Source organism: Streptomyces sp. NPDC059092, from assembly GCF_042756365.1.
Taxonomy (GTDB): domain Bacteria; phylum Actinomycetota; class Actinomycetes; order Streptomycetales; family Streptomycetaceae; genus Streptomyces.
Window position 1 is genome coordinate 1 of sequence record NZ_JBHZEJ010000010.1, and the last position, 51,647, is coordinate 51,647.

A 51,647-nucleotide genomic window follows, 5' to 3' on the forward strand; every position below is an offset into this window, starting at 1 on the left:
GTGGCCCACCCCTCGTACGCGTACCGGCGGGTCAGTGCCCCGTGGTGTCGTCGTCCGGCGCCCCGTTCCCGGCCTCCGCCGCCAGCGCCTTGGCCCGCCTGCTGATCACCACGGCCGCCGCCGCCGCGCTGACGGCGAAGGCCACGGGGACCATCCAGTGCCGGTCGAGCACGTGACAGGTGGCGTGGTCGAGGGAGTAACGGCCCGCGCCCGCCAGCCCGATGGAGGCGGCCGTCCAGCCGAGGAAGCCCGGGTACTCGAAGCCGCCCGACTGGGCGAAGAACCCGCTGGGCGCGTGCACGGCCGCCGCACCCGCCATGCCCCCGGCCGCCGCCGCGCCGGCCGCCGGGGCGGCGAGGCCGAGCGCCAGCAGGACGCCGCCGCCCGTCTCGGCGAGGCCGGAGGCGAGGGCGCTCTGCCGGCCGGGGCGGAAGCCCATGGCCTCCATCCCCTGGGCGGTTCCGTCGAGCCCGGCGCCGCCGAACCAGCCGAACAGTTTCTGCGTGCCGTGTGCGGTGAGCACCGCGCCGGTGCCGAGTCGCAGGGCGAGAAGGCCGAGGTCACGTCGGACGGAACAGGTCATGGTGCGGCTCCGGGGTGTCGGTGGCACGGACGTTCTGGGGCGTACGTCTCCACTCTCGGCCGCGCGACGTGCGAGGGGGACCCGTTGCTGGGCCGTACGGGTCGGCCGTACCCGTCCTCACTCCTCCGTCACCCCTGCCGATCGGCCGGTCCCGCCGCGGCGCCACCTGCCGCAGCGCAGCGCGCGGGTGACGACGGTGTCCGCCATGACCTTCATGCCCGCGTCGTTCGGGTGGAGATGGCCGCCGGTCGGCGCGATGTACGAGGTCCGGAGCCCCATCCGGTGGCCGGTGGCGGTGCCGGACGCGTCCCGGACGTACAGGCTGACGGCGTACGCGTACGGCGTGTGCCACGCCCGCGCGCGGCACACGCCGTATCGGCCGGAGGGGTCAGCTCTGCGGCGGGCGGTCGCCGCCCGGCGGCTCCTGCGTGCCGAGCTCATCGTTGATCTTCTTCTGGGCGGTGTCGACCTGACCCTGGTACTTGTTCCCCGTCTTCCGGTCGAACGCGTCACCGGCCTTCTCCACCCCTTGACGGGCGGTGCCCTCATGCCCCTTGATGAGGCTCTTCAGCTTGTCGAGCATCGACATGTTCGGCTCCTCGCTCGGAACGTATCCCTGACCACCATCACCGCTCCCCGCCGATCCCGCACCCCGGCGCGGTCCACGGCGGGGTACGTGGCATCGCTCAGCCCGGCGGGGCGAAGGCCCTCGCCTCCACCGCCTCGCCCTCCGTGTCCACGTGCGGCAGGACGCGGTCCAGCCACCGGGGCGTCCACCAGGCGGCGGGGCCCAGCAGGGTCATCACCGCCGGGACGAGCAGCAGCCGGACGATGGTGGCGTCGATCAGGACGCTGACGGCCAGGCCGAGGCCGAGCATCTTGACCACGATGTTGTCGCTCAGGATGAACGCGGCGAAGACGCTGACCATGATGAGCGCCGCACAGGTGATCACGCGCGCCGTGATCTCCAGACCGTGCGCGACGCTGTCCCCGCTGCGGTGGGTACGGCGCCAGGCCTCGTGGACCCGGGAGAGCAGGAAGACCTCGTAGTCCATGCTCAGTCCGAAGACGATGGCGAACATCATCATCGGTACGTAGCTCTCGATGGGCACGGTCCCGTTGACGCCCAGCGCGGGCCCGCCCCAGCCCCACTGGAAGACGGCGACGACCACTCCGTACGACGCGGCGATCGAGAGGAGGTTGAGCACGGCGGCCTTGAGCGCGACGAGGAGCCCGCGGAACACGATGAGGATGATGAGGAACGCCAGGCCGACGACCACGCCGATGATGAGCGGCAGCCGGGCCGAGATGAGGTCGAGGAAGTCCTCCTGGGCGGCGGTCGTGCCCGTCACATAGGTCGCGGCGTCGGTGCCGGCCGCGCCGTGCGGCAGTACGTCGTCCTTGAGGTGGCGGAAGAGCGTGGCGGTCCCGGCGGACTGCGGGGACGTGCGGGAGAGCGCCGTGGCCGTCAGCACCTGGCCGTCGCCGGCCGGGGTGAGCGGGCTGACGCTCGCCGCGCCGGGAACGCCGGTGAGCGCCTTCGTCAGGTTCGCCGCGAGCGCGGAGCGGTCGGCCTGGGGGACCTTGCTCTGGTCGACGACGAGGGTGAGCGGGCCGTTGGCGCCGGGCCCGAAGCCCGCGGAGATCAGGTCATAGGCGCGCCGGTCCGTGAAGCTGGTGGGGTCGGCCCCGTCGTCGATATGGCCGAGGCGGATGGAGAACACGGGGATCGCGAGGACGCCGACGACCACCAGCCCGGCCAGCAGGAACCACCACGGATGGTGCTCCACGCGCCGGGCGTACCGGTGCCAGCCGCCTTTCGCCTCGGTGTGGACCCGGGTACTGCCGGCACGCCGCTCGGCGTGTACGACGGCCGGATCGGTGACGCCCTCCGCGACCGGGCGGCGGACCCGGTAGCGGTCGATCCGGCGCCCGGCGAGCCCGAGCAGGGCGGGTACGAGGGTGACCGCGCCGATGACCGCGGTGACGACGGTGACGGCCGCCGCGGCGCCGAGTTTGCCGATGAAGCTGATCCGGGAGACGTACAGCCCCGCCAGGGCGACGATGACCGTACAGCCGGAGACGAGGACGGCCCGGCCGCTGGTGGCGACCGCGCGGCCCGCCGCCGTCACCGGGGGCGCGCCGTCCATCGCCTGCTGGCGGTGGCGGGTGATCAGGAAGAGGGCGTAGTCGATGCCGACGCCGAGGCCGATCATCGTGGCCAGGGTGGGTGAGACGCTCGCGAAGGTGAAGACCGCGGCGATCAGGGAGAGGCAGGCCAGCCCGACGACGACCGCGATCAGCGCGGTGAGCAGCGGGATCCCGGCGGCGATGACGCTGCCGAAGCCGATCAGCAGGACGATGACCGCCACGCCGAACCCGATGGCCTCGCTCGTCAGGTCCCCGGCTTTCGGGCGGGCCAGTTCGCCGAGCGGTCCGCCGTACTCGACCTCGACGCCGGCGGCGCGCAGCGGCTGTACGGCCCGGTCGACCCCGTCGAGATAGGAGTGGGGGAAGGTGGTGGGGCTGGCGCTGAAGCGGACGCTGATGTAGCCCGTCCGCCCGTCGGAGGTGAGCGCTCCGGTGGGCGGTGAGGTGGGGGTGGCGGGCAGCGGGTTCACCGCGGAGAGGACGTGCGGGAGCTTCTTGAGGGAGGCGACCGTCTGGTCGACCTGGCTCCGCACGGCGGTGAGGGACTGCCGTCCGTCGTGCAGGACGACCTGGCCGACGGTGCCGGAGGCCGCGGGCGCGTGCTCCCTGAGCACCCGGGCACCGGTGTCCGACTGGGTTCCGGGGAGGGCGAAGTCGTCCGAGTAGGTGCCGCCGAAGGAGTTCTGCGCCGCGTGGAGCGCGCCGAGGGCGACCAGCCAGGCGACGACGACCACGACGAAGTGACGGGCGCACCACTCCCCGAGGCGCTGGAGGTGGCCGGGGCGCGCCCGGTCCGGCGACGGCGTCTCCCGCGTACCGTCCGTACCGCTGCGTGCGGTCATGCGTACCCCCAGAGGGTGCGAACATCAGCCATCCGCTACATGTGCGGCCATATGCGGTCATCTCCATACATTTGACCAGGATGGCGGTGGTGACGCTCTGGGGGAACGCGGAAAGGGCTCAGGCCAGGCGGGCCGTCAGCCGGTGGGTGCCCGCCGGGGCGCTGTGGAGGGCGCCGAGCGGATCGGGGGTGGCGTCCCCGGTGGGGGCGGCGCCCACCAGCAGGACCTTCCAGGGCAGTGCGCTCCCCGTCTCCACGACGATCTCGTCGCCGTCGCGCCGGGTGGTGAAGACCGCGGCGGGCCCTGAGCCGTCGGGCGCGGGGACGGTCGTGACGACCTCGGCGCCGTCCACCGGGGTGTGCACGCGCAGCGTCACCCCGTCCGCCCAGTCGTACTCGGGGCTCTCGTCCACGGCGCCGAGCGGGAGTACGGCGCCCGGCCTGGCCAGCAGCGGCAGGGTGTCGAAGCCGTGGGTCTCGCGCCGCCAGCCGGGGCCGGTGACCTGGGCGCCGGTGAGGATGTTGGTCCATACGCCGTCGGGGACGTAGTACTCGACCGATCCGTCCTCGGTGAAGACGGGGGCGACCAGCAGGTCGTCGCCGAGCAGGTACTGCCGGTCGAGCGGGCGGCAGGCCGGGTCGTCGGGGAACTCCAGCACCATGGCGCGCATCACGGGGGTGCCGGTGTCCCTGGCCTGGGTCGCGGCGCGGTAGAGGTACGGCATCAGCCGGTGCTTGAGGCGGGTGAAGTCGCGGGTGACGGCGACGGCCTCTTCGCCGTAGTCCCACGGCACCCGGTAGGACTTGGAGCCGTGCAGCCTGCTGTGCGAGGACAGCAGGCCGAACTGGACCCAGCGCTTGAAGAGCGCGGGTGTCGGGGTGCCCTCGAACCCGCCGATGTCATGGCTCCAGAACCCGAAGCCGGACAGGCCCAGCGAGAGCCCGCCGCGCAGCGACTCGGCCATGGCCTCGAACGTCGATTCGCAGTCACCGCCCCAGTGCACGGGCAGTCGCTGGCCGCCGGTGGTGGCGGAGCGGGCGAAGACGACGGCCTCGCCCTCGCCGCGTTCCTTGCGCAGCAGTTCGAAGACGGTCTCGTTGTAGATCTGCGTGTAGTAGTTGTGCATCCGCTCCGGGTCGGAGCCGTCGTGCCACACGACGTCGAGGGGCACGCGCTCGCCGAAGTCCGTCTTGAAGCAGTCGACGCCCTGGTCGAGCAGGACGCGCAGCTTGTCGGCGTACCAGGCGCGGGCGGCCGGGTCGGTGAAGTCGACCAGTGCCATCCCGGGCTGCCAGCGGTCCCACTGCCAGACGTCGCCGTCAGGCTTTTTGAGCAGATGGCCCTCGGCCATCCCCTCGGCGAAGAGGGGGGACTTCTGGGCGATGTACGGGTTGATCCAGGCGCAGACGCGGAGCCCGCGCTCGTGCAGCCGGGCGAGCATGCCCTCCGGGTCGGGGAAGACGTCCGGGTCCCAGACGAAGTCGCTCCACTGGTACTCGCGCATCCAGAAACAGTCGAAGTGGAAGACGCTCAGGGGGATTTCGGCGTCGGCCATGCCCTGGACGAACCGGTTGACGGTGGCCTCGTCGTACGAGGTGGTGAAGGAGGTCGAGAGCCACAGGCCGAAGGACCAGGCGGGCGGCAGCGCGGGGCGGCCGGTGAGGGCGGTGTACCGGGCGAGGATCTCCCGGGGGCCCGGGCCGTGGATGACGTAGAACTCCAGGCTCTGGTCCTCGACGCTGAACTGGACGCGGCCGACGGCCTCGGAGCCCACCTCGTAGGAGACCTGGCCCGGGTGGTTGACGAAGACGCCGTAGCCCCGGCTGGTGAGGTGGAACGGGATGTTCTTGTAGGCCTGTTCGCTGCTGGTGCCGCCGTCCGCCTGCCAGATGTCCACGGTCTGGCCGTTCTTGACGAACGGGGTGAAGCGTTCGCCCAGCCCGTACACGCTCTCCCCGACGGCGAGCGAGAGCTGCGCGAGCATGAAGTGCCGGCCGTCGGCGTCGGTCGCGAAACCGGCGCCCCGGCCGCCGATCGAGGTCAGGGTCTGCCCGCCCGCCGTGAAGTCGAGCTGCCAGGGCGCGTCGGTGTCGGTCCTCAAGGAGATTTCGCCGGAGGTGAGTTCGATCGTGGAGCCCCGCCTGGTCACCTTGCCGGAGCCGGTCCCGGCCCCGGTGGTGAGCGCGAACTCCGGTGTCCTCGGGGCGCGTCCGCCGTGGTGGGTGACACGGACGCCGATGACGCCCTCGGCGGGCGACCAGCAGTCGACGGTCACGAGGGGGGCGTTGAGGGTGTCGCCGCGGTGGGTCACCCGCCCCACCGGCGCGTGGAGGGTGACCCGGTCGTCGGCCACATCGGCGTCGGCGACGGAGACCGCGTACCGGGCGGTCACCCCGGGGCGCATCTGCCAGTACCCGTCGGTGAACTTCATCGGTGCTCCTGCTCTGTCGGAGGGGCTGGTACGGATCGGTGGCCCACCGGGTCGATGATCCCTGGGGCCACGGCCGTTATTTGACGGACCCGCCGGTGATGCCGGCGGCCACGTACTTCTGGGCCACGACCAGCAGGATCGCGGCGGGGACGGCGGAGACGACGGCGGTCGCCATCACCGCGCCCCAGTCGCTGACATGAGCGCCGATGTACTCGTACATGGCGAGCGTGATCGGTTTGACGTCGTCCGTGGTGTTGAGCGTCAGCGCGAACATGAAGTCGGACCAGGCGAAGAGGAAGGTGAACAGGCCCGCCGTGATCAGGGCGTTGCGGCTCATCGGCAGGACGATCCGGACGAAGGCGGTGAACCGGCCCGCGCCGTCGACCAGCGCCGCCTCCACGACCTCGCGCGGGACCGACACCATGAAGGCGCGCAGCAGCACGATGGAGAACGGCAGGCCGAGGGAGGCGTCGGCGAGGATCAGCCCCAACGGGGAGTTGACCAGGCGCAGTTCGACGTAGGCGCTGTAGAGGGCGTTGGCGATGACGATGCCTGGGACCATCTGGGTGATCAGCGTGGCGAACACGATCGTACGGCTGCCGCGCAGCCCGAGCTGGGCCAGGCCGTACGCGGCGGGCGCGGCCAGCGCCAGACAGACCACGACGGCGCCGAGTGCGACGACGAGGCTGGTCACCAGCGAGCCGCCCTGACCGCTCAGCGCCCGCTGGAAGTTGTCCCAGCCGGGTGAGGTGGGCAGCCAGTGGGTGGCGGCCAGGCTCTCGCCTGGCTGGAGGGCGATGTTGACCATCCAGTAGAGCGGGAAGAGCAGGACGGCGAGGACGAGGAGCGCGAAGACGGTGGAGGCGGCGCCGCGCGGGCGGCCGGCGGTGTGGGTGGTGGACATGGCGGTCACTTCCCCTGGCCGAAGTCGGAGCGGTTGGCACGCAGATAGAGCACGGCGAAGACCGCGCTGACCAGGATGAGTACGTTGCCGACCACCGCTCCCTGGCCGAAGTTGAGCTGCTGGAAGGAGAGTTGGTAGGTGACGGTGCCGAGGGTCTGGGTGGAGTCGGCGGGGCCGCCACCGGTGAGGGCGAGGATCAGGTCGAGGATCTTCACCGTGGACATGAAGCCGAGGATGAGGACCACGGTGACGACGGGGCGCAGCAGCGGCAGGGTGAGGCCGCGGAAGGTGCGCCAGGGGCCGGCGCCGTCCAATGAGGCGGCCTCGTACAGATCGCGGGGTATCTCCTGGAGCCCGCCGTAGAGGATCACCATGTTGAACGGGATGCCGATCCAGATGTTGACGAGGATCGCGGAGAGCAGGGCGACGTTCGGGCTGCTGAGCCAGGGCACGGCGTCCGAGGTGAGGTGCAGGTCCATCAGGAGTGTGTTGAGGACGCCGGTGTCCTGGTCGAGGAGTTTGCGCCAGACGACGGCCGAGACGACCATCGGGACGAGCCAGGGCAGCAGCAGGACCGCGCGGACGAACCCGGAGAGCCGGAAGCGGCGGGAGAAGAACACGGCGAGGGCGAGGCCGATGACGAACTGGCCGAGCAGGGAGCCCGCGGTGAAGAGCAGGGTGTGCCAGAGGGAGCCGGTGAAGAGTGGATTGCCGAAGACCCCGCGCCAGTTGTCGAGCCCGTTGAAGGGGGCCTCGCCGGTGAAGTAGGTGCGCGGGGTGAAGTGCTGGAAGCTCATGACGATGTTGCGTACGAGCGGATAGCCGAAGAAGGCCAGCATGTAGAGGACGGCGGGGGCGACGAAGAGCAGGCGCAGGATCGCGGCTCGGCGTGCGGGCCGCAGGGGCGCTCGGGTGGCGTCCGTGGTGCCGGTGGGGGCGTCTCCCGAGGGTCTTCCGGCGGGCGCGGGGGCGCCGGCTGTGGTGGTGGTCATGGCGGGTCTCCTCACGTCACTCACCGGCCGTGGCCCGTGACTGGGCCTGCTTCAGGGCGGCTTCGGGTGTGGAGCGCCCGGTCAGTACGGACTGGAAGGCGCCCGCGAGGGCGTCGGAGACGACCGGCCAGCGGGCGCCGACCCGGTCGGTGCGGGAGCGGGCGGTGGCGACCTCGTCGGCGAACGCGCCGAGCTTGGGGTTCTGGGCCTTGTACGCGGCGGCGGCGGCCGTACGGGTGGGGACGTTGTAGACGGCCTCGCCCCAGGAGACCTGGTTGCGCTGCTCGTTGAGGCAGTCGATGATCCGCGCCGCGGTCTTCTGGCGCCCGGCGTCGCCGGTGCGGGGCAGGGCCATGACCGTCCCGCCGATCGGCGGGACGGGCGGGCGGCCGGCCTCGGGGACGGGGATCGTGGCGACCGCCCAGTCGAGGTCCTTGTGCTCGCTGAGCACCGGAACCTGCCAGGGCCCGTTGATCATCATCGCGGCCCGTCCCGCGATGAACTGGTCGTTGACGTCCTGCTGGTTCCAGGTGACGGCGGCGCTGGAGGCGGATCTGTCGTCGATCAGGTCCTTCCAGAGGCGCAGGGCGGGGGCGCCCTTCCCGTCGTCGAGACGTGTCTCGTCGCCGCCGGCCGACCAGAAGAACGGCAGGAACTGGTAGACGCCGTCCGCGTCGGGGGTCGCGCTGAAGGCCATCCCGAATGTCCGGCCCTGGGTGAGCTTTTTGGCGGTCGCCTTCAACTCGTCCCAGGTGGCGGGTGGTTCGACGCCCGCCTTGCGCAGCAGAGCGGCGTTGTAGATCAGGGCGAGGGAGTTGACCGACCGGGCGATGCCGAACTGCTCACCCCGGAAGCTGCCCATGGAGACGGCGCCGGGCGACATCCCGGTCACGTCCACGCCCGCGTCCTTCAGCGGGAGGAGGCCGCCGGTGTCGGCGAACTGCGGGAGTTCGGAGCCGTCCAGTTCGAGGATGTCGGTCAGCGAGTGGGAGGAGGCCATCCGCAGGGCCTTGGACACCACCTGGTCGGCGGGGACGCTGGTCTGTCTGACCTTCACACCGAGCGGCTGCGCGCAGCGGTCGAAGAACTTCTGCTGCTGGTCGTGTTCGTGGGTGTCGGTGGCCGAGTTGAGGACGGTGAGGGTGCCGGGGTCGGGCAGCCGCGCACACCCGGCGAGAGGGGTGATGGCCACGAGCGCGGTGAGGAGTACGGCCGGCGCCGGGAGGCGGCGGATCTGGTGCATGGAAGAGGACTCCGTTCGGTCTACAACGCTGTATGGAGACGGAGATGCACAGAGGTGTACGGGATCCACGGGGATGTACGGGGATGTGCCGGTGGGGGGGCGAGAGGCGACGGGAGAAGTGGCGGGCAGCGGGCGGGGAGAACAGGTGTCGAATCGATTCGATTCAGCGCTGCGGCGATGGTAGGCGCTCGCCGAAACGGCGACAAGAGCCGAGCGGTGTCTTCGGTACGTACGGGCGGGGTCCGGCCGGGGTCAGCCGCGCGGCACGCCCAGCGGCACCGCGCCCGGCAGCAGGACCGGCGCGATCAGCAGATGCCCGACGGTGTCGGCGAGCAGCCGCGCGCCGGGCTCCGCGTGCTCCGTACCGCGCGCGGTGTCCTCGCGCAGCACGGCGGCGGCGGCCACGGCGAGCCGGGTGACCTCGGTGGCCAGCGTCCGGACCGGCAGGTCGATCCGGGGCAGCCGGCTGCTCGACGGGTCGCCCGGGAGCGTACCGATGACGACGACGGTGACGTCCTGTGGCACCCGCAGTCCGGCCGCGGTCACCGACGTCAGGATGTGGTGGTGCGCGGAGGGGTGCTGCACCACCAGGGCGGTCGGCGCCGCGCCGGTCCCCGCGTCGCTCCCCGGCCGCCGGGCCCCGTCGGCCGTCCGCTCCCCCAGCAGCGTACGGAGCCGGTGCGCCAGCCTGGCCGGATCGCCGACGGAGTGGACGACGCGGACGGCGGCGCCGGTGGTACGGGCGCCCCGGCGGGCGCCGTCGATCCCGCGCAGCGCGTAGCTGCGCCGGCCCCGTACCTCCGGCTCGCCGGGTGCGAGATAGACCAGCTCGCGGTGGCCGGCGGCGGCGAGTTCGCGGACGGCGAGCGCCGCGGCCTCCTCCCAGTCGAGATCGGTCCAGGGCAGGGCGTCCTCGTCGGCGGGCCGCCCGATCAGCGCCGCGGGGAAGGCCAGTTCGCGTACGACGTCGATCCGCGCGTCCTCCATGTCCACCGCCATCAGGACCGCCGCGTCCGCGAGACCGCTGAGCGCCACGCGTCGCAGCCCCTCCGCCTTGTCCTGCGAGGTCGTCAGCAGCAGGTCGTGGCCGAGGGTGTTGGCCGCGTCGCTGACCTCGATGGCGAACCGGCCGTCCACGGCGTGCCGTTCACCGGCCGCGCGGGGCAGCGCGAGGGCGATCACATGGGTGCGGCTGCTGCGCAGGGTCCTGGCGCTGGCGCGCGGGTGGTAGCCGAGCGCGTCGACGGCCTCCTGGACGCGTCTGCGGGTCTCCTCGGAGATCGAGCGGGAGCCGTTGAAGACGTAACTGACCGTGCTGGGCGCGACCCCGGCCCGCTGGGCGACGTCCCTGATGGTAGCCATCTCGACCCTTCGGTGGTGCGGGAACGACGCCGGAGGACGTGCGGCAACCCTGGCTGTTCATCGTATCGAACAGCTCCGGGCGCCGGTCCTGGCACGCTCCTGAGCAGGCGCGGTGCTCACCCGGCCACGTCCGGTGGCGCGCACACCCGCGCCAGGTGGGTGGCGAGCGCGCGGGCGCCCCACGGGGCCTCGACGCGCAGACCACCGGCCGCCGGACCGGCCGGGTCCGCCGGATCCGCTTCCGCGTGGTGGAGTACGGGAGCGGAGTACGGATCCGGCCCCGCGGTCAGCGACCAGCCCGCCGCCCGTACGGTGAGCACGCCGGGCACCGGGCCCGCGCGCAGCGCCGCCGCCGTCCAGACGACCAGCGCGTGCGGATCGGGCGTGTACGGCCGGGGCAGGCTCCAGAGGTGGGTGGGGTCCCTGGGGTCGGGGGTGATCACCGGCCCCGAGAGGGCGCGTACGGCGGTCCAGAGCGCGTCGAGTCCTTCGCAGTGGCGCCGGCGTCCGGCGCGGTCGGCGAGCTGCCAGCCGCCGCCGGGCCACGGCCTGGCGGTCAGCCGGGTTCCCGCCAGCAGCCGTCGGACGGCGCGGTGCCGGGCGGCAGTGCCGCCAGGACCGAGCGGCGCCACGCGCTCCGTCCAGCGGGTCGCGGGACGGCCGCACCCTCCGCACACGGCCGGTCAGCCCCGCTCCGTACGGCGGGCCGCCGGGGCGCGGGCGACTTCGACGTGCCCGTCCTGGCCGGCCGTCATGCCATCACGTCGCCGCTGTTGGGGCCGAGGGTCTGTCCCACGTAGAGGTTGCCGCCGGGGTCGGAGGCGAGGAGCAGCACGGTCGGCGCGATCTCCTCCGGCAGCCCGAACCGGCCGAGCGGCAGCTCCGCCTGCTTGGCGCGCTTCCACCCGGGGCTGAGCCCGTCCACCAAGGGGGTCTCCACCGGGCCCGGGGCGACCGCGTTGACCAGCACGTTGTGCGGGGCGGCCTCCCGGGCGAGCGCCTTGGTGAAGCCGATGACCCCGGCCTTGGCGGCCGAGTAGTGGGTCAGCCCCTCGCCGCCCTTCTGACCGAGCTGCGAGGCGATGTTGACGATCCGGCCGCCGCCCCGCCCGATCATGTGCGGAAGGGTGTAGCGGCAGGTCAGGAAGACACCTCGCAGATCCACGGCGATGGTCTCGTCCCAGACGGCCGGATCCATCTCCGCCAGCGGGACCTCGGTCAGGATGCCGGCCGAGTTGACGAGGACGTCCACCCCGCCGTGGCGGCGTACCACCTCCTCGACCGTCTCCCTGACCTGGTCGGCGTCGGCGACGTCGAGCGTGTGCAGGGTGACGGCGGCCGTACGGGGCAGCCGGTCGCGCAGGGCCGCCAGCCGCTCGGTGTCCCGGTCGGCGAGGGCGAGCCCGGCCCCCTCGTGGGCGAACGCCTCGGCGACGGCGGCGCCGATGCCGCTGGCCGCGCCGGTGATCAGTACGGTGCGCGGGGACGGGGTCGGTTCCGAGGGCGGGGTGGTCATGGGGTCTCCGTGAGGTGGTCGAGCCGGGGAAGGACGGGCGGGGCCGGCGGGGCGGGCGGCGTCAGTCGGGGAAGCGGACCGTCAGACCGCCGTCCACGACGAGCTGCTGTCCGGTGATGTACGAGGCTTCGGGCGCGCACAGGAAGCGGATGGCGGCGGCCACCTCCGCCGGGCGTCCGACCCGGCCGGCCGGGATGGACGAGCCCGCCGCGCGCAGCCCCTCGGGGCCGAGCGAGTTGCGCGCGTCCAGCGACTGCGGGGTCTCGATCAGCCCGGGGATCACGGAGTTGGCGCGGATGCCCCGGGGCGCCAGTTCCACGGCGAGGGAGCGGACCAGGCCCAGCACCCCGGCCTTGGCGGCGGCGTAGTGCGCGTGCTCGCCCCAGCCGTACACACCGCCCGCGATGGACGAGACGGCGAGCAGCGCGCCGGGGCCTGTCATCCGCGCCACCGAGGAGCGGAAGGTGCGCAGCACGCCGGTGAGGTCGACGCCGAGCATGTCCTGCCAGGCCTCGTCGGTGAGTTCGGCGAGCGGCGCCCGGCGCAGGATGCCGGCCGCCGCGACGGCGATGTCGAGCCGGCCGTACGTCTCCTCGGCGGCCCGCGCCAGCCGCTCGGGGCCCGCTTCGCTCGCGACATCGGCCTCGACGGCGAGACACCGGCCGCCGGCCGCGCGGACCGCGTCGACGGTCTCGGACGGGTCGTGCGGATCGGCGCTGTGGAAGCCGATCACGGTGTCGATGCCCGCCTCGGCGAAGGCGACGGCCGTCGCCCGGCCGATGCCGCTGGCGCCCCCGGTGATGAGGGCGGCGCCGCGCTGTCGTTCTCCGGTCATGGTGTGCGGATCTCCTTGTCGAACGGGCTGGGCCGGGCTGGACCTACGGGTACGGGAAGGGCGGGGCGGGGCCGGTCAGACGGCCGCGGGGGCGGGTACGGGCGCGGGGCGGCGGTCGACGTCACGGGCGCCGAGCATCACGAGCCCGGAGCCGAAGATGCCGATGGCTCCGGCGATGAAGGCGGCGATGGTCATCGAGGTCCCGGCCGCGAGCAGCGCGCCGAGCAGCGCGGAGCCGACGATGGCGCCGACCGGGCCCATGGTGTGGGCGACGTTGGAGCCGATCCCGCGGACCTGCTCGGGGAACGACTCGCTCATGTAGAACAACATCGCCGAGTAGGGGCCGGTCAGGAAGAACAGCCCGAGCGCGTAGAGGCCGATCACTGACGCCGTCGAGGTGGGGCCGAAGAGCATGGCGGTCATGGCGGCGCCGCCGCAGCTCCAGCCGATGATGATGGTCGTACGGCGGCCGATCCGGTCACCGAGCCAGCCGTGGAAGACGTAGCCGAAGAATCCGGCCAGGTTGGCGAGGACGAGGACCAGCAGCGCGCTGCTGAACGAGACGCCCTTGGCCTCGACGAGCACGGTCGTCCCGAGCACCGAGAATATCTGGATGCCCATCCAGTTGAGCAGCCAGGCGGCCGAGAGACAGAGCGTGTGGCGGCGCAGCGCGGGCGTGAAGACCTCCCGCAGGCCGGCCTTGGTCGCGGCGGTCTCGATGCCGGCCGATTTCTCGACTGCCTCGGCCTCGGCGGGGCGCCCCTCGGCGCGCAGGGCGCGGGCCTTCTTCAGGCCGAGGAAGACCGGGGACTCGGGCAGTGTGCGCATCAGCACGGCGATGACCAGCGCGGGGACGGCCGCGATCACGAAGCTGCCGCGCCAGCCGAAGGTGGGCAGGGTCAGGGCCGTCACCCCCGCTCCGACCAGGGCGCCGACCGGCCAGCCGCTCTGGACGAAGCTGAAGAGCAGTCCGCGCCGGGGGTGTTTCCCGTAGATCTCGTTGAGGTAGACGGTGTTGACGACCTCCTCGGAGTAGCCGAACCCGGAGAAGGCGCGGATACCGACCAGGGAGATCGCGCCGCCGGCCAGGGCGGTCGCCGCGGAGGTGAGGGCGGCCCCGGCCGAGGTGATCATCAGGGCCGGGCGGCGGCCGAAGCGGTCGAGGATCGGGCCGACACAGAGCGAGACCACGAAGGTGCCGGCGGTGACGCCGGTGACGACGTTGGCGGCGGTGGCGTTGGACCAGCCGAAGTCCTCGGCGATCTTGGGGAGCAGGGTGCCGAAGAGGGTGAAGTCGTAGACGCTGAAGACCCAGGCCAGGAAGCAGATGACCGAGGCGCGGACGACGAGCTTGCGGGGCGGGGTGCCCGGGCCGGTCATGCCGGGGGTCTGTGCGGCGGACGAGGATGTCGCTGACGAGTGCACGAGCGGACTCCGATACGTACGAAGGGGACGCGGGGACGGTGCGATTCGATGCGGTGAGGTGCGGGACCTGGGGGCCAGGGGGGCGGGGGCGCGGTACGGCGCCCTCACGGCGCGGGTGCCGGGTCCGGGACGGGGGCCGGTCCCCGGCGCCGGCCCGGGGACGGGGCCGGCGCCGTGCGGGCGGCCGGGGCACGGAGGGCGGCGGCCACCACGGGGAGCGGGACGGTGCGGGGAGCGGGTTCGGGAGGGGGACGGAGCGGTGTCAGCCGCGGGGACGGCGGCGGACGAAGTCCGTGGCGATCTCGTCGAAGGTGACCCAGCGGACGCCCTCGTGGCTGTTGATGTGGTCGATCAGCCGCTCGTGCATCAGCAGGTTCTGCGGCCGTCCTGACACGTCGGGGTGCACGGTCATGGTGAAGACGGCGTAGTCGTTCTCTCGGTAGACCCAGTCGAACTGGTCGCGCCACATCTGTTCGAGATCGCGGGGGCTGACGAAACCGTGGCTGTTGGGGCTGGCCTTGACGAACATCATCGGAGGCAGGTCGTCGAGGTACCAGTTGGCGGGGATCTCCACCAGGCCGGTCTCCTCGCCCCGTTCCAGCGGCTTCATCCACTCCGCCGCCGGACGGTCGTAGTCGATCTTCGACCAGCTGTCGCCGACCCGTACGTAGTACGGCTCGAAGTCGCGGTGCATCAGGGAGTGGTCGTACGCGATGCCCCGCTCCAGCAGGAGTTCGTTGGTGACCGGGGAGAACTCCCACCAGGGGGCGACATAGCCGGTGGGCCGCCGCCCGGTGCGGGTGGTGATGAGGTCGATGCAGTGGTCGAGGATGTCGGACTCCTGCGTCCGGCTCATCGCGATCGGGTTCTCGTGGCTGTAGCCGTGCACCCCGATCTCGTGACCGGCGGCCGTACACGCCTCGAACTCCTCGGGGAACGTCTCGATCGAGTGCCCCGGCCAGAACCAGGTCATGGTCATCTCCCGGCGCCGGAACAGCTCCAGCATCCGGGGCACGCCCACCTCGCCCGCGAACAGGCCGCGCGAGATGTCGCAGGGGGAGTCCTCTCCCCCGTACGAGCCGAGCCAACCGCCCACCGCGTCGACGTCGACGCCGTAGGCAACCAGGATCTCTTTCGCCATGTCGCTTCTCCTCCACATGTACTGGCTGGTGTGCTGGTCTGGTGCTGTGCTGTGCTGGTACGAGTACGGGTGTCTGCCGGTGGTGTACGGGGAAGCCGGCCGCCCCTGGGGGAGGCGCGCCCGGCCGGCGGTCAGCCGCCGTGGTGCGCGGGGTCGTGGGGACCCGTTCCGTGGGGACCGCTCTCGTGGTGCCCCGCGTCGGCGAGCCAGTCACGGATCCGCGCGGCGGCGCCCGCGGGCCCCCGCCCCGCTCCCCGGTGCAGCGCGGCGGCCAGGAGCAGCCGCAGATGCCACGGGGAGAGATCGGCGGCGAAGACCGCGCCGGCCCGCAGCAGGTCGGCGCCGCCGCCCGCGCCGTACGCCGCCGAGGTGGCCCCGGCCGGCACCCGGCTGGCGACGGCGACCGCGACGCCGTCCGCCACCAGCCGCGCGACGGCCTCGGTGATGTCCGGCGGGGCGTTGCCCGCCCCGAAGGCGCACAGGACCACGCCGCGCGCGCCCGCGGCCACCGCCGCGTCGAGCAGCGCGGTGTCACAGCCGACGTAGAGCGGGACGATGTCCACCCGGGGCAGCCGGCCGAGGTCGTCGGCGCTGATCAGCGGGGCGGGGCGGGGCGGCCGGCCGATCAGCCGGACCCGGCCGTCGTCCACCCGGGCGACGGGCCCCCGGCCCGGTGCGCCGAAGGCGGCGGGCGCCAGGGTGTCGGTCTTGCGCAGTCCGATCGCGGGCCAGACCGCGCCGTCGAAGACCGCGCTGACGCCATGGCCGCGGGCCGCGGGGTGGGCGGCCCAGGTCAGGGCGGTGGCGAGATTGCGCGGCCCGTCGGCCGCCGGGTCGTCCGCGGGCCGCTGCGCGCCGGTGAGCACGATGGGGCGGTCGTCCGCGTGGACGAGGGAGAGCGCGAAGGCGGTCTCCTCCAGGGAGTCCGTTCCGTGCGTGATGACCACCGCGTCGGCCCCCTCGCGCAGGCTCTCCCCGACGGCTGCGGCGAGGTCGGCGAGGTCGGGCAGACCGAGCGAGAAGCTGGCCCGCAGGCCCAGTTCCGCGCAGGTCACCTCGGCACTCTCCGGTACGGGGAAGGCGCGCGCGGTGTCCAGCAGCTCCTTCACCGTGACGGAGGCGACTCTCCCGGTGGGCGTGGAGCGGCTGGCGATGGTGCCACCCGTGCCGATGAGACGAAGCTGCATACGAGGCTCCACAATCGATTGCGAGAACGATTGCGCAACCATGCTCCACACTCACCCCGGAGGGCAACCCCCCTGATCGGATCCTCATGGAAGATGATGGCTCCGGAAACACGCTCACCCGGCCCGGCGGACCTGCGCCATGACGGGCCGCGACCGGCCCGTCACCCACCAGCGGCCCCGTCACCCACCAGCAGCACAGGAACGAGGACCACGGCCTTGATACGACAGCCCGCAGCCGGCCGCGACCCGGGCGAGAACGGTGTGACCCTGGCCGATGTGGCCGCCGACGCGGGTGTGCACCAGTCCACCGCGTCCCGCGCGCTGCGCGACGGAGCCGGGGTGGGGGCCGCCACCGCCGACCGCGTACGGGAGTCCGCGAGACGGCTCGGCTATGTCGTGAACCCGGCCGCCTCCAGCCTGCGGACCGGCCGTTCACGACTGCTGGGTGTGCTGGTCCCCCGGCTCACGGACATCGTGCTGGCCACGGTCTACGAGGGCATCGAGGCGGGCGCGGCGGCGGCCGGGTACCAGGCCGTCGTCGCCAACACCGGGGACGATCCGGCGGTCCAGCGGGCCAAGGTCGAGCGGCTGCTGGCCCTGCGGGTCGACGGGCTGCTCCTCGGGGACGCGCGCGGCGACACGACGCTCGCCTCCGAACTGGTCACGCGCGGGGTGCCGGTGGCGCTGGTCTCCCGGCGGCTGCGCGGGGTCACGTCCTTCACCTGTGACGACATCGTGGGCGGGCGTCTGGTGGCGGAGCATCTGCTGTCGCTGGGGCACCGCAGGGTGGCGGTCGTGGCGGGCGAGCCGTACGCCTCGACCGGGGTCGAGCGGACGAAGGGCTTCACCGACGCGTACGCGAGGGCGGGGGTGCCGGTGGACCCGGCGCTGGTCGTCAACGCGCCGTTCGACGTGCACGGCGGCGAGCGCGCCGCGCACCGGCTGCTGGCCGCCGAGCCCCGCCCCACGGCGGTCTTCGCGGTCAACGACTTCGCCGCGATCGGGGTCATGGGCGCGCTGCGCGCCGCCGGTCTGGTGCCGGGGCGGGATGTCGCGGTGGCGGGCTTCAACGACGTACCGCTCTCGGCCCAACTGCCCATCCCGCTCACGTCCGTACGCTCTCCGATGCGCGTCATGGGAGAGCGGGCGGCGACCGCGCTGGTGGGGATGGTCGAGGGGCGCCCGGCCCGGTCGCGCCGGTTCACCCCGGAGCTGATGGTGCGCGCGTCCACGGCCACCCCGGACTGACCGGACCGGACCAAGGACAGGACCGGCGCGACCGGCGTGGCCCGGCGTGGCCCGGCGTGGCCCGGCGGCCTGACGGTCCGTCCGGCGGGGCGGTCACCGGGCACGGCGGCGACCCGCGAAGATGAACCGACGAAACGACCGACCGATCTGGAGGAGTGGGCAGATGCCGCACGAACGAGCGGGACAGCCGGCCCGGCCGGAGGACCTCATCGATGTCGCCAAGCTGGTGACCGCGTACTACGCGCTGCACCCCGACCCGCAGGAGCCGGGCCAGCGCGTCGCGTTCGGGACGTCGGGGCACCGCGGTTCGTCCCTCGCCACCGCGTTCAACGAGGACCACATCGCCGCGACCAGCCAGGCGATCTGCGAGTACCGGTCCCTCCAGGGCACCGACGGGCCGCTCTTCCTCGGCGCGGACACCCACGCGCTCTCCGAGCCCGCCCGGGTGACCGCCGTCGAGGTGTTCGCGGCCAACTCCGTGACCGTGCTGATCGACAGCGCCGACGGCTACACCCCCACCCCGGCGGTCTCGCACGCGATCCTCAGGCACAACCGCGGCCGTACCGCGGGGCTCGCGGACGGCGTGGTGGTCACCCCGTCCCACAACCCGCCCGCCGACGGCGGTTTCAAGTACAACCCGCCGAGCGGCGGTCCGGCCGGGTCCGAGGCGACCAACTGGATCCAGGACCGCGCCAACGACATCATCGCGGGCGGCCTCAAGGACGTACTCAGGCTGCCGTACCGGCGCGCCCTGGCCGCCCCCGGCACCGGGCGGTACGACTTCCTCGGTACGTACGTGGACGACCTGCCGTCCGTGCTCGACCTGGACGCGGTGCGCGCGGCGGGGGTACGGATCGGCGCGGACCCGCTGGGCGGCGCGTCGGTCGCGTACTGGGGCCGGATCGCCGAGGAGCACCGGCTCGACCTGACCGTGGTCAACCCGCTGACCGATCCGACCTGGCGGTTCATGACGCTGGACTGGGACGGGAAGATCCGGATGGACTGCTCGTCGCCGTACGCGATGGCCTCGCTGATCGAGCGGCGCGACCGGTTCGCGATCGCGACGGGCAACGACGCCGACGCGGACCGGCACGGCATCGTCACCGCGGAGGGCGGGCTGATGAACCCCAACCACTACCTCGCGACCGCGATCTCCTACCTCTACGCCCACCGCGAGCAGTGGCCGGCGGGCGCCGGAATCGGCAAGACGCTGGTGTCGTCGGGGATGATCGACCGGGTCGCCGCGGACCTCGGCCGGCCGCTGGTCGAGGTGCCCGTCGGCTTCAAGTGGTTCGTGGACGGACTGGCCGGCGGATCGCTCGGGTTCGGCGGGGAGGAGTCGGCCGGTGCGTCGTTCCTGCGCCGCGACGGCTCGGTGTGGACCACCGACAAGGACGGCATCATCCTGGCGCTGCTCGCCTCCGAGATCCTCGCGGTGACCGGGAAGACTCCCTCGGAGCAGTACGCCGCGCTCACCGAGCGGTTCGGGGAGCCCGCGTACGCCCGGATCGACGCGCCCGCCACCCCGGCCGAGAAGGCGGTGCTCGCCAAGCTCTCGCCGGAGCAGGTCACCGCGGACACCCTCGCCGGGGAAGCGGTCACGGAGGTGCTCACCGAGGCTCCCGGCAACGGCGCGCCGATCGGCGGCATCAAGGTGGCCACGGAGAACGCCTGGTTCGCCGCCCGCCCCTCCGGCACCGAGGACGTCTACAAGATCTACGCGGAGTCCTTCCTCGGCGCCGCCCATCTCGGCCGGGTCCAGGAGGAGGCGAAGGCGGTGGTCGCCGCGGCTCTGGAGGAATGAGCCGGGCCGGCTGACGTGGTCCGGCGGGGCCGGGGCGCGCGACCGGGCGGATATCGGCGGCGCGGGGCTCCGGAGCCCGCCGCCGGGCGTCGCGGGCGGCACAATGCCCCGCGGGCGCCGAGTCACGGGGCCCGCCGGCCGCCGTCGCGGTGGCCCGCGCCGCCGACGGCGGAGGCCGTTCCGGCCCGGGGCGGGGCCGTCCTGACCCGGAGGAAGCATGGCCACCGCCGCCGGCCCGCCCGTGCAGGGGCCGGACCCCGCCACCGTCCGGCGCGTCACCCTCGCGGGGTGCGTCGGCGTCTTCGTCGAGCTGTACGACAACGGGGTGTACGGGTTCCTCGCCTCCACCCTCGCCATGGTCTTCTTCCCGGAGCAGAGCGCCCGGACGGCGCTGCTGCTCACCTTCCTGACCTTCGGCATCCCCTTCTTCGTCCGCCCGCTCGGCGCCATGGTCTGCGGATACCTGGGCGACCGCGCGGGACGGCAGCGGGTGCTGGTCCTCGTCATCCTGCTGATCAGCGCCGCCACCGCGGCGATCGGCCTGCTCCCCGGCTACGCGGCGATCGGGATCGCGGCGCCCGCCCTGCTGATGCTGCTGCGCTTCGCCCAGGGCTTCTCGGTCGGCGGCGAGGCGGCGGGCGCCATCACCCTCCTCGCCGAGTACGCGCCCGAGGGACGGCGCGGCAGGCTCACCAGCTACGCCCAGATCGCCTCCTTCACCGCGCTGCTCGCCGGCACGCTCACCGCCGCCCTCCTCAACGCCACGCTGAGCGAGGACGCCCTGCGGTCCTGGGGGTGGCGGATCCCGTTCCTGCTGGCCGTCCCGATGGGCGCCATCGGCTTCTACATCCGTAACCGGATCAAGGACACCCCGCGCTTCGAGCGGCTCAGGGCGGCGCACGGGCTCTCCCGTAACCCGCTGCGCGAGGCGTTCTCGGACCCCGTCCACCGCAGGGCGGTCCTGCTCGCCGTGGTCATCCCGCTGCTCAACGGCTCGGGCTACTACGTGCTGTTCGTGTACATGCCGACCTATCTCACCGCGGAGCTGCACTTCGGCACGGTGCGGGGCCTGGTCGTCACCGCGTGCTCCCTCGTGGCGGTCAGCGCCGCCATCCCGTACGCCGGCCGGCTCTCCGACCGGTTCGGGCGGCGTGCGGTCGTCGGGGGCTCCGCGCTGGCCATGGCCGTCCTCGGATACCCGTGCTACCTGCTGCTCGTCCAGGGGGCCATGGCCCCGGCCGTCCTCGGCGCCGTCCTGCTGGCGGTGATCTTCGCCGGGCATACCGGGGTGATCCACATCCTGCTCGTCGAGCTGTTCCCGACCCGGGTCCGCTACTTCGCCTACGGATTCGGCTACAACATCTCCGCCGCGCTCTTCGGCGGTTCCGCCCCCTTCCTGATGACCTGGCTCATCGGGCTGACGGGCGACACCCGCGTCCCCGCCTACTACGTCGTCGCCACCGCGCTCGGCACCTTCCTCGCGGTGCTCACCATCCGCGAGACCGCCCACACCCCGCTGCGCGACCGGTGACCCGCACGGCCACGCACGGCCCCGGACCCCGCACCCCCCGGCATGAGGAGAGAAGACCCGCCATGACCTTTTCGGAGTACAGGACCGCGCTGGTGACCGGCGCGTCGACCGGGATCGGCGCCGTCGTCGTCGAACACCTCGCGCGGCAGGGGCTCCAGGTACACGCCGTGGCGCGCGACACGGACCGGCTCGCCGCGCTCGCCGCCCGTACCGGCTGTGTACCGCACGCCGTGGACATCACGGACACCGACGCGCTGGCCGGGGCGGTGGCGGGGATCGACGTCGACGTGCTCGTCAACAACGCCGGGGTCTCCCGCACCGGCACCGTACTGACCGCCGACGCGTTCGCCGTGGACGAGCAGGTCGCGGTGAACCTCCGGGCCGTGCTCCATCTCGTACGGCTGCTCGTGCCCGGCATGGTGGAGCGGGACCTCGGCCATGTCGTCAACGTCAGCTCGATCGCCGGGGTCTACAACTTCGCCGGCAACACGGTCTACCACGCCACCAAGTCCGCCGTGCACACGCTCTCCCGCCAGCTCAGGATCGACGTGTTCGGCAGACGGGTCCGGGTCACCGAGATCTGCCCGGGACGGGTCGAGACCGAGATCTTCGGGCGGCTGCTCGGCGACATGGAGGAGGCCCGGCGCCTCTACTACGAGGGCTACGAGTGCCTGGAGCCCGCGGACATCGCCGACGCCGTCGCGTACGCGATCGGCGCGCCGCCCCACGTCAACATCGGGCACATCGAGATCCTGCCGACCTTCCAGGTGCCGGGAGGGCTCGGTTTCCACCGGGAGCGGGAGGACGCCTGAGGGGCCCGGCGACCGGACCCCCGGGCGAGGCCGCGTACCGGCGCGTCAGGGTGCCGGGAGGGGCTGCTCCGCCCAGATCGCCTTGCCGCCGGGGATCTGGCGGCTGCCCCAGCGCTGGGTGAGCCGGGCCACCAGCAGCAGCCCGCGCCCGCCCTCGTCGTAGATCCGGGCCCGGCGCAGATGCGGGGCGGAGGTGCTGGTGTCGGCGACCTCGCACAGGAGGGTACGGTCGCGGATCAGCCGGAGCTGGACCGGGCCCCGCCCGTGCAGGATCGCGTTGGTGAACAGCTCGCTGATGACCAGTTCGGTGGTGAAGGTCAGCTCTTCGAGTCCCCACACGGCCAGTTGGCCGGCGACGCGCTCGCGCACCTCGGCGACGAGCGCGGGCTCCGCGGCCAGTTCCCAGGTCACGACCTGATCTGCGTCGAGAGCCCGGGTGCGGGCGAGCAGCAGGGCGACGTCGTCGGTACGGGACGGCGGCAGCAGCTTGTCGAGGACGGTGTCGCAGGTGGCCTCCAGCGACGGGGACGGCGCGGCGAGGATCGCGCAGAGACCGTCGACGCCGGAGCCGGGGGCCGTGTCCATCCCCCTGCCGGTGCGGGCGCCGTGCTCGTGGGACTCGATCAGCCCGTCGGTGTAGAGGGCGAGCGTGCTGCCCACGGGAATGTCGAACTCGGCGGACTCGAACGGCAGACCGCCCAGGCCGAGCGGTGGTCCCGCCGGCAGGTCGAGCAGGCGCGCCACGCCGTCGGGGGTGGCGAGCGCGGGCGGCGGGTGGCCGGCCCTGGCCGCGCAGCAGCGGCGGGAGACCGGGTCGTAGACCGCGTACAGACAACTCGCGCCGGTGTACTCGTCGGTGGCGGGGGCGCCGTCCGGGCCCACGCCGCCCCCGGAGTTCTCCGAGGCGAGCCGTACGACCACGTCGTCGAGGTGGGTGAGGAGCTCGTCCGGCGGCAGGTCGATGTCGGCGAGCGTGCGCACCGCCGTACGGAGGCGGCCCATGGTGGCGGACGCGTGGATGCCGTGCCCGACGACGTCCCCCACCACCAGCGCGGCCCGGGAGCCGGCCAGCGGGATGACGTCGAACCAGTCGCCGCCGACCCCGTGCCGGGAGTCGGCCGGGCGGTAGCGCGTGGCGACCTCGACGGCCGACTGCGCGGGCAGCCCGCGCGGCAGCAGGCTGCGCTGGAGGGCGACGGCGGTGGAGCGCTCGCGGGTGTAGCGGCGGGCGTTGTCGATGCAGATCGCCGCTCTGGCCGCCAACTGCTCGGCGAGCGCGAGATCCTCGTCGGTGAAGGGCTCCGGGTGCAGGCGCCGGGTGAAGAGCGCCGCGCCCAGGACGTTGCCCCGGGCGACCAGCGGCGCGGCCACGAGCGACTGGGCCCCGAAGTCGCCGGTCTTGGCGCTGCGCCGGGGATCGCGCGCCATCCAGTCGGTGTACGCCTGGTCCCCTGGGCCGGTGAGCACGGCGCGGCCGGTCGCGAGACAGCGGGCCGGGGGCGAGAACTCGGGGTAGCTGTCGACGTCCCCGACGGCGACCGCGGCCTCGGGCGCGTCCGGGTACTGGGCGGACGCGTGGGCGACACGGCGCAGCCGGATGTCGCCGGAGACCGGCCCCGGGCCCGGTTCCTCGCCGTGCAGTACGGAGTCCAGGAGGTCGACGCTGATGAAGTCGGCGAAGGCGGGGAGCGGGGTGCTCGCCAGCTCCTGGGCGGTGCGGCTGACGTCCAGGGTGGTGCCGATCAGCATGCTGGCCTCGTTGAGCAGGGCGAGGCTCGCGCGCGCCCTGCGCTGCGCGCTGTTCTCGAAGCCGGTCACGGCGAGGGCGTACACCCGTCCCGCCGTGTCCCTGAGCGGGGAGAGGGAGAGGGCCCAGGAGCGGGCGTGCGGCTCGCCGGGGGCTCGGCGGACGGTCTGCAGGGACTCGGCCTCGCCCGTGCGCAGCACCCGCCGCATGGCCATTTCGACCTTGCCGTCCGGTGCCGGTGCCGGTGCACCGACCCCGTCGGCGGTACGGTCGACGCCGGTCGCGTGGTCGACGGCGGCCGCGTGGTCGACGCCGGCCGTACCGTCGCCGGTGCCGTCGTACGGCAGGAAGCCCGAGCGGAGGCCGCGCATCTGGGCCTCCGTGCGGCCGGTGATCCGGCCCATGCGGTCGTTCGCGTGGAGCAGCCGCAGGTCGGCGTCGTACACCGCCATCGGCAGAGCGGACTGGGTGAACGACAGCGCCTGCCAGAATGCCGCTCCGCGCGTGTCATCCATCGTGTTTCGCTCCCCGACGGGCTTCGCCTCAGGCTTCCGGACCACCACGGGCAGCCCAGAGGCTCAAGGCTACAACTCGGGATGAACCCTTCCTTTCCATCAGTTTTCCCCGTTCTCCCTCGTCCCACCCTCCCTTCGCCCTTCTTAAGGAGCAGCCCCGGTTGTTGGGGAGCCCCGTGTGCACCACGCTGGGGACGTGGTTCCGTACGGCGTGGCGCCGAGCCGCGTGTGGGGGCAGTGCGGCGAACGCGGGACGGTTGACGATGACGCGCCAAGGCAGCCCTCCCTCCGGCCCCGGTGACCGGCCCGGGGGCCCGCTCGACGGCGCCGCCACGGCCAGGGCCACGGTGGACGAGCGGGGTGTGCTCACCTCGTGGAGCGAGGGCGCGGAGCGGCTGCTGGGGTACGCGGAGTCGGAGACCGTGGGGCGCGGGGCAGGGATGCTGCTGGCGGACGGGCTGCCCGAGGAGGGCCTGCCGGCCGGGCTGCTGCCCGACGGCGGCGCGCCGCGCTGGAACGGCACGGTCACCCTGCGCCACCGGGACGGCCGTCCGCTGGACGTCCGGGTGCTGGCCCACCGGCAGGACCCGACCGACCGCTCCCCGGGCGGCTGGCTGCTGGTGTCCGCGGTGAGCGGTACGGAGGCGGTGGCCGAGGACGTCGAGCTGAGCCGCTGGGCGTTCGACCAGTGCCCGTGCGCCGTCGCCGTGTACGACACCCGGCTGCGGCTGCGCCGGGTGAACGAGGCGATGAGCGGGGTCATCGGGCTCCCGGAGGACGAGGTCCGCGGTCTGCGCCTCTCCGAGATCGGCGGCAAGCCGCAGAGCGGTGAGCTGGAGGACCAGATGCGCGAGGTGCTGACCACCGGCACCGCGATCGACGCCCGTACCTACATGCGGACCGGCGGCGAGGCCGAGGAGCACTCCTGGTCCGCCCGGCTCGCGCCGCTGTGCGACGAGGAGGGGCGGGTGCGGGGTGTGTGCCTGGCCGCGCACGATGTCACCGAGGAGGTCCTGGCCCGGCAGCGGCTGCTGCTGCTCAACAGCGCGAGCGTCCGCATCGGCACCACCCTGGACGTGAACCGGACCGCGTGGGAGCTGGCCGACGTGTGCGTGCCGCACCTCGCGGACTTCGTCAGCGTCGACCTGCTGGAGCATCTCGACACGGGCGCGGAGCCGCCACCGGGCCCGGTCACCGGCCCCGTGCCGCTGCGCAGGGTGGCGCACCGCTCGCGTACGGACAAGGGCCCTTCCGCCCCCTGGGTGAAGGTGGGAGACGTACAGGTCTATCCGGACTTCACTCCCCTGGCGGCCAGTCTGGCGTCGGGCCGCCCCGTCCTGAACGTGATGACCGATCCGACCATGCGCCGCTGGGCCGGCCAGATCCCCGAACGCGCCGCGTACGCCAGGGAGCACGGCTTCCACTGGGTGATGGCCGTACCGGTCCTGGCGCGCGGTACGACGCTCGGTGTGGTGGTCTTCTCCCGGTTCGTGGGGGCCGCGCCGTTCGCCCCCGACGATGTGCTACTGGCGGAGGAGATCACCGCGCGGGCGGCGGTGTGCATCGACAACGCGCGACGCTTCACCCGGGAGCAGAACACCTCGCTCGCGCTCCAGCGCAGTCTGCTGCCGCACCATCTGCCCCGCGCGAACGCCGTGGAGATCGCCTCCCGCTATCTGCCGGCCTCCCCGCACCCCGGGGTCGGCGGGGACTGGTTCGACGTGATCCCGCTCTCCGGCGCGCGGGTCGCGCTGGTGGTGGGCGACGTGGTGGGGCACGGCATCCAGGCGTCCGCCACGATGGGCCGGCTCCGTACGGCGGTGCGCACCCTCGCCGATGTCGATCTGCCACCGGACGAACTCCTCACCCATCTCGACGATCTCGTGATCCGGCTCTCCGACGACGCGGGCGCCGAACAGACCTCGGGCGAGGTGGGTGCCACCTGTCTGTACGCGGTGTACGACCCGATCTCGCGGCGCTGCACCCTGGCGGGAGCGGGCCATCCGCCGCCCGTGGTGGTCACCCCTGACGGTCTGGCCTACCCCGTCGAGCTGCCGGTCGGACCCCCGCTCGGGGTCGGCGGGCTGCCCTTCGAGTCCGTCGACTTCGAACTGCCGGAAGGCACCGTGCTCGCGCTGTACACCGACGGTCTGATGGGCAGCGGGGACCGTGACGCCGACGAGGGGCGCCGGCTGCTCGCCGAGATCCTGGCGCGCCCCGCCGTCTCGCTGGAGGCGGCCTGCGGGACGGTGCTGAGCGCGCTGCTGCCGGACCGTGGCGCGCCGGACGACGTGGCGCTGCTGCTGGCCCGTACGAAGGTGCTGGACACCGCGCACGTGGCCACCTGGGACGTGCCCGCCGATCCCGCCGAAGTGGCCAAAACCCGTGGCTACGTCACGAAGCAGCTCAGGGACTGGCGGCTGGAGGACGCGACGTTCGCGACCGAACTCATCACCAGCGAACTGGTCACCAACGCCATCCGGCACGCCGCGCCGCCGATCCAGCTCCGGCTGATCCACGACCTGTCGCTGATCTGCGAGGTCTCCGACTCCAGTACGACCGTCCCCCACCTGCGCCGGGCACGCGCCTTCGACGAGGGCGGCCGGGGGCTGCTGCTGGTCGCCCAGCTCACGCAGCGCTGGGGCAGCCGGCACAACCCGACGGGCAAGACGATCTGGGCGGAGCAGATCCTCCATCAGGAGAACGGCGAGGTCTAGGGCGGACGCGGGCGGGGAGCCGGTCCGTCCTGCGGTCCGCTCAGTGATCCATCTTGCGGTCCGTATCGGTCCGCTCAGTGGTCCGCCGCGCCCTGTGCCGCCAGCCGGACGGGGGCGTTGGCCGCGCCGTACCCCTGGTAACCGCCGGTGCGCTGGACCACCTCGAAGAAGATCCGGCCGGTCGACGCCGTGTAGAAGTGCCGGAACTCCCCGCCCTGTTCGTCGCGGTCGTAGAGGATGCCCAGGTCGCGGTAGGCGTCCAGCTCGCCGGGGGCGAAGGTGAAGCGGGCGTCGAGGTCGTCGTAGTAGTTGGCCGGGATGGCCAGCAGCGCGGCGCCCCGCTCCCGTACCCGTGCGGCCGTGGCGGTGATGTCGTCCGTGGCGAACGCGAGGTGCTGGGCGCGTCCGGTGTCACCGGTCGGTACGGGGGCGAGGTTGAGGACGAGCCGCGCCTCCCCCGCGCCGCCGGTCAGCGCGCGGCTGCGGAACAGGCCGTACGGGTCGGCGATCTCGACGCTGTCGTGCGGGCTCAGGCCGAGCACGGTGCGGTGGAACAGGACCGCCTCGTCGTACTGGTGCCACGGCTGGGTGAGCGCCACATGGTCGACGTGGCCGATCCCGGTCCCCCGCGCCGCGCCCCGGGCGGGCACCGCGGGGAAGTCTCCGGTCCAGTCGGGCAGTCCGGTGCGGCCGGTGGCGCAGAAGAAGAGTGCGGTGCCGTCGGGGGCCGCGACCGCGTCCAGCGGTACGTCGCCGGCCGCGCGGCGGCGCGGCAGGACCGGTGCGAGCAGCGCCTCGGCCCGCCGGGCGGCCCCACCCGGGTCGGGGGTCTCCAGGCCGATCGCGGCGAGCGCGGTGGACGCGCGCCGGCCGCCCGCCGCGGTGTTCAGCAGGACCCGCGCCCCGCCCTGGGTCCACAGTTCCACCGGCTTGGTGCCGTGCCTTCCGGTCCGGGCGAAGCCGAGGGCGCCCAGCAGCTCCCCGACCGGCCCGGGGTCGGGGGTGGCCAGCTCGGCGAAGGCGAAGCCGGAGGGGACCACGGGTCCTGGCAGCCCGGCGATCCCGGCGGCGTCCTCCAGGGCGATCAGCGAGCGCAGCGCGTCCACGGCCGTGGAGCCCGCCTCCGCCTGCCGGAAGACATCGTTGAAGACCTCCAGCGAGAGCGGCCCCGCGTATCCGGCGCTGACCGCCTGGCGGACCAGTCCGGCGACATCGAACCCGCCCTGCCCCGGGAAGCAGCGATAGTGGCGGCTCCACTGGAGGACGTCCATCGCCATCAGCGGAGCGTCGGCGAGCTGGAGGAAGAAGATCTTCTCGCCGGGGATGTCCGCGACGCCGGTCAGGTCGGAGCCCCGGGACAGGATGTGGAAACTGTCGAGGCAGACCCCGAGCGACGGGTGGCCGGCCGCCGCCACGATCCGCCAGGCGTGGTCGTACGTGGAGACGTGGCGCCCCCAGGCCAGCGCCTCGTAGGCGATCCTGACACCGGCCTCCCGCGCCCGTTCCGCGAGGGCGTGGAGCTGGGCGGCGGCGAGCGCGTCGTCGTCCTCGGCGTACGGGGAGACGCTGGAGCAGACCAGCAGCGTGTCCGTGCCGAGCCGCCGCATGACGTCGAACTTCCGCCCGGCGCGCCGCAGGTTGCGCGCGAACAGCTCCGCGGGGACGGCCTCGACGTCGCGCATCGGCTGGTACAGGTCGATGGTCAGGCCCAGGTCCGCCGCGCGGTCCCGTACCTCTTCCGGCGCGAGCGGGGAGGCGAGCAGGTCGTTCTCGAAGATCTCGACGCCGTCGAAGCCCGCGCGAGCGGCGGCGGCGAGCTTCTCACCGAGCGAGCCGCTCAGCGAGACGGTGGCGATGGACTTGCGCACGACAACCTCCAATGGTCCACTCTGCGGATCAAACCGGTCCGCCGTGCGGAGCGTACGGCGCGGGTACGGGACCGGCAAGGGTGCCGCTCACCCGGCGATAAGGTGCGGGGGACGCGGTACGACGGGAGCGTGGAGACGGTGACGGTGGACGACGGGACCGGTCGGTCCGACGGTGAACGGGACGCCGGCGGCGCGGGGGTGCGCAGTGTCCGGCGGGCCCTGGACATCCTCACCCTGCTGACGGAGGACCGCCCGGTCGTCTCGCTGCGGGAGATCACCGAGGCCACCGGGCTGCCGAAGACGACGGTGCTGCGCCTGGTCCACACACTGGAACAGAGCGGGCTGCTGTGGTCCGCGGCGGGCGGCTACACCGCGGGGCCCGGGCTGTGGCGGTGGGCGCATCTCGCGCGCGGCCAGTGGGAGGTCACACGGGAGACCCGCGATCTGATGCGCGACCTCGCGGACCGGACCCGGGAGTCGGTCAATCTCTTCGTCGCCCACGATCTGCACCGGGTGTGTGTCGCGCACGAGGAGAGCCCGCATCCGCTGCGCCATGTGATCGAGGTGGGCGACCAGCAGCCGCTGTGGGCCGGCGCCTCCTCGAAGATCCTCCTCGGGGACGCCCCGGACGCGCTGCTGCGGCGCATCGCCCTCGCCTCCCCGGACGGTGAACCCGCCGTGGCGGCGCTGCGCACGACGGCACGGGAGGCGCGGCGCCGTGGATACGCGGTGAGCAGCGGGGAGTGGGACGACGGGCTGACCGCCGTGGCCGTACCGGTCACCGGCCGGTCGGGAGCCGTGATCGCCTCGCTCTCCCTGAGCGGTCCGAGCCAGCGCTTCCCTTACGAGGCGGTCGAGCGGTTCGCGGCCGACCTGGCCGAGGCGGCGCGGCTGATCTCGGAACAGGGCTTCAGCCATCCGCTGACCGGAGCGGCCGGGCCCGGGGACCGGAAAGCGGCGCGCCGCACCTGACGTGCGCGGCGGCGGGGTGGCGGTTCTCCGACTCCGTTCGCGCCGGGCCGAGTTGTCGGACAGCACGGAACCGGACCGGCCGCGCCGGGCCGGCGCGGGCTTACCGCTGGAGGAACGCCTCCGTCCCGGCCGGAAGTTCCTCCCGGCCGGGACCGGCCGCTTCCCTCGCCCCGTTTGACAGACGGATTCCCCGTGGGAGGGTGGAGGGCAGGGCGAGAGCTTCCGCCTCCGGGCCTCCGTGGCGCGGGCACCACCGCGCCACGGCCGCCACCGGCGGAACGGAGCACGCCCGCCGGACCGCTGGGCCGGGGAACGGCCCCGGGCGGTCGCCGCCCGCGTGAGCAGACCCGTGGCGTGTGGCGGTTTACGTACGCACCTCACCAACTGCTGTCCGTTGCCGGGACCCGGCTGCCGGAACACCAAGGACCGGCTCCCCTCGCTGCGGCGGCGAAGGGATCAGGCCATGAAGGCATTGGTGTACGAAGGGCCGCGCTCGGTGACGGTCAAGGACATGCCGGACGCCCGTATCGAGCGGCCCACGGACGTGCTGGTGAAGATCACCTCGACGAACATCTGCGGTTCCGATCTGCACATGTACGAGGGACGCACCGACTTCGAGCAGGGCCGCGTCTTCGGCCACGAGAACATGGGCGAGGTCGTCGCGGTCGGCGAGGGGGTGGACCGGGTACGGGTCGGCGATCCGGTCTGTCTGCCGTTCAACATAAGCTGCGGTTTCTGCCGTAACTGCGAGCAGGGGCTGACCGCGTTCTGCCTGACGACCCCCGTCGACCCGACGATGGCCGGCGCGGCGTACGGCTTCGCGTCCATGGGCCCCTACAGCGGCGGGCAGGCGGAGTTGCTGCGGGTGCCGTACGGCGACCACAACTGCCTCGTCCTGCCGGAGGAGGCCCGGGAGAAGCAGAACGACTACGTCATGCTCTCCGACGTCTTTCCCACCGGTTGGCACTGCACGGAACTCGCGAAGGTGCGGCCCGGTGACACCGTGGTGGTCTACGGTGCCGGTCCTGTCGGCCTGATGGCCGCCCTGTCGGCGACCCTGAAGAGCGCGGCCAAGGTCATGGTCGTCGACCACCATCCGGACCGCCTGGCACTGGCCGAGGAGATCGGGGCGATCCCGGTCAACGAGTCCGAGGGGTCGCCCGTCGACCAGATCAACGAACACACCAACGGGCGCGGGGCGGACCGCGGCTGTGAGTGCGTGGGCTACCAGGCACACGATCCGCAGGGCAGGGAACACCCCAACCTCACACTGAACAACTTGGTGCACTCGGTGAAGTTCACGGGCTCCATCGGCGTGGTCGGTGTCTTCGTACCGGAAGACCCGGGCAGCCCGGACAAGCTCTACCAGGACGGCGAAGTCGCCTTCGACTACGGCCTGTTCTGGACCAAGGGCCAGTCCGTGGGCAACGGACAGGCCAACGTCAAGGCGTACAACCGTCAGCTCTGCGACCTGATCCAGCAGGGCAAGGCCAAGCCGTCCTGGATCGTCTCCCACGAACTCCCGCTCGACCAGGCACCCGAGGGCTACCGGCACTTCGACGCCCGCGACGACGGCTGGACGAAGGTGGTCCTGCACCCCGACGGCTCCTGACCACGGAGGGCTGCCGGTCTGGACCGCGGGTCTGGACCGCGGGTGTGGTCTGTCGGTGTGGTCTGTCGGTGTGGTCTGTCGGCCGGCAGCCGGGCCGCCGGCCGACGGCTGTCAGCCGCGCCAGGGCCGCGCGGCCGGTTCCGGGCGGTGGACGCCGCGCGGCCGGTAGCCCAGCCGGTCCGCGACCCCGACCAGATCGGCCAGCAGCCAGACGATGGCCAGCCACATCTCCGTACCCTGCAACCCCGGCTCCCGGCCGGGGCCCGCACCCCCCTCGCCCGCGGGCCCGAAGCCGAAACCGGCCCCGTCCCGCCAGCGCCCCAGCGCACGCGTCAACCGCTCCTCGGCCCAGGCCCGTACCTCGGTGGCCCGGTGTCCGGTCTGCCGCCCGGCGAGCCACAACGGATGCGCGACGTCCAGCACATTGCAGGCGTTCTCCCGGCCCGCCGTGAACCAGCGCGGATCGCGGCCGTGGTCCAGTATGGTGTCCACGACCCGCTCCGCGTACGGCACCGCCAGTCCGAACTGCGCGTAGGAGCCGCGGGTGAGGCGGTAGTAGCCGTTGACCAGTTGCAGCCGCCCCTCGGCCGGCGAAGCCACCCCGCCCCACATCCCGGTCCACGGATCCACCCGTGTGGTGAGCCAGCCGAACAGTGTCTCCAACGCGGCGGGCGCGCCCGCGTTCCACGTGAGGTTGCGGTGGGCGGCGGTCGCCCAGCAGTCCACCCATGCGCCGGCCGACCAGGCCCGGGTCCGCCACGGCAGTTCCTCCAGCCGGGCGACGAGCTGACCGGGCGTCATGCGTCCCGCCGCGTGGACGGGGTGGGCGAAACGGGAGTCCAGCAGTTCCAGGGCGTACCCCACCGCCAGGACGTGGTACTCGGCGTGGCCGTCCTCGATCCATCCGTCGTGGGCGGGCGCGGGCAGCGCACCGGGTGTGCCGTCGGAAGCCAGCTCGGGGACCAGCCCGCTGACGGGGTCCTGGAGGGCGCGCAGCCGTTCGGCGTGCTCGGCGGCGGTCAGGTGGCCGGGGGGCGTACCCAGCAGCAGGTCGGTGACCTCGACGGCGTCGCAGTGCGCGCGGACGGTCGCGGGGGCGCCAGGACGGTCGGCGTACCGGCCGGTGCCGGCGTTCCAGCAGCGCTCGACGACCTCGGCGGCCTGCGCGCGCGCCCGGTCGGCGAAGCGGGCGACGGCGTCCCCCGTACCACCTGACGGAGCCCCGCCACGCGGCGCGCCGGGAGCACGCCGGTCGCGCATCGGCCGGGCCGGGTTGCCCGCGGCGATCGTCCACGGCACCAGGTCCTTGGTGACGACGGAGCCGGCGCCCACCACACAGTGGTCGCCGATCGTCACCCCGTCCAGCACCACGACGTTCGACCCGATCCACACGTCGTCGCCGACGGTGATCCCCTTGCTGCTCAGGGGCTGCCGGTGCACGGGCTCGTCGGGGGCGAAGCCGTGGTTGAAGCCGAGCAGGGAGCTGTGCGCACCGATCCGCACACCGTCGCCCATGGTGACCCGTCCACGGACGGTGGCGTACGGATTGACGGTGCAGTCGGCGCCGGTCGCCACCTCGCCGGTGACATAGGCGTGCCCGGCGATGTAGGAGCCCTCCCCCAGGGCCAGGCCGTCCGGGAACACACCGGCGGCGGCGGAGACGAAACAACGCGGCCCGAACCTCGCCCCCGCGTCGGACAGACGCCGCTGACGCGCGGCCTGCGCGGCGCGTTGCGCGGCGGAGGCGTGGCGGGCGAAATCCCAGGGGCAGTAGTCGAAGTAGGCGTCCTCGAAGGACGGTTCCGAGTCCATCACACCAGAGTAAGAGAGCGCTTACTACGCACGATCGGCGCCCACTCGACGACGTGAACCACCCACCCCGGCACCACTCCCCCTCCACCCGATAGTCACAACTTCATCACTACCTGTGCATACCTGTCACAGGTCACCGCCTTCCCTCGTTACGGTCGTCGCTTCACGAACTACCTCAGGGGGACCCATGTCGCACAATCCGCCGCCGCAGCCACCGCCTTGGGGGCAGCCGCCCGAGCCCACCGGCCCCCGCCCCTATGTGACACCCGAACCGCCCGGGCGCCGGCCGAAGTGGACGCGGAAGCGGGTGTTGCTCCCGGCCGCCGGCCTCCTCCTCTTCATAGGCGCCGGCATCGGCGCCGCCGACGATCCGGCCCAGGCGGAGAAGGCGGCAGAGGTGAGAAGCGCGCCCCGGGCCACGGTCACGGCAACGGCCACCGAAACCGCCGCGCCCGCACCGGCGGTCACCGAGACCGTCACCGCGAGCCCAGAACCGGCTCCCACCGTCACGGAGACGAAGACCGTCAAGGTGACCGTCGCACCGGCGGCCGACAACGACGACACCGGCTCCGGGTCGAGCGGCTCCGGCTCCGGCGGTGGCGGCTCCGTGTACTACAAGAACTGCACGGCGGCCCGAGCCGCAGGTGCCGCCCCCGTCCACGCCGGCGACCCCGGCTACGGTCCCCACCTCGACCGGGACGGGGACGGCGTCGGCTGCGAGTAGACGCAAGGCGGGCACGTCCGGGCGGCGAGGTCCTCGGCCCCGGCCCTGACCACCGTTCGCCGGCCCGCGGGGGCGGCGGCCGAGCCACCCCGTCACCCGGGGTGGCTCCGGTACGCCCGGGGCCTCCCGCGGGCGGCGGCTCAGGAGGTGCGGGTGTACGAGGCCATCAGGCCCGCGGCGAGCACCGCGTCGACGACCGGGACCCCCAGGCGTTCTTCGAGCCGGGGACGGACGCCGATCGTGGTCAGACCGGTGCAGGCCAGCAGCAGGGTGTCCGCTCCCGACGCGACCAGGCCGGCCGCCGCTTCCAGGACCGCCGCTTCGCCGTGGGGCGCGCGGAGGTCGGTCGTACGGCGCACCTCACGCGGGCGTACGGCACCGGCGAAGCGGTCGCCGAGAATCGCGCGCGTCCCGGGCGGCGCCTCGTCGGTGATGCCCAGGACCCCGACGCGGGTGCCGAGGCCGAGCGACACCGCGGCCGCCGCCGCGCCGGCCCCGATCACGGGTATGTCCACGGCAGCCCGGGCCTGTTCGAGCGCCGGGTCGGCCGCGCAACTGATGATGAGGGTGCCGGCGCCCTCGGCCGCCATCTCGCGGGCCAGGGCCACGATCTTCGGCTCGGCGCGGCGCTCGGATTCCTCGTCGTGGATGCCGTACGGCTGCCCGGGGATGCACCGGGAGAAGGCCGGGAAGCCGTAGCGCCGTTCGAGGAGGCGGCCGTGTTCCCCGACCGCCGTCGGATCGTCGCTGGTGAGGACCCGGATGATGCCGACGGGCGACGCGGACTCCCTGGGCGACGGGACGGGCTGCATACGCGGTCACTCCTTGAGCTGGTACGACGACGGTCCTGGCCTTCGCGGTGGCCATGGAGGTCCTTCGCGGTGGCCATGGCGGTGCGGACGGGGCCTCGGGGCGGCTGTCAGCCGAAGGCGGCCACGGCCTCCGCGGCCATCCGTACCGCCACCGCCCGCGCCAGCAGTACGGGGCGGGCCGCCGCCCGCGCCGCCGCGCGCCGCATCTCCTCGGTGTAGCCGATGCAGTCCAGAACGAGCCAGGAAGCGCCGTCGGCGGCGAGCGCACGCGCGGCGTCGGCGACCTCGGCGAGAGCCTGTTCCGGTGCCGCGTACGGGTTGGCCCCGGCGGCACGTACCGGCCCGGGCAGCACCTCCGACCAGCGGCGGGCCACGTCCTCGGCCTGGTCGGGGTGCGGGCAGACGATCCCCACCGGTTCGGTCCCGACCAGGGCCGCTACGGCACGCTGCACCAGTGGCTCGGCGAACAGCAGCGGCCGGGTGGACGTGACGGCGGGGAAGCGGCCCGTGCACAGGACGAGGGTGGCGGCGGCGCCGTCCCGCTCCGCGCGGGCCACCGCCTCGGTCATCCTCGGGACCAGCGCGGTGTGCCCGAGCAGTACGGAGCGGCCGTCCCGCAGCCGGGAGACCAGGGGCGCCTCGCCGGGCTCGGGGGCCAGCAGCCGGCGGGTCGCGTCCTCCGCGTCGCCGTCGAAGCGGTCGTCGTCGAGCGCGCCGTGTTCGACCAGGCGTACGCCCGGCAGCAGCGGTTCGGCGTCCGGGCGCAGATCGGTGCGCGGGGCCTGGCCGATGGTGACCAGGCCGAGAGCCGGGGTGTTCGGAAGGCTTCCGCTGACGGCGGTGTCCATGACCGTTCCTTCGGGGTGAGAGGGGGTAGGGGGAGCGCTACAGGGCCTTCGTCAACTGCCCCACGTCGTTGAGCGAGCTGCCCGCGACCAGCCCGGCGCCGACCAGCGACAGATCACTCTCGGCCTGCTCGTCGGACTCCTTGCGCGCCGCGGGATCGGTCAGGCCGCGACGGCGCCACACCGTGTACCCGTACCGGATGGCCAGCGCGCCGAGCACCATCCAGCCGGCGTTGGGGGTGGCCACGAGGAGCCCTGTGGCCAGCAGGACGCCCATCTGCCGGGACGATCCGCCGATGAACTGCACCAGCGCGCCGGGAATGGCCCAGAGCAGCATGGTCCGCATGGTGCCCGGGTCGAGTCCGGTCTTGATGGTCGCGACGTACACCTCGGAGACCGGCGGAACGCGGCCCTCGGAGAAGAACGACTTCCAGGCGACCGCGACCACGACGAGGGCCACGGCGAAGCCGACGAGCTGGGCCAGGTACTGCTGGCGCCGGCCGTCCAGCTCGAACACCTTCCACGGCGTGGCGTCCCGGCGCAGCAGCCAGCCCGCCTTGAAGTCGTACCCGATGTCGGCGAACGCGGGGCCGGTGGAGGCGGTGTAGCCCACCAGGAGGGCGAGCGGCACGGTCGGGATGTGCAGGACCAGGCCGACGATGAGGACGATCAGGGTGACGGCGAAGGCCGGGAACCATCCGGAGTGCATGGCCGCCAGGCCCACGATGAGCTGGTGCACGAGGGCGGCGGCGCCGGCCAGCGCGACCCAGCCGATCAGGCCGGGCAGGGACAGCCCGCCCGCCACACCGCCCAGGATCGCGACCACGACGGCGCCGCCCAGGAAGAGCACCATGCCCTCCAGCAGGCCGCGGCGGAGCTGCGGAGCCCCGACCGTGGGCCCCTGGACGTCGGCCGCCGGGCCGCCGCCGGCCGCCTTGCCCGCGCCCGCCGAGCGGTCCTTGCCGCCGCTCTTACGGCCCTTCATCAGCAGCAGTGCCTGGACGAGGGCGACGAGCCCCGCGCCGATCATCAGACCGTGCGGCACGTGCTCGGCGGCGAGGTCGACGTGCAGGACATCGGGCGCGTACTGGGCGACGGTCAGCCCGATGCCGAACATCAGCAGCGCCCAGATGTTGCCCAGGAAGCCGACACCCGCCGCGCTGGTGGGCAGCTTCAGCAGCGCGCCGACCAGCCCGACCACCGCACCGGCGCCGAGCACCGCCGCCTTGCGTCCCCCGCTGTCCCCCGCCTTGATCGTCTCGGCCGCGGCGACGCCCGCGGGCCAGGAGTTGGTGGCGGGCAGCAGCGTGGAGTCGAACACCCGGAACAGCACCCAGCTGTCGACCGCCAGCCCGATGGCGGCGCCGCCCAGCATGGGCCACACCAGGTCCGTACGGCCCAGCGCGAAGGGCACCGCGATGGGGGTGAGCAGGGAGTTGGCCGCGGCGAACGTGGAACCGGAGATCGCCGACTGCACCAGGTTCTGCCGGTGCTGGGAGCGCATCCGCTTCAGCATGCCGATCGGTATCCGGCCGATGAGCATGGCTATCAGCGCGCCGATGACCGCCGTGTTCGGGGACACGCCGAGCGAGGTGATCAGCACGATGCCGATCAGGGCGCCGAGGACCGACATGACGATCGTGATGATCAGCGTGATCGGTTCGAAGGCGCGCGGGTGCCTGGCCGGTGCCCCTGTCGTGTCCGACGGGGCGGCCGAGCCGGTGGAGGCGGTCGAGGCTCTCGGGTTCAAGGGGACTCCAGAAGGGACGGCGCGGCGGTACGGGGATCGACTGCCGCACGGGGCGCGGCGGTGCGGGGAGACTTCGGCGGTGCGAGGCCGGCGGCGGTGCGGGGAGGCCGGTGGTACGGGTCCGCGGCGGTGCGGGGCGAGCGGTGGGGTCAGGCCCCGGCCGGCGCCTCGTCCGGGGCGGCCTGCAGGCGGGTCATCGGCCCGTACAGCTCGACCAGGCGCGCGAACTCGTCCGGGTCGACGAACCGGGCGCCCCCGCGGCCGAACTCCTTCGCCGTCTCGATCGCGAACCGGGCCGCCGCGGCGATGTCGCCCTCGTGGCTGGCGCCGGTGCCGCACCCGGCCACCGCCGTGGCGGCGGTGATCGCGAGGCCTACCACCGGGGCGTCGGTGGCGACGGCGGGCTGGAGGATGGAGTTGATGTGGTGCACCCCGTTGCCGTACGGGGTGATGTCCTGCGTGGTCACGGGCAGAACCCGCGCGGGCTCCCCGGTCACGCTCTCCAGGACGGACAGCAGGTCCTCGCTGACCCGCAGGATCCAGCCCTGGCAGATGGTGGGCGACAGGGCGATCCCCCGGTGGTTGAGCAGCCGGTTGCCCTTGGTGGTGTCGATGGAGACGACCGCGTCCATCTCGGACGAGATCTCCTCACGGTTGCAGGTCAGGGTGTCCACCGGGGAATCCATGAAGGGTACGGGGTCGTGGGGACGGGTCGGGGCCCATCCGCACACATGTGTGGAAAGCATCACATCGCCGTCCAGAACGTCTCCGCGTGCGTGCATGTCGAGGAGCTTGGCGGCGGCGGACAGCGCGGCCACCGCGCCGTCGGCGTCGGAGACCAGGCCGATACGTTCCGGGCGCGCGCCCACTCCGCCGAGCCGGCCGAGGATGCCGAGGGTCGGGGCGTCGCCGCCGCCGGTCCGGCCGTTGCGCCCGGGGATGGTGACGGACACGAAGTCCGTACTGCCCTGATCGCCGGTGACCGTACGCACCTCGACCCGCGGGGCCGTCCGCGCGTCGGCGCCCGCGGCGGTCTGGACGGCCCGCAGGTGTTCGGCGAGGAGTTCCCCGCTGGTCTGCGGACGGTCGAGAAGTTCGATGATCTCAAGGACGTGCTTCAGCAAGAGAGGGCCTCTCACGACGGGGGTCGGGCGGTGCGGTGGCCTGACCGGACGGGCGGCGGGTGCGGTCGGCCGCGTGGAGGAGCCGTCGTTCCTGACGTTCCGCGCGGCCGTCGGCGGTCCTGTGCGCGAGGCCCCGGGTGGGGGTACCCGTACGGGTTCTCTCGTACGGAACGGATCGCCGGTACGGCATCGGGTCGTACCCGATCCCGTACACGGTCTCGCCGTGCGGGCCGTACGGATGTGCGCCCTACGGGGGTGTCCCTACGGGGTCCGTCGCGGCGGATTCACGCCAACGTGGCTCACAATCCGCCTGCCCGAGCGCAGAGCGCAATGTTTTCTCGATATGCGGGATTGTTTACGCTTCTGCCATGGCTGACAGCACCCCGGTAACAGCGACACCCCCTCCGCTCCAGACCGCCGACCGCGTCCTGAGCCTCCTGCTCTCCTTCGACCGTGAGCGCCCCGAGTGGGGCGTCACCGAGGTCGCGACGGAGTTCGGCCTGGACAAATCCGTGGCGCAGCGGCTGCTGGCCGCGCTCGCCTACCGGGGCTTCCTGGTCTCGGACGCCCGCTCCCGCCGGTACCGGCTCGGGCCCGCCGTCTGGCACCTGGCGCGGGTCTGGGAGCGGGACGGCGGGATGGCCAGCCTGGTCCGGCCGACGTTGCGGGCCATGGCGGACGCGGTGGGCGTCGGCGCGCTGTTCGCCGTGCCCGACGGGGTGCACATGCGCTGCGTCACGGCGGTGGACGGGGCGGCCGGCCCCCTGCGCATCTACGGCCTGGCGGGCGAGCTGTACCCGGCGCACGCCGGAGCCACCTCCCGCGCCTACTTCGGTATGCTCGCGCCGGGCGACCGGGCCGCGCTGCTGTACGGTCGCCCGATGGCCCGGTTCAGCGACCGTACGCTGACCGATCCCGCCCTGCTGGAGGAGCGCTTCGCCGAGGTGCGGCGCAACGGTTACGCGTACTCCGAAGGCGAGTACGATCCGGAAACCGCGGCGCTCGCGGCCCCGGTCATGGTGGGCAGGCGACCGGTGGGCACCCTGTCGGTGGCCGCTCCCCTCGACGCGTTCCAGGGCCGCAGGACGGAACTCGTCGCCCCTTTGCTCCAGGCGGCGACGGACCTGGGCAAACTGCTGACGCCGCTGCGGCCACGGCGGGCCGGGCAGCCGGGCAGGCGCTGAAGCGGGCCGGGCAGGCGGTCGAAGGGCTCGCTCCGAAGGGGCCGTTCGGTCCCGCCCTTCACGAATCACCGGACTACCGAGTCATCGGACTACCGAGTCACCGGACTACCGAATCACCGTCAGAAAGGCCCTCATGCGACTGCTGCTGCTCTCGAACTCCACCGCCCCCGGACGCGGTTACCTGGACCACGCGCGGGAGGAGATCGCCGCCGTACTCGACGGGGCGCGCCACCTGGTCTTCGTGCCGTACGCCCTGGCCGACCGGGACGGCTACACCGCGCAGGTGGCCGAGGCCCTCGCGCCCCTGGGGGTGGAGGTGACCGGCGCCCACACCGCGCCGGACCCGGCCGAGTTGATCCGGGGAGCGCAGGCGGTGTTCGTCGGCGGCGGCAACAGCTTCCGGCTGCTCAAGGCGCTGCACGAGCACGGCATGGTGCGGGCGATCCGGGAGCGGGTCACCGCCGGCGCGGTCTACATGGGGTCGAGCGCGGGCACCAACATGGCCTGCCCCACACTGCGTACCACCAATGACATGCCGATCGTCCAGCCGCCGTCGTTCGAGGCGCTGGGCCTGCTGCCGTTCCAGATCAACCCGCACTACCTGGACGCCCGGCCGGACACCGCCCACATGGGCGAGACCCGGGCGCAGCGGCTGGAGCAGTTCCTGGAGGAGAACGACGTTCCGGTGGTGGGCCTGCGCGAGGGGACGTGGCTGCGCAGGGAGGCGGACCGGCTGACGCTGGGCGGAATCGACGCGGGCGGCGTCGTCCTCCGGCGCGGCGCCCGGCCGTCGGAGATCGCCCCGGGCCACGATCTGAGCGCCCTGCTGCGGGAGGAGCCGCGCTTCGACACAACGGCGTCCTGACCGCGGACGCGGCCCGGAGGCCGGGCCGCGTCCGCGCGGCCACCACGTCGCGGCGGGGCGGCCGCGCGGCCGGTGGGTCTACCTCGTCACGTGGTGGTGATGGTGAGGATCGCCGAACTGGTGTGCTGGTGAGCCGCGTTCTCTGCGGCGAGCCGGAAATAGAACGTCCGGCCCGCGGCCAGGCGGAACGTGAACGAGTCGCCGGTCAGCAGCGGCCCCGAGGCCCGGATGAAGCACGGCCCGTCGGCGGTCGTGGGCCCGGCGCAGCTCACCTCGCGGTAGCCGGTCGTCACCGTGTCGGCCGGGTCCTTCGGATTCCATCGGACGGTCGCCTGCTGGGCGATCGCGTCATAGCTGTACGTCAGACCGGTCGGCGCCGGTGGCAACGCGACGCGAGTGATACCGGTCGGCGCCGCCACCGCCGGAACCGCGGTCGCTCCCCCCGCCGCCGCCAGCGCGACGGCCACCGTCACCGCGCGGCAGGCTGTCCTCATGCGGTCTCGCATGTCCCCTCCAAGGTATCGATCGAGTCGAACGGCGGAACGGTACGGGCTCGGTCCGCCGACCGGATGGCGGGCAGCGGTCGGAGGGATGACCGGCAGCCGAAGTCCTGTCGCGGCAGGCGCGGTTCAGTCCGCCGACAGCCTGGTGTCGGGTACCCGCAAGGCGGCGCTCACGAAGGCGGTGGGGCCGACGGCGGCGGCAGGGAGAAGAGGACGGAGAGGAACGCGGCGGCGCCCACCGTGCCGCCGTTGGAGCGGATGACGTTCACGGTGGGTCGGACGATCTTCTGCAGATCCGTCACGGCGCTGTCGATCTCCGGCAGTGCCGGCATCGCCGGTCGGGCCTCGCGCGCCCTGGCCAGGATGCCGGGGTCGGCCTGCCCGTGCGGAGGGACCTCGGCGCCGGTACGACGTCGCGGGCGCGGGGCCTCTTGACGCCACCTGTCCCGGCTGGATACCCACGAACGCCGGGCTTCCGGATCCATGAGGACGCCCCGTCCAACTCGCATCGCACATACGGCAGATGGCGCGTCGCGGTCGTGCCGGGCACCGTCACGCGAGGCGGTCATGGGTTCGTGGTCGGCAGCCACACCCGCATGGTCGAGGGACCGCGGTTCGCCCAGGAGTGGTAGGGGACCAGGACGATCCCCCCGCGGTCGGCGGCCCGTGGGGCGGCGGGGGCGTCGAGCGGCCGGTACGGCCAGGCCCCGTCGCGCTGTGTCCCGTGTGCGGTGATGTCTCCGGCGACCACGACGGCGCCGCCCGCACCACCCGGTCCGCCCGGCGCGTCCTCCGGTTCCGCGGTCGGGTCGACCCGTATCGCGTCGACGTCGTGGCCGTCCGGCAGGTCCACGGATTCGGCGCAGTACACCAGCGGTCCGCGCTGGACGGCCACCGTGCCGCGCGCCGCGTCGACGCGTGGATCGGCACGGATCCACCGCGCCCGTACGGGCAGTTCGAGCCGAATCTCGTCGCCGGGCCGGAAGTCGCGGGTGATCTCCGCGGTGCCCGGGGCGACGGCACGGCGGCCTCCGTCCGGCTCGGTCAGCCAGGTGGTGGCGTCCGCCGCCCAGGCGGGGACGCGCAGGGACAGGGTCCACGGGTGGTCCGGCGACCGGTCGACGCGTACCACCACACTGCCGCCCGACGGATAGTCGGTGCGCACCCGCAGGGCCACGCCGTGGCCCCCGGTGAGGGTCGTGGCGATCTCCGCGTCGGCGTACTGGTGCAGTTGGATGCCCCGGTCGTCCGCCGTCGCGACATGGGCGGGCAGCTGGGCCAGGGTCCGCGCCACGTTGGTCGGGCAGCAGGACACCGCGAACCAGGGCGCGCGCAGGCCCGATTCGGCGCGCGGACTCATGGCGTCCGGGTCGGGCGGGGCGCCCCGGTGGCGCCGGTGCAGGGTGTTGGCGTAGAAGAAGGACCGGCCGTCCTCCGCCGGGGAGGTGGCGACCACGTTGAACAGGGTCCGCTCGGCCAGGTCGGCGTAGCGCGGCTCCCCGGTGGCCAGCAGCAGCCGCCAGCTGAGCATGACCGAGGCGACACCGGCGCAGGTCTCCGCGTAGGCGCGGTCCGGCGGGAGGACGAAGTCGTCGCCGAAGGACTCGTCCCGGTGGTGTGCGCCCATTCCGCCGGTCAGATAGGTGCGCCGGGCGACGGTGGTCCCCCACTGCCGTACGACCGCGGCGAGCAGGGCGTCGTCCCCGGTTTCCACGGCCACGTCGACGGCGCCCGCCGCGAGGTAGAGGGCGCGGACGGCGTGGCCGCGCAGCACCGCGGCCTCCCGTACGGGCACGTCGTCCTGGTGGTAGACGCGGCCGAACTCGCCGTCGGGGAGCGTGCCGTGGCCGCGCCGGTCGACGAAGAGCGCGGCCTGGTCGAGGTAGCGCCGCTCCCCGGTCAGCCTGGCCAGCTCCACCAGGGCCGTCTCGATCTGCGGGTGCCCGCAGACCGCCTCGACGCCGCCGGGGCCGAAGGTGGCGCACACGTGGTCGGCGGCGCGCAGGGCCACCTTCGTCAGCTCGCCCTCGCCGCGGGTCCGTGCCTGGGCGATGCCCGCCTGGATCAAGTGCCCGTAGCAGTACAGCTCGTGGCCCCATGGGAGGTCGCTGTAGCGGGGTTGCTGTCCGGGGCGGCCGAAGGCGGTGTTCAGATAGCCGTCCGGTTCCTGGGCTGACGCGATGGCCTCGGTGAGTGCGGCGGTCTCCGCGTCGAACGTCGTACCGGCGCCGGTACCGGCCTGCCAGGCCATGGCTTCGAGGAGCTTGTACAGCTCGGAGTCGGCGAACTCCCGGCCCCGCCGGTCCCGGTGGACCCGCCCCTCGGCCGCCGCCCGGAAGTTGCCGGTCCACCCGGCGCGTTCCATCCAGTCGAGGCAGTGCCCGAGCGTGGCGGTCTCGTTGGTGTGCCGCCGCCGGGCCCAGAACCCGCCGGTGATCCTGACCTCGTCGAGACCGAGCGGTCGCAGCCGGCCGCGGGTCGGCGCCACCGGCAGGACAGCCGGCCGTGCCGTGTTCTCCTTCACGAGTCCATGCCTTCGGTTCGTCCCTTCGGTCGTGGTGTGTACGGCGCCGCTCGCACCTGGGTGTACGGCGTCCGGGGAGACGTCAGCCCTTGAGCGCGCCGGACATGAAGCCCCGTATGTAGTGCCGTTGGAGCAGCAGGAACAGCAGGAGGCAGGGCACGGCGAGGACCACCACGCCCGCCTCCGTGGCACCGTAGTCGACGGCGCCCATGCTCTGCTGCCGCAGGTTCGCGACGGCCAGCGGCAGCGGTGCCTTCGCACTGTCCGAGATGAGGATCAGCGGGGCGATGAAGTCGTTCCAGGCGGCGAGGAAGGCGAAGAGACCGACGGTGATCAGCCCCGGCCGCACCGCCGGGAGGAGGACGCGGCGCAGCGCGCCCGCCGTGCCGCAGCCGTCGACGAGCGCGGACTCCTCCAGTTCGCGGGGCACCGCCTCGAAGGAGATCCGCATCATGAAGGTGGCGAACGGCAGTTGGAACATGGCCAGCACCAGGCTGAGCCCGATCAGTGAGTTCTGGAGATGGAGTCTGCCGAGCAGGACGTAGAGCGGGATGAGGAGTGTGGCGTAGGGGACCATGAGGATGGCCAGGGTGAGCAGGAACAGCGGGTTCTTGCCGGGGAAGTCGAAGCGGGCGAAGGCGTAGCCGCCCAGCAGGGACACCCCCAGGGTCAGGGCGACGGTCAGCGCGGAGACGACGGTGCTGTTGATGAGGTACCGCCACAGGCCCGCGTCGTACTCCAGCAGTGTGCGGTAGTTGCCGAGGCCGTGGCCGGACTCCTGCGCGGTGCCGGGTTGTCCGCTCACGGACGCCCAGGCGTTCCACAGCAGCGGAAAGAGGAAGATGACGGCCAGGCCTCCGGCGACGACGTAGTAGGGCGTACGGCCCAGGGCGCGGGTCAGCACCGTGGTCTCCCCTCCCTTGAAGTGCGCGACGAGGTGCGGGCTCATGATGTGTCGGCGTGGCGCAGACCGCGGAACTGAAGGGCGTTGAGCAGGAGCAGCACGGCCAGCACGATGATCGAGAGGGCCGCCGCGGTACCGAGGTTCAGCCGCTGGAACGCTTCGCGGTAGATCAACTGGACCACGGTGACGGTGCTGTTGTCCGGTCCGCCCTTGGTGAGGATGAAGAACTGGTCGAAGGCGAGCAGCGATCCGGTCACACACAGCAGCAGGGTCAGGGCGAGGGACGGTCGCAGCAGCGGCAGTGTGATGGCGCGGAAGATCTGGCCGCGGCCGGCACCGTCCATCCGTGCCGCCTCGAACACCTCCTGGGAGATGCGCTGGAGGCCGACGAGGAGGATCAGCATGTAGAAGCCCGCGAACTTCCAGACGATGAGGAACACCGTCGACAGCAGGGCCGAGGTCGGTGTGGAGAGGAAGGAGACCGGGTCGTCGACGAGGCCGAGCGTTTCCAGCAGGTGGCCGAGTGGGCCGGTGGTGGGGCTGTACAGCCCCCAGAACAGCAGCGAGGCGGAGGCCAGTCCGAGGACGCTGGGCAGGAAGTAGACCGCACGGAAGAAGCCCGCGCCGGGCCGGGCTTCCTGTACGAGCAGGGCGAGGAGGAGCGCCAGCCCGAGGAGTACGACCGTGACGATCACGGTGTAGAGGAGGGTGAAGCGGACCGCGGGCCAGAACAGGGTGGTGCCGGTGGCGTCGGTGTAGTTCTCGGGGGCGTTGATGCCCCGGTCCCCGGCGAGGAGCGGCCAGTCGCTGAGCGACATCTGCCCGACGAGCAGCAGCGGCAGCAGGAAGAAGACCGCGACGAACACGGCCGTGGGAGCCGCGTAGGCAAGGCCCTTCATGGTGCGGGACCGCCACCGGGGCGCGGCCGTGCGGGACGGGCCCACCCGTCGGCCGGTCCGCCGGCCCGCCCGTCCCACGGGCCGGGCCCGGTCGTCGGCCGCCGCTGGCTCGGCCGCCTTCAGATGCATGGCTCTCCTCTGCCGTGTGCCGTGCGTCGTGTGCCGAGCGCCGTCTGCCGTGTGCCGTGTGCCGAACGCCGTGTGCCGTGCGGGGTGCGTCGTGTGCCGTGCGGGGTGTGCCGAGCGCCGTCTGCCGTGTGCCGAACGCCGTGTGCCGTCCGGGGTGCGTCGTGTGCCGTGTGCCGTCCGGGGTGCGTCGTGTGCCGTGTGCCGTGCGGGGTGCGTCGTGTGCCGTGGGAGGGGCGGGTGACGGAGCCGGGTGGCCGCTCAGTCGGTCAGCGACGCGGTGACCGCCTTGTTGTCCTGGTCGACGGACGACCCGTCGCCGAAGACGGCATGGCGCATCAGGGTCAGCCAGGGCCCGTTGGGGTCGTTGAAGGTCTGGCCGAACTTCGGCGCGTACGGGGTCCGCCCTTCCGCGACGAGCTTGTTGATCGTCACCAGCCGCGGGTCCGCGTCGGAGTGCTTGTTGGACGCGAGATCGGTGCGCGCCACGACGTCCTTGTGCGCGGCGACCACGTCGACCTGCGCCGTGTCGCCCAGTGACCAGGCGAGGAAGTTCCATGCCTGGTCGGCCGAGCCACTGGTGGCGGAGACGCCGATGGCGTCACCGCCGACGAAGGTGGACGCGCCGCCGTCGGGCCCGGGGATGGGCGCGACGCCGAGGTCGAGGTCCTGAGGCATCAGCCCCAGGGTGGTCGAGGGCATGGGCATGACTCCGACCTGCCCCTTCGGGAAGAGCCCCGTCCAGGTGGTGCCGGTCTCCTCACGTGCGCCGGGGGCCACGATGCCGTCCTTCACCCAGCCGCGGTAGGTCTCGTAGACCTTCTTCGCCGCGTCGGAGGCGAGGGATGCCTCGGTTCCCTCCTTGTTCAGCACCTCCTCCCCCGCGGCCCAGATCGACGGCCACCAGGTGAAGACACCGCAACCGCCGCAGTTGCCGCCGAAGAAGGTGCCGTTGACGCCGCCGCCGAGCGCGTCCACGGCCCGCGCCTGACGGTCCCACTCGCTCAGGCTGGTGGGCGGGGTGTCGGGGTCGAGCCCGGCCCGCCGGTAGAGCTCCTTGTTGTAGAAGAGCACCGAGAGGTCGAGGGTGTGCGGCACGACGTACTTCCTGTCCTCGTACGTGCCGGCCCTGATGTGCGACTGGGCCAGGTGCCCGGCGAAGGGCAGGGCGTCGATGCGTGCGGTGAGGTCGGCGAACAACCCGCTGGAGGTGTAGTTGGGGACGAACACCACGTCGGAGGCGAACAGGTCGGGGAGGTCCCGGGATCCGGCGGCGGCACCGACCTTGGCCTGGTAGTCGTCGGTGGGGACGACGGTCAGCTCGATCTTGTTCCTGTGGCTCGCGTTGTACGCCTTGACCAGGCCCTCGCTCTGCGGCCGGGTCGCCGCACGCGTCCACATCGTCAGGGTGGTGCCGTCGTCGGCGCCCTTGGCGTCCGCCGTTCCGCCTCCCGCGCCGTCCGGGCCATCACCCCCGGAGCCGCAGGCCGTGAGCAGGCTCGCGGCGGCCAGCAGAGCGGCAGCGCGGATGACGAGACGGTGTATACGTCCAGATGGTCCGGTCGTGCTTCTCATGTCGATCCCCCTCGGGTTGCGGCGGGCCGAACGAAAAGGCTTTCAGAAAGCTAGGACTCGGCTCGGTGCCCGTCAATCCCCTTGCGGGGAAAGGACGTAGTGCTTCGCCGAAACCTCTGGAGGCAGCATGGGCGCACCTCGACCGAAACTTCTCGCGTACGGTTTTACGTGCGACGTGCCGCCTCGACGGTCCCGGCACGCGACGCGAGACAGGAGAACACCCATGGCACAGGCCACCAACCCCTCCCGTTCGCGGCCCGCCACGCTCAGCGATGTCGCCCGGCTGGCGGGCGTGTCCGTGGCCACCGCGTCGAAGGCCCTCAACGGCCGCAGCCAGGTGCGCGCGGAGACACGCCGGCGGGTGATCGACGCGGCCGAGCGTCTGTCGTTCCGGCCCAACCAGCTGGCGCGCGGCCTGCTGGCCGGACGCACGGGCACCGTCGGTCTGCTCACCAGTGACCTGGAGGGCCGGTTCAGCATCCCGATCCTCATGGGGGCCGAGGACGCCTTCGGGGCGGGCGAGGTCTCCGTGTTCCTCTGTGACGCCCGTGGTGACGCGATCCGCGAGCAGCACCATGTACGCGCGCTGCTCGGCCGCCGGGTCGACGGGCTGATCGTGGTGGGCAGCCGGACCGACCCGCGTCCGTCCCTGGGCCGCGAGTTGCCCGTCCCCGTCGTCTACGCGTACGCGCCGTCGGATGATCCGGCGGATCTGTCCATCGTCCCCGACGGCGTGGGCGGCGGCCGGATCGCGGTCGGCCACCTGCTCGCCTGCGGACGTACCCGGATCGCGCACATCACCGGCGACCCCGGGTACCTCGCCGCGCAGGAGCGGGCCGAGGGCGCCCTGGCCGCGCTCGCCGACGCCGGCCTCGCCCCGGTCGGGGAGCCACGGTTCGGGGTGTGGTCGGAGGGCTGGGGGCGGGCGGCCACCGCGATGCTGCTCGACCAGCACCCGGACGTGGACGCCGTCCTGTGCGGCAGCGACCAGATCGCCCGGGGCGTCATGGACGTCCTGCGCGAGCGCGGCCACCGGGTGCCGGAGGACGTGGCGGTCATGGGCTTCGACAACTGGCAGGTCCTGACGTCCGCCTCCCGCCCCCCGCTGACCAGCGTCGACATGAACCTCGAACAGGTCGGGCGGGCCGCCGCGCAGGCCCTGTTCGGCGCGATCGCCGGAGCGCGGCGCTCGGGCACCGAGACCCTGCCCTGCCGGGTGGTGATCAGGGGGTCCACGGCGCCGTTGTCCTGAAAGCGACGCCCGGTGCCGCCGGGCCCCGGGCGTTCCCCTTGACACCTCAAGATCCCGGACCTACGTTGCGAAAACCTTTCAGGTCGTTTCGGTACGTCGTTCCAGCAGGTCGTTCCGGTACGTCGTTCAGCAGTTCGTTCCGGTACGTCGTTCCAGTACGTCACGGAGACGCGGCGAAGCCCTCCCCCTGTCCGACCCCTTTCCCCGCCCTCCGGCGCTTCCACGTGTGGCTTTTGTCAGGAGCACTACACGGCCGGCGGTGAGAACGCCGGCGCCGTCGCGAGCAGACGCTCGCTGCCAACTGGATGGGGAGCATCCGATGAGAAAACGACGGACGGAGCCCCCGGGAGGGGGCGTCTCCAACGCTCCGACCCTCTTCGCGCCACCCGGCGCCGGCCGGGCCGGGCGCAGGCACGGCGGGCATCCGGGACCGACAGGCCCCGTCCTGAAACGCCTGGTCGTCGCCCTGCTGCTCCTCGCCTGTTCCGTCCTCGCCGTGCCCCCGGCCCACGCCGACCAGACCATCGGGTTCCCCACCTTCGGCGGACCCGCGATCCCGGCCGCGCCCGTCGCCTACACCCCGGGCGACATGATGCGGACCATGTACGACGCGGAGAGCTCGGGGACCGACTTCTGGATGGACCGGCTGCTGGCCCGCTCCGGCAACGACCCGTCCGGCCCCTGGCTGATGAGCCGTGGCCGCGCGCTCTTCATGAAGACGCACGACCCCGCGGTGCTCGGCTTCGGCGGCCACGTCGCCTACTGGGAGAGCGTCAACGACAACAACGCCTACACCGTCGCGATCAGCCCGGGCACCTTCACGGAGCAGGTCTCGCAACGCCGGCAGGTGCCCAGCCACTGGAAGAGCGTGCACACCAGCGGCTCGATCGCGGTCACCCAGACCAAGTTCATCACCGACAACAACGTCGCCGTGACCAACCTGTCGATCAAGAACAACGGCACCGGCTCCACCACGCTGCAGTTACGGGCCACCTCTCCGTACGCCACCACGGGCAGCGGCGGCGAGCTGACCGGGCAGGTCAACGCCTACAACAACCTCACGACCATCCGCCCCCGGCTCACCGGTGACGGCTTCACCGCCACCGGCGGCGGGCTGGGCCGGTCCGTGACGGTCGCGGCCGGGGCCACGGTGACCGCCAAGGTCGTGATGGGCTTCGTCACCGACGAGATCCCCGCATCGCTCACCGAGTACAACGCCTACGCGGGCTATTCGAGCACGACCGCGTTCGCCACCCACGTCAAGGCCTACAACCTGTGGTGGGCTCAGAACGTGCCCTACATCGACGTCCCCGAACCCGCGATCAAGAAGAACATCTACTACCGCTGGTGGCTGATGCGCTTCAACAACCTCGACGCCGACATCCCCGGGCAGACCTTCCAGTTCCCGACGTCCACCGAAGGCGTCCTCGGTTACAACAACGCGATCGCCCTCACCCAGCCCATGCACATCGACGACCTCAAGTACCTGCGCGACCCGTCCTACGCGTACGGGGACTGGCTCAGCGTCGGCCAGATCTCCAAGGGCGGCCGGTTCCTCGACAACCCCGGTGACCCGGAGAACTGGTCCAACAGCTACACCCAGTACATCGCCGAGGCCGCGTGGAAGAGCTACCAGATCCACGGCGGCCAGCCCGGCGTCGCCGCCAACCTCGCCCACTACGCGGAGGGCGACGTCAAGGGTCAGCTCGCCCAGTACGACCACGACAACAACAAGCTCATCGAATACGACTGGGGCGCACTGACCGGCAACGACGCCGACGCCGTCTCCTTCCACTGGAAGCCCGGCAACATGGACCGCGCCGAGTCCGCCTACCAGTACAGCGGCGCGCTCGCCGCGGCCCAGGCGTACGAGGCGATCGGCAACACGGCCAAGGCCACCGAGATGCGCACGCTCGCGACGCAGATCAAGAACGCCATCGTCAACGTGCTCTGGAACCCGAACCGGCAATTGTTCGAGCACCGGCTGAAGTCGACCGACGAATGGGTGCCCTGGAAGGAGATCAACAACTACTACCCGTTCTCGGTCGGAGCCGTCCCCGACACCGCCACCTACAAGCAGGCCCTGCGCCTGTTCAACGACCCCGCCCAATACCCCGTCTTCCCCTTCTACACGGCCAACCAGGCCGACAAGAAGGCGGCGGCCGACGCCGGTAACCCGGGCTCCAACAACTTCTCCACCATCAACTCCACCGTGCAGTTCCGCCTCTACTCCTCGGTGCTGCGCAACTACCCCAACTCCTGGATGAACGCGACCGACTACAAGAAGCTCCTCTACTGGAACACCTGGGCGCAGTACGTCGGCGGCAACACCCAGTGGCCGGACGCCAACGAGTTCTGGGCCGACTGGAACGGCAGCGCCGTCAACTACCGCTCCTGGATCCACCACAACATCCTCGGCAGCAGCAACTGGACCGTGATCGAGGACGTCGCGGGACTGCGCCCCCGCAATGACGCGAAGGTCGAGCTCTCCCCGATCAACATCGGGTGGAGCCACTTCACCGTCAACAACCTCCGCTACCGCAACGCCGATCTGTCCATCGTGTGGGACGACCCGGCCGACGGGGTGCAGCGTTACCCCGGCGTCCCGGAGGGCTACTCGATCTACGTCAACGGGACTCGCGCCGCCACCGTCAGCTCGCTGACGCCCTTCACCTGGGACCCGGCCACCGGCGACGTCACCACGAGCGGCACGGTCACCTACCGCACGGCCGTCACCGGTCTGCGGGCCCCGAACCAGGTCGTGCAGAACAGCCCCCGGATGGTCGACATGCTCGCCAAGGCCGGCGTCGACCTGACAGCCGACCTGCCCAACCTCGCCGCCGGTGCGACGGTGTCCGTCTCCCACACCGGATCCGGCAGCAGCGCCTCCGGCGCCGTCGACGGGTACCCCACCAACGAGCCGTTCTGGGGCTCCGGCGGGTCCCCCAACAGTCAGGACTGGTACGAGCTGAACTTCGGCTCGGCCCGCACGCTCGACGAGGTACGGCTGTACTTCAAGGACAGCCGCCCGGCGAGCGCCACCTACCGGGCGCCATCCGCGTACACCGTCCAGTACTACAACGGCAGTTCCTGGGTGAACGTACCCGGCCAGACCAGAAGTCCGGAGGCGCCGCGGGCCAACTACAACCTGGTGCGGTTCCCTGCGATCAGCGCCCAGCGCGTACGGATCCTGGCCACCCACGCCTCCGGGGCGAAGACGGGGCTCACCGAGGTCAAGGTCCACAACCGGGGCGGGGGGCGGGGGCGCGGCGCCCGCCCCCCCCCCCCCCCCCCCCCACCCCCCACCCCC

40 protein-coding genes are annotated in these 51,647 nt (G+C 72.6%); 12 read left to right on the forward strand and 28 right to left on the reverse strand.

The window, feature by feature from the left end; translation table 11 throughout:
- Positions 1-31 precede the first annotated feature (31 nt).
- From ACFXPL_RS08600 to ACFXPL_RS08670, 15 genes are all read right to left on the reverse strand, one after another.
- Complete coding sequence (locus ACFXPL_RS08600) at positions 32-583, reverse strand: DoxX family protein (protein ID WP_384914642.1); 552 nt, start codon at positions 581-583, stop codon at positions 32-34.
- Positions 584-700: 117 nt separating this feature from the next.
- Positions 701-1,024 (reverse strand): hypothetical protein, encoded by a 324-nt coding sequence (locus tag ACFXPL_RS08605; protein ID WP_384914645.1) that lies wholly within the window; start codon positions 1,022-1,024, stop codon positions 701-703.
- The gene (locus ACFXPL_RS08610) at positions 972-1,172 is read right to left on the reverse strand and encodes an antitoxin (RefSeq protein ID WP_384914648.1); all 201 of its coding nucleotides are present in this window, start codon (positions 1,170-1,172) and stop codon (positions 972-974) included. Before ACFXPL_RS08610 ends, ACFXPL_RS08605 begins: the two co-directional genes overlap by 53 nt.
- 97 nt (positions 1,173-1,269) lie before the next feature.
- Complete coding sequence (locus ACFXPL_RS08615; protein WP_384914651.1) at positions 1,270-3,576, reverse strand: MMPL family transporter; 2,307 nt, start codon at positions 3,574-3,576, stop codon at positions 1,270-1,272.
- 118 nt (positions 3,577-3,694) lie between these two features.
- Positions 3,695-6,007, reverse strand: coding sequence for an alpha-xylosidase (yicI, locus tag ACFXPL_RS08620; protein ID WP_384914655.1), 2,313 nt, complete (start codon positions 6,005-6,007; stop codon positions 3,695-3,697).
- Between the two features lie 76 nt (positions 6,008-6,083).
- Positions 6,084-6,911, reverse strand: coding sequence for a carbohydrate ABC transporter permease (locus ACFXPL_RS08625; protein WP_384914658.1), 828 nt, complete (start codon positions 6,909-6,911; stop codon positions 6,084-6,086).
- Positions 6,912-6,916: 5 nt separating this feature from the next.
- On the reverse strand, positions 6,917-7,903 hold the full coding sequence (locus tag ACFXPL_RS08630; protein WP_384914661.1) for a carbohydrate ABC transporter permease: 987 nt from the start codon (positions 7,901-7,903) through the stop codon (positions 6,917-6,919).
- A 16-nt stretch (positions 7,904-7,919) separates the two neighbouring features.
- Complete coding sequence (locus ACFXPL_RS08635) at positions 7,920-9,146, reverse strand: extracellular solute-binding protein (RefSeq protein WP_384914664.1); 1,227 nt, start codon at positions 9,144-9,146, stop codon at positions 7,920-7,922.
- A 252-nt stretch (positions 9,147-9,398) separates the two neighbouring features.
- Positions 9,399-10,508, reverse strand: coding sequence for a LacI family DNA-binding transcriptional regulator (locus ACFXPL_RS08640; protein WP_384914667.1), 1,110 nt, complete (start codon positions 10,506-10,508; stop codon positions 9,399-9,401).
- A gap of 116 nt (positions 10,509-10,624) precedes the next feature.
- Positions 10,625-11,140: a hypothetical protein gene (locus tag ACFXPL_RS08645; RefSeq protein ID WP_384914670.1), complete on the reverse strand. Its 516-nt coding sequence runs from the start codon at positions 11,138-11,140 to the stop codon at positions 10,625-10,627.
- A 119-nt stretch (positions 11,141-11,259) separates the two neighbouring features.
- Positions 11,260-12,024 carry an SDR family NAD(P)-dependent oxidoreductase gene (locus ACFXPL_RS08650; protein ID WP_384914673.1) on the reverse strand — a complete coding sequence of 255 codons (765 nt, stop codon included), beginning with the start codon at positions 12,022-12,024 and terminating at the stop codon, positions 11,260-11,262.
- Between the two features lie 61 nt (positions 12,025-12,085).
- Positions 12,086-12,859 (reverse strand): SDR family NAD(P)-dependent oxidoreductase, encoded by a 774-nt coding sequence (locus tag ACFXPL_RS08655; protein ID WP_384914676.1) that lies wholly within the window; start codon positions 12,857-12,859, stop codon positions 12,086-12,088.
- A gap of 75 nt (positions 12,860-12,934) precedes the next feature.
- Complete coding sequence (locus ACFXPL_RS08660) at positions 12,935-14,239, reverse strand: MFS transporter (RefSeq protein ID WP_384914679.1); 1,305 nt, start codon at positions 14,237-14,239, stop codon at positions 12,935-12,937.
- Positions 14,240-14,546: 307 nt separating this feature from the next.
- The gene (locus tag ACFXPL_RS08665) at positions 14,547-15,425 is read right to left on the reverse strand and encodes a polysaccharide deacetylase (RefSeq protein ID WP_384914682.1); all 879 of its coding nucleotides are present in this window, start codon (positions 15,423-15,425) and stop codon (positions 14,547-14,549) included.
- Between the two features lie 131 nt (positions 15,426-15,556).
- Positions 15,557-16,612, reverse strand: coding sequence for an asparaginase (locus tag ACFXPL_RS08670; protein WP_384914685.1), 1,056 nt, complete (start codon positions 16,610-16,612; stop codon positions 15,557-15,559).
- A gap of 216 nt (positions 16,613-16,828) precedes the next feature.
- Here ACFXPL_RS08670 and ACFXPL_RS08675 point away from each other — a divergent pair, with 216 nt between their 5' ends.
- The 4 genes from ACFXPL_RS08675 to ACFXPL_RS08690 all read left to right on the forward strand — a co-directional run bounded on the left by ACFXPL_RS08675 (position 16,829) and on the right by ACFXPL_RS08690 (position 22,007).
- A complete protein-coding gene (locus tag ACFXPL_RS08675; RefSeq protein ID WP_384914688.1) occupies positions 16,829-17,860 on the forward strand; it encodes a LacI family DNA-binding transcriptional regulator in 1,032 nt (343 codons plus the stop codon).
- Between the two features lie 163 nt (positions 17,861-18,023).
- Positions 18,024-19,664, forward strand: a complete 1,641-nt coding sequence (pgm, locus tag ACFXPL_RS08680; RefSeq protein ID WP_384914691.1) for a phosphoglucomutase (alpha-D-glucose-1,6-bisphosphate-dependent) — start codon at positions 18,024-18,026, stop codon at positions 19,662-19,664.
- Between the two features lie 217 nt (positions 19,665-19,881).
- Entirely contained in the window at positions 19,882-21,195 is a 1,314-nt protein-coding gene (locus tag ACFXPL_RS08685; RefSeq protein ID WP_384914695.1) for an MFS transporter, read from the forward strand.
- Positions 21,196-21,257: 62 nt separating this feature from the next.
- Positions 21,258-22,007 carry an SDR family oxidoreductase gene (locus ACFXPL_RS08690; RefSeq protein WP_384914699.1) on the forward strand — a complete coding sequence of 250 codons (750 nt, stop codon included), beginning with the start codon at positions 21,258-21,260 and terminating at the stop codon, positions 22,005-22,007.
- A gap of 45 nt (positions 22,008-22,052) precedes the next feature.
- Here the strand turns inward: ACFXPL_RS08690 and ACFXPL_RS08695 are convergent, their stop codons facing one another.
- Positions 22,053-24,269 carry a SpoIIE family protein phosphatase gene (locus tag ACFXPL_RS08695; protein ID WP_384914702.1) on the reverse strand — a complete coding sequence of 739 codons (2,217 nt, stop codon included), beginning with the start codon at positions 24,267-24,269 and terminating at the stop codon, positions 22,053-22,055.
- A 263-nt stretch (positions 24,270-24,532) separates the two neighbouring features.
- On the opposite strand from ACFXPL_RS08695, the gene ACFXPL_RS08700 reads away from it, so the two are divergent.
- Positions 24,533-26,986 carry a SpoIIE family protein phosphatase gene (locus ACFXPL_RS08700; protein WP_384914705.1) on the forward strand — a complete coding sequence of 818 codons (2,454 nt, stop codon included), beginning with the start codon at positions 24,533-24,535 and terminating at the stop codon, positions 26,984-26,986.
- A 74-nt stretch (positions 26,987-27,060) separates the two neighbouring features.
- On the opposite strand, the gene ACFXPL_RS08705 is transcribed toward ACFXPL_RS08700, so the two are convergent.
- Entirely contained in the window at positions 27,061-28,854 is a 1,794-nt protein-coding gene (locus ACFXPL_RS08705) for a bifunctional sugar phosphate isomerase/epimerase/4-hydroxyphenylpyruvate dioxygenase family protein (RefSeq protein ID WP_384914707.1), read from the reverse strand.
- A 129-nt stretch (positions 28,855-28,983) separates the two neighbouring features.
- Here ACFXPL_RS08705 and ACFXPL_RS08710 point away from each other — a divergent pair, with 129 nt between their 5' ends.
- Positions 28,984-29,826 (forward strand): IclR family transcriptional regulator, encoded by an 843-nt coding sequence (locus ACFXPL_RS08710; protein ID WP_384914710.1) that lies wholly within the window; start codon positions 28,984-28,986, stop codon positions 29,824-29,826.
- Positions 29,827-30,289: 463 nt separating this feature from the next.
- On the forward strand, positions 30,290-31,438 hold the full coding sequence (locus tag ACFXPL_RS08715; protein ID WP_384914713.1) for a glutathione-independent formaldehyde dehydrogenase: 1,149 nt from the start codon (positions 30,290-30,292) through the stop codon (positions 31,436-31,438).
- 111 nt (positions 31,439-31,549) lie between these two features.
- Here ACFXPL_RS08715 and ACFXPL_RS08720 read toward each other — a convergent pair whose 3' ends face one another.
- Positions 31,550-33,250 carry an acyltransferase gene (locus tag ACFXPL_RS08720; protein WP_384914715.1) on the reverse strand — a complete coding sequence of 567 codons (1,701 nt, stop codon included), beginning with the start codon at positions 33,248-33,250 and terminating at the stop codon, positions 31,550-31,552.
- Positions 33,251-33,437: 187 nt separating this feature from the next.
- Here ACFXPL_RS08720 and ACFXPL_RS08725 point away from each other — a divergent pair, with 187 nt between their 5' ends.
- Positions 33,438-33,974: an excalibur calcium-binding domain-containing protein gene (locus ACFXPL_RS08725; protein WP_384914718.1), complete on the forward strand. Its 537-nt coding sequence runs from the start codon at positions 33,438-33,440 to the stop codon at positions 33,972-33,974.
- Between the two features lie 140 nt (positions 33,975-34,114).
- Here the strand turns inward: ACFXPL_RS08725 and ACFXPL_RS08730 are convergent, their stop codons facing one another.
- The 4 genes from ACFXPL_RS08730 to ACFXPL_RS08745 all read right to left on the reverse strand — a co-directional run bounded on the left by ACFXPL_RS08730 (position 34,115) and on the right by ACFXPL_RS08745 (position 38,505).
- Complete coding sequence (locus ACFXPL_RS08730; protein WP_384914721.1) at positions 34,115-34,786, reverse strand: aspartate/glutamate racemase family protein; 672 nt, start codon at positions 34,784-34,786, stop codon at positions 34,115-34,117.
- 107 nt (positions 34,787-34,893) lie between these two features.
- On the reverse strand, positions 34,894-35,634 hold the full coding sequence (locus ACFXPL_RS08735; protein WP_384914723.1) for an AroM family protein: 741 nt from the start codon (positions 35,632-35,634) through the stop codon (positions 34,894-34,896).
- Positions 35,635-35,671: 37 nt separating this feature from the next.
- Positions 35,672-37,381 (reverse strand): OPT family oligopeptide transporter, encoded by a 1,710-nt coding sequence (locus ACFXPL_RS08740; protein ID WP_384914726.1) that lies wholly within the window; start codon positions 37,379-37,381, stop codon positions 35,672-35,674.
- Positions 37,382-37,530: 149 nt separating this feature from the next.
- Complete coding sequence (locus ACFXPL_RS08745; protein WP_384914729.1) at positions 37,531-38,505, reverse strand: DUF1177 domain-containing protein; 975 nt, start codon at positions 38,503-38,505, stop codon at positions 37,531-37,533.
- Positions 38,506-38,873: 368 nt separating this feature from the next.
- Here ACFXPL_RS08745 and ACFXPL_RS08750 point away from each other — a divergent pair, with 368 nt between their 5' ends.
- Both ACFXPL_RS08750 and pepE read left to right on the forward strand, forming a co-directional pair.
- Complete coding sequence (locus tag ACFXPL_RS08750) at positions 38,874-39,689, forward strand: IclR family transcriptional regulator (protein WP_384914732.1); 816 nt, start codon at positions 38,874-38,876, stop codon at positions 39,687-39,689.
- 133 nt (positions 39,690-39,822) lie between these two features.
- Positions 39,823-40,554: a dipeptidase PepE gene (gene pepE / locus ACFXPL_RS08755; RefSeq protein ID WP_384914735.1), complete on the forward strand. Its 732-nt coding sequence runs from the start codon at positions 39,823-39,825 to the stop codon at positions 40,552-40,554.
- 86 nt (positions 40,555-40,640) lie between these two features.
- Here pepE and ACFXPL_RS08760 read toward each other — a convergent pair whose 3' ends face one another.
- The 6 genes from ACFXPL_RS08760 to ACFXPL_RS08785 form a co-directional block, all read right to left on the reverse strand.
- Positions 40,641-41,060: a fibronectin type III domain-containing protein gene (locus ACFXPL_RS08760; RefSeq protein ID WP_384914738.1), complete on the reverse strand. Its 420-nt coding sequence runs from the start codon at positions 41,058-41,060 to the stop codon at positions 40,641-40,643.
- Between the two features lie 167 nt (positions 41,061-41,227).
- Positions 41,228-41,389 carry a hypothetical protein gene (locus tag ACFXPL_RS08765; protein ID WP_384914742.1) on the reverse strand — a complete coding sequence of 54 codons (162 nt, stop codon included), beginning with the start codon at positions 41,387-41,389 and terminating at the stop codon, positions 41,228-41,230.
- 233 nt (positions 41,390-41,622) lie between these two features.
- Positions 41,623-43,581, reverse strand: coding sequence for a glycoside hydrolase family 127 protein (locus tag ACFXPL_RS08770; RefSeq protein WP_384914744.1), 1,959 nt, complete (start codon positions 43,579-43,581; stop codon positions 41,623-41,625).
- An 82-nt stretch (positions 43,582-43,663) separates the two neighbouring features.
- Positions 43,664-44,485 (reverse strand): carbohydrate ABC transporter permease, encoded by an 822-nt coding sequence (locus tag ACFXPL_RS08775; RefSeq protein WP_384915012.1) that lies wholly within the window; start codon positions 44,483-44,485, stop codon positions 43,664-43,666.
- Between the two features lie 41 nt (positions 44,486-44,526).
- Positions 44,527-45,513, reverse strand: a complete 987-nt coding sequence (locus ACFXPL_RS08780) for a carbohydrate ABC transporter permease (protein WP_384914747.1) — start codon at positions 45,511-45,513, stop codon at positions 44,527-44,529.
- Between the two features lie 258 nt (positions 45,514-45,771).
- Positions 45,772-47,085 (reverse strand): ABC transporter substrate-binding protein, encoded by a 1,314-nt coding sequence (locus tag ACFXPL_RS08785; protein WP_384914750.1) that lies wholly within the window; start codon positions 47,083-47,085, stop codon positions 45,772-45,774.
- Between the two features lie 223 nt (positions 47,086-47,308).
- Here ACFXPL_RS08785 and ACFXPL_RS08790 point away from each other — a divergent pair, with 223 nt between their 5' ends.
- Both ACFXPL_RS08790 and ACFXPL_RS08795 read left to right on the forward strand, forming a co-directional pair.
- Entirely contained in the window at positions 47,309-48,337 is a 1,029-nt protein-coding gene (locus ACFXPL_RS08790) for a LacI family DNA-binding transcriptional regulator (RefSeq protein WP_384914753.1), read from the forward strand.
- A gap of 445 nt (positions 48,338-48,782) precedes the next feature.
- Positions 48,783-51,647, forward strand: a 2,865-nt coding sequence (locus tag ACFXPL_RS08795; protein ID WP_384915015.1) for a discoidin domain-containing protein, incomplete at its 3' end; no start/stop codon positions are given.

Excerpts from the sequence above, each read along its gene's own strand:
- ACFXPL_RS08600 (WP_384914642.1), bottom strand. The coding sequence starts at position 583 with ATGACCTGTTCCGTCCGACGTGACCTCGGCCTTCTCGCCCTGCGACTC.
- ACFXPL_RS08605 (WP_384914645.1), bottom strand. The coding sequence starts at position 1,024 with ATGAGCTCGGCACGCAGGAGCCGCCGGGCGGCGACCGCCCGCCGCAGA.
- ACFXPL_RS08610 (WP_384914648.1), bottom strand. The coding sequence starts at position 1,172 with ATGTCGATGCTCGACAAGCTGAAGAGCCTCATCAAGGGGCATGAGGGC.
- ACFXPL_RS08615 (WP_384914651.1), bottom strand. The coding sequence starts at position 3,576 with ATGACCGCACGCAGCGGTACGGACGGTACGCGGGAGACGCCGTCGCCG.
- yicI (WP_384914655.1), bottom strand. The coding sequence starts at position 6,007 with ATGAAGTTCACCGACGGGTACTGGCAGATGCGCCCCGGGGTGACCGCC.
- ACFXPL_RS08625 (WP_384914658.1), bottom strand. The coding sequence starts at position 6,911 with ATGTCCACCACCCACACCGCCGGCCGCCCGCGCGGCGCCGCCTCCACC.
- ACFXPL_RS08630 (WP_384914661.1), bottom strand. The coding sequence starts at position 7,903 with ATGACCACCACCACAGCCGGCGCCCCCGCGCCCGCCGGAAGACCCTCG.
- ACFXPL_RS08635 (WP_384914664.1), bottom strand. The coding sequence starts at position 9,146 with ATGCACCAGATCCGCCGCCTCCCGGCGCCGGCCGTACTCCTCACCGCG.
- ACFXPL_RS08640 (WP_384914667.1), bottom strand. The coding sequence starts at position 10,508 with ATGGCTACCATCAGGGACGTCGCCCAGCGGGCCGGGGTCGCGCCCAGC.
- ACFXPL_RS08650 (WP_384914673.1), bottom strand. The coding sequence starts at position 12,024 with ATGACCACCCCGCCCTCGGAACCGACCCCGTCCCCGCGCACCGTACTG.
- ACFXPL_RS08655 (WP_384914676.1), bottom strand. The coding sequence starts at position 12,859 with ATGACCGGAGAACGACAGCGCGGCGCCGCCCTCATCACCGGGGGCGCC.
- ACFXPL_RS08660 (WP_384914679.1), bottom strand. The coding sequence starts at position 14,239 with ATGACCGGCCCGGGCACCCCGCCCCGCAAGCTCGTCGTCCGCGCCTCG.
- ACFXPL_RS08665 (WP_384914682.1), bottom strand. The coding sequence starts at position 15,425 with ATGGCGAAAGAGATCCTGGTTGCCTACGGCGTCGACGTCGACGCGGTG.
- ACFXPL_RS08670 (WP_384914685.1), bottom strand. The coding sequence starts at position 16,612 with ATGCAGCTTCGTCTCATCGGCACGGGTGGCACCATCGCCAGCCGCTCC.
- pgm (WP_384914691.1), top strand. The coding sequence starts at position 18,024 with ATGCCGCACGAACGAGCGGGACAGCCGGCCCGGCCGGAGGACCTCATC.
- ACFXPL_RS08685 (WP_384914695.1), top strand. The coding sequence starts at position 19,882 with ATGGCCACCGCCGCCGGCCCGCCCGTGCAGGGGCCGGACCCCGCCACC.
- ACFXPL_RS08690 (WP_384914699.1), top strand. The coding sequence starts at position 21,258 with ATGACCTTTTCGGAGTACAGGACCGCGCTGGTGACCGGCGCGTCGACC.
- ACFXPL_RS08695 (WP_384914702.1), bottom strand. The coding sequence starts at position 24,269 with ATGGATGACACGCGCGGAGCGGCATTCTGGCAGGCGCTGTCGTTCACC.
- ACFXPL_RS08700 (WP_384914705.1), top strand. The coding sequence starts at position 24,533 with ATGACGCGCCAAGGCAGCCCTCCCTCCGGCCCCGGTGACCGGCCCGGG.
- ACFXPL_RS08715 (WP_384914713.1), top strand. The coding sequence starts at position 30,290 with ATGAAGGCATTGGTGTACGAAGGGCCGCGCTCGGTGACGGTCAAGGAC.
- ACFXPL_RS08720 (WP_384914715.1), bottom strand. The coding sequence starts at position 33,250 with ATGGACTCGGAACCGTCCTTCGAGGACGCCTACTTCGACTACTGCCCC.
- ACFXPL_RS08725 (WP_384914718.1), top strand. The coding sequence starts at position 33,438 with ATGTCGCACAATCCGCCGCCGCAGCCACCGCCTTGGGGGCAGCCGCCC.
- ACFXPL_RS08730 (WP_384914721.1), bottom strand. The coding sequence starts at position 34,786 with ATGCAGCCCGTCCCGTCGCCCAGGGAGTCCGCGTCGCCCGTCGGCATC.
- ACFXPL_RS08735 (WP_384914723.1), bottom strand. The coding sequence starts at position 35,634 with ATGGACACCGCCGTCAGCGGAAGCCTTCCGAACACCCCGGCTCTCGGC.
- ACFXPL_RS08750 (WP_384914732.1), top strand. The coding sequence starts at position 38,874 with ATGGCTGACAGCACCCCGGTAACAGCGACACCCCCTCCGCTCCAGACC.
- pepE (WP_384914735.1), top strand. The coding sequence starts at position 39,823 with ATGCGACTGCTGCTGCTCTCGAACTCCACCGCCCCCGGACGCGGTTAC.
- ACFXPL_RS08760 (WP_384914738.1), bottom strand. The coding sequence starts at position 41,060 with ATGCGAGACCGCATGAGGACAGCCTGCCGCGCGGTGACGGTGGCCGTC.
- ACFXPL_RS08765 (WP_384914742.1), bottom strand. The coding sequence starts at position 41,389 with ATGCCGGCACTGCCGGAGATCGACAGCGCCGTGACGGATCTGCAGAAG.
- ACFXPL_RS08780 (WP_384914747.1), bottom strand. The coding sequence starts at position 45,513 with ATGCATCTGAAGGCGGCCGAGCCAGCGGCGGCCGACGACCGGGCCCGG.
- ACFXPL_RS08785 (WP_384914750.1), bottom strand. The coding sequence starts at position 47,085 with ATGAGAAGCACGACCGGACCATCTGGACGTATACACCGTCTCGTCATC.
- ACFXPL_RS08790 (WP_384914753.1), top strand. The coding sequence starts at position 47,309 with ATGGCACAGGCCACCAACCCCTCCCGTTCGCGGCCCGCCACGCTCAGC.